At 63.8% G+C, this 57515-nt stretch carries 50 protein-coding genes, 1 pseudogene and 1 riboswitch (1 of these 52 running past the window's edge); of the genes and pseudogenes, 33 read left to right on the plus strand and 18 right to left on the minus strand.

Features of this window, described 5'->3' with window-relative positions:
• The 4 genes from ABI582_RS23320 to ABI582_RS23335 form a co-directional block, all read left to right on the plus strand.
• Positions 1 to 682 (plus strand): bacteriophage T4 gp5 trimerisation domain-containing protein (locus ABI582_RS23320; RefSeq protein ID WP_442120420.1); only part of this gene is annotated, 682 nt, incomplete at its 5' end.
• Positions 682 to 1560 (plus strand): DUF4123 domain-containing protein, encoded by an 879-nt coding sequence (locus tag ABI582_RS23325; RefSeq protein ID WP_442120421.1) that lies wholly within the window; start codon positions 682 to 684, stop codon positions 1558 to 1560. The genes ABI582_RS23320 and ABI582_RS23325, both read left to right, overlap by 1 nt.
• Positions 1561 to 1571: 11 nt before the next feature.
• Positions 1572 to 4235: a T6SS effector BTH_I2691 family protein gene (locus ABI582_RS23330; protein ID WP_442120422.1), complete on the plus strand. Its 2664-nt coding sequence runs from the start codon at positions 1572 to 1574 to the stop codon at positions 4233 to 4235.
• A complete protein-coding gene (locus tag ABI582_RS23335; RefSeq protein WP_442120423.1) occupies positions 4235 to 5383 on the plus strand; it encodes a DUF6708 domain-containing protein in 1149 nt (382 codons plus the stop codon). The genes ABI582_RS23330 and ABI582_RS23335 overlap by 1 nt, the downstream gene beginning before the upstream one ends.
• A 12-nt stretch (positions 5384 to 5395) precedes the next feature.
• On the opposite strand, the gene ABI582_RS23340 is transcribed toward ABI582_RS23335, so the two are convergent.
• The 6 genes from ABI582_RS23340 to ABI582_RS23365 all read right to left on the minus strand — a co-directional run bounded on the left by ABI582_RS23340 (position 5396) and on the right by ABI582_RS23365 (position 11791).
• Positions 5396 to 6676: an OprD family porin gene (locus tag ABI582_RS23340; RefSeq protein WP_442120424.1), complete on the minus strand. Its 1281-nt coding sequence runs from the start codon at positions 6674 to 6676 to the stop codon at positions 5396 to 5398.
• Positions 6677 to 6716: 40 nt separating this feature from the next.
• Complete coding sequence (locus ABI582_RS23345; protein ID WP_028612952.1) at positions 6717 to 8033, minus strand: MFS transporter; 1317 nt, start codon at positions 8031 to 8033, stop codon at positions 6717 to 6719.
• Positions 8034 to 8099: 66 nt separating this feature from the next.
• The gene (locus tag ABI582_RS23350) at positions 8100 to 8624 is read right to left on the minus strand and encodes a gamma carbonic anhydrase family protein (RefSeq protein WP_442120425.1); all 525 of its coding nucleotides are present in this window, start codon (positions 8622 to 8624) and stop codon (positions 8100 to 8102) included.
• A gap of 12 nt (positions 8625 to 8636) precedes the next feature.
• Positions 8637 to 9827, minus strand: coding sequence for a CaiB/BaiF CoA transferase family protein (locus tag ABI582_RS23355; protein WP_442120426.1), 1191 nt, complete (start codon positions 9825 to 9827; stop codon positions 8637 to 8639).
• A gap of 24 nt (positions 9828 to 9851) precedes the next feature.
• Positions 9852 to 10781 (minus strand): hydroxymethylglutaryl-CoA lyase, encoded by a 930-nt coding sequence (locus tag ABI582_RS23360; protein ID WP_442120427.1) that lies wholly within the window; start codon positions 10779 to 10781, stop codon positions 9852 to 9854.
• Positions 10782 to 10879: 98 nt separating this feature from the next.
• A complete protein-coding gene (locus tag ABI582_RS23365) occupies positions 10880 to 11791 on the minus strand; it encodes a LysR family transcriptional regulator (RefSeq protein ID WP_028612956.1) in 912 nt (303 codons plus the stop codon).
• 268 nt (positions 11792 to 12059) lie between these two features.
• On the opposite strand from ABI582_RS23365, the gene ABI582_RS23370 reads away from it, so the two are divergent.
• From ABI582_RS23370 to ABI582_RS23400, 7 genes are all read left to right on the plus strand, one after another.
• On the plus strand, positions 12060 to 13388 hold the full coding sequence (locus ABI582_RS23370; RefSeq protein WP_258657286.1) for a hypothetical protein: 1329 nt from the start codon (positions 12060 to 12062) through the stop codon (positions 13386 to 13388).
• 32 nt (positions 13389 to 13420) lie between these two features.
• Positions 13421 to 15652, plus strand: coding sequence for an Ig-like domain-containing protein (locus tag ABI582_RS23375; protein ID WP_442120428.1), 2232 nt, complete (start codon positions 13421 to 13423; stop codon positions 15650 to 15652).
• A 15-nt stretch (positions 15653 to 15667) separates the two neighbouring features.
• Complete coding sequence (locus ABI582_RS23380; protein WP_338747337.1) at positions 15668 to 16141, plus strand: curlin; 474 nt, start codon at positions 15668 to 15670, stop codon at positions 16139 to 16141.
• A gap of 16 nt (positions 16142 to 16157) precedes the next feature.
• On the plus strand, positions 16158 to 17603 hold the full coding sequence (locus tag ABI582_RS23385) for a curlin (protein ID WP_442120429.1): 1446 nt from the start codon (positions 16158 to 16160) through the stop codon (positions 17601 to 17603).
• A gap of 238 nt (positions 17604 to 17841) precedes the next feature.
• Entirely contained in the window at positions 17842 to 18501 is a 660-nt protein-coding gene (gene alkB, locus ABI582_RS23390) for a DNA oxidative demethylase AlkB (RefSeq protein ID WP_442120430.1), read from the plus strand.
• Between the two features lie 167 nt (positions 18502 to 18668).
• A complete protein-coding gene (locus tag ABI582_RS23395; RefSeq protein ID WP_028612962.1) occupies positions 18669 to 18956 on the plus strand; it encodes a hypothetical protein in 288 nt (95 codons plus the stop codon).
• A gap of 86 nt (positions 18957 to 19042) precedes the next feature.
• A complete protein-coding gene (locus ABI582_RS23400; protein WP_442120431.1) occupies positions 19043 to 19657 on the plus strand; it encodes a Yip1 family protein in 615 nt (204 codons plus the stop codon).
• A 20-nt stretch (positions 19658 to 19677) separates the two neighbouring features.
• On the opposite strand, the gene ABI582_RS23405 is transcribed toward ABI582_RS23400, so the two are convergent.
• From ABI582_RS23405 to ABI582_RS23425, 5 genes are all read right to left on the minus strand, one after another.
• On the minus strand, positions 19678 to 19938 hold the full coding sequence (locus ABI582_RS23405) for a DUF1652 domain-containing protein (RefSeq protein ID WP_368978380.1): 261 nt from the start codon (positions 19936 to 19938) through the stop codon (positions 19678 to 19680).
• A 186-nt stretch (positions 19939 to 20124) separates the two neighbouring features.
• Positions 20125 to 21051 (minus strand): DNA-3-methyladenine glycosylase family protein, encoded by a 927-nt coding sequence (locus ABI582_RS23410; protein ID WP_338747334.1) that lies wholly within the window; start codon positions 21049 to 21051, stop codon positions 20125 to 20127.
• Positions 21052 to 21137: 86 nt separating this feature from the next.
• On the minus strand, positions 21138 to 22025 hold the full coding sequence (locus tag ABI582_RS23415; RefSeq protein WP_442120432.1) for a pirin family protein: 888 nt from the start codon (positions 22023 to 22025) through the stop codon (positions 21138 to 21140).
• Between the two features lie 96 nt (positions 22026 to 22121).
• Positions 22122 to 22994, minus strand: a complete 873-nt coding sequence (locus tag ABI582_RS23420) for an alpha/beta fold hydrolase (RefSeq protein ID WP_442120433.1) — start codon at positions 22992 to 22994, stop codon at positions 22122 to 22124.
• 21 nt (positions 22995 to 23015) lie between these two features.
• Positions 23016 to 23645, minus strand: coding sequence for a LysE family translocator (locus tag ABI582_RS23425; protein ID WP_442120434.1), 630 nt, complete (start codon positions 23643 to 23645; stop codon positions 23016 to 23018).
• 124 nt (positions 23646 to 23769) lie between these two features.
• Here ABI582_RS23425 and ABI582_RS23430 point away from each other — a divergent pair, with 124 nt between their 5' ends.
• Positions 23770 to 24249, plus strand: coding sequence for a GNAT family N-acetyltransferase (locus ABI582_RS23430; RefSeq protein ID WP_442120435.1), 480 nt, complete (start codon positions 23770 to 23772; stop codon positions 24247 to 24249).
• 166 nt (positions 24250 to 24415) lie between these two features.
• Here ABI582_RS23430 and ABI582_RS23435 read toward each other — a convergent pair whose 3' ends face one another.
• The 4 genes from ABI582_RS23435 to ABI582_RS23450 form a co-directional block, all read right to left on the minus strand.
• Positions 24416 to 25345 (minus strand): aliphatic sulfonate ABC transporter substrate-binding protein, encoded by a 930-nt coding sequence (locus tag ABI582_RS23435; protein ID WP_442120436.1) that lies wholly within the window; start codon positions 25343 to 25345, stop codon positions 24416 to 24418.
• Between the two features lie 3 nt (positions 25346 to 25348).
• The gene (gene mgrA / locus ABI582_RS23440) at positions 25349 to 26392 is read right to left on the minus strand and encodes an L-glyceraldehyde 3-phosphate reductase (protein ID WP_442120437.1); all 1044 of its coding nucleotides are present in this window, start codon (positions 26390 to 26392) and stop codon (positions 25349 to 25351) included.
• Positions 26389 to 27723, minus strand: coding sequence for an LLM class flavin-dependent oxidoreductase (locus ABI582_RS23445; protein WP_442120438.1), 1335 nt, complete (start codon positions 27721 to 27723; stop codon positions 26389 to 26391). The genes mgrA and ABI582_RS23445 overlap by 4 nt, the downstream gene beginning before the upstream one ends.
• Positions 27724 to 27885: 162 nt before the next feature.
• Positions 27886 to 30102, minus strand: a complete 2217-nt coding sequence (locus ABI582_RS23450) for a TonB-dependent receptor (protein WP_442120439.1) — start codon at positions 30100 to 30102, stop codon at positions 27886 to 27888.
• 260 nt (positions 30103 to 30362) lie between these two features.
• Between ABI582_RS23450 and ABI582_RS23455 the strand changes: the two genes are divergently transcribed.
• The 19 genes from ABI582_RS23455 to ABI582_RS23545 all read left to right on the plus strand — a co-directional run bounded on the left by ABI582_RS23455 (position 30363) and on the right by ABI582_RS23545 (position 53184).
• The gene (locus tag ABI582_RS23455) at positions 30363 to 31409 is read left to right on the plus strand and encodes a LacI family DNA-binding transcriptional regulator (RefSeq protein ID WP_442120440.1); all 1047 of its coding nucleotides are present in this window, start codon (positions 30363 to 30365) and stop codon (positions 31407 to 31409) included.
• An 83-nt stretch (positions 31410 to 31492) separates the two neighbouring features.
• Complete coding sequence (locus ABI582_RS23460) at positions 31493 to 32383, plus strand: LysR family transcriptional regulator (protein WP_049275362.1); 891 nt, start codon at positions 31493 to 31495, stop codon at positions 32381 to 32383.
• Positions 32384 to 32647: 264 nt separating this feature from the next.
• Positions 32648 to 33784, plus strand: a complete 1137-nt coding sequence (locus ABI582_RS23465; RefSeq protein WP_338747326.1) for an acyl-CoA dehydrogenase family protein — start codon at positions 32648 to 32650, stop codon at positions 33782 to 33784.
• Positions 33781 to 34725 (plus strand): D-isomer specific 2-hydroxyacid dehydrogenase family protein, encoded by a 945-nt coding sequence (locus tag ABI582_RS23470; protein WP_442120441.1) that lies wholly within the window; start codon positions 33781 to 33783, stop codon positions 34723 to 34725. Before ABI582_RS23465 ends, ABI582_RS23470 begins: the two co-directional genes overlap by 4 nt.
• A gap of 23 nt (positions 34726 to 34748) precedes the next feature.
• Positions 34749 to 35543 (plus strand): class II aldolase/adducin family protein, encoded by a 795-nt coding sequence (locus ABI582_RS23475; RefSeq protein WP_197898758.1) that lies wholly within the window; start codon positions 34749 to 34751, stop codon positions 35541 to 35543.
• 129 nt (positions 35544 to 35672) lie between these two features.
• Complete coding sequence (locus ABI582_RS23480) at positions 35673 to 37301, plus strand: ABC transporter substrate-binding protein (protein WP_442120442.1); 1629 nt, start codon at positions 35673 to 35675, stop codon at positions 37299 to 37301.
• The gene (locus ABI582_RS23485) at positions 37298 to 38248 is read left to right on the plus strand and encodes an ABC transporter permease (protein WP_442120443.1); all 951 of its coding nucleotides are present in this window, start codon (positions 37298 to 37300) and stop codon (positions 38246 to 38248) included. Before ABI582_RS23480 ends, ABI582_RS23485 begins: the two co-directional genes overlap by 4 nt.
• 2 nt (positions 38249 to 38250) lie before the next feature.
• On the plus strand, positions 38251 to 39141 hold the full coding sequence (locus ABI582_RS23490; RefSeq protein ID WP_442120444.1) for an ABC transporter permease: 891 nt from the start codon (positions 38251 to 38253) through the stop codon (positions 39139 to 39141).
• Positions 39138 to 40760: a dipeptide ABC transporter ATP-binding protein gene (locus ABI582_RS23495; RefSeq protein WP_442120445.1), complete on the plus strand. Its 1623-nt coding sequence runs from the start codon at positions 39138 to 39140 to the stop codon at positions 40758 to 40760. Before ABI582_RS23490 ends, ABI582_RS23495 begins: the two co-directional genes overlap by 4 nt.
• Positions 40761 to 41194: 434 nt before the next feature.
• Positions 41195 to 42529 carry an LLM class flavin-dependent oxidoreductase gene (locus tag ABI582_RS23500; protein WP_442120446.1) on the plus strand — a complete coding sequence of 445 codons (1335 nt, stop codon included), beginning with the start codon at positions 41195 to 41197 and terminating at the stop codon, positions 42527 to 42529.
• Positions 42530 to 42556: 27 nt separating this feature from the next.
• Positions 42557 to 43657: an LLM class flavin-dependent oxidoreductase gene (locus ABI582_RS23505; RefSeq protein WP_442120447.1), complete on the plus strand. Its 1101-nt coding sequence runs from the start codon at positions 42557 to 42559 to the stop codon at positions 43655 to 43657.
• A gap of 147 nt (positions 43658 to 43804) precedes the next feature.
• Positions 43805 to 46279 (plus strand): TonB-dependent receptor plug domain-containing protein, encoded by a 2475-nt coding sequence (locus ABI582_RS23510; protein ID WP_442120448.1) that lies wholly within the window; start codon positions 43805 to 43807, stop codon positions 46277 to 46279.
• A gap of 98 nt (positions 46280 to 46377) precedes the next feature.
• Positions 46378 to 46601: riboswitch (cobalamin riboswitch) on the plus strand.
• Between the two features lie 94 nt (positions 46602 to 46695).
• Complete coding sequence (locus tag ABI582_RS23515; protein ID WP_028612985.1) at positions 46696 to 46884, plus strand: CbtB domain-containing protein; 189 nt, start codon at positions 46696 to 46698, stop codon at positions 46882 to 46884.
• Positions 46885 to 46893: 9 nt separating this feature from the next.
• Positions 46894 to 47580, plus strand: a complete 687-nt coding sequence (locus tag ABI582_RS23520; protein WP_338747317.1) for a CbtA family protein — start codon at positions 46894 to 46896, stop codon at positions 47578 to 47580.
• On the plus strand, positions 47580 to 47969 hold the full coding sequence (locus ABI582_RS23525) for a cobalamin biosynthesis protein (RefSeq protein ID WP_442120449.1): 390 nt from the start codon (positions 47580 to 47582) through the stop codon (positions 47967 to 47969). Before ABI582_RS23520 ends, ABI582_RS23525 begins: the two co-directional genes overlap by 1 nt.
• A gap of 33 nt (positions 47970 to 48002) precedes the next feature.
• Positions 48003 to 48755 (plus strand): precorrin-4 C(11)-methyltransferase, encoded by a 753-nt coding sequence (gene cobM, locus ABI582_RS23530; protein ID WP_043200168.1) that lies wholly within the window; start codon positions 48003 to 48005, stop codon positions 48753 to 48755.
• Between the two features lie 66 nt (positions 48756 to 48821).
• Positions 48822 to 49064, plus strand: coding sequence for a DUF1272 domain-containing protein (locus ABI582_RS23535; protein WP_028612989.1), 243 nt, complete (start codon positions 48822 to 48824; stop codon positions 49062 to 49064).
• Positions 49065 to 49286: 222 nt separating this feature from the next.
• Positions 49287 to 49901, plus strand: coding sequence for a response regulator (locus ABI582_RS23540; RefSeq protein WP_442120450.1), 615 nt, complete (start codon positions 49287 to 49289; stop codon positions 49899 to 49901).
• A 13-nt stretch (positions 49902 to 49914) separates the two neighbouring features.
• Complete coding sequence (locus ABI582_RS23545) at positions 49915 to 53184, plus strand: transporter substrate-binding domain-containing protein (protein WP_442120451.1); 3270 nt, start codon at positions 49915 to 49917, stop codon at positions 53182 to 53184.
• Here the strand turns inward: ABI582_RS23545 and ABI582_RS23550 are convergent.
• The 3 genes and pseudogenes from ABI582_RS23550 to ABI582_RS23560 form a co-directional block, all read right to left on the minus strand.
• On the minus strand, positions 53159 to 53653 hold the full coding sequence (locus ABI582_RS23550) for a methyl-accepting chemotaxis protein (protein ID WP_232107066.1): 495 nt from the start codon (positions 53651 to 53653) through the stop codon (positions 53159 to 53161). The two genes, ABI582_RS23545 and ABI582_RS23550, sit on opposite strands and share 26 nt — an antisense overlap.
• Positions 53654 to 53695: 42 nt before the next feature.
• A pseudogene (locus tag ABI582_RS23555) lies at positions 53696 to 54514 on the minus strand (PAS domain-containing protein); the annotation flags it as partial.
• 93 nt (positions 54515 to 54607) lie between these two features.
• Positions 54608 to 55627, minus strand: a complete 1020-nt coding sequence (locus ABI582_RS23560; RefSeq protein ID WP_442120452.1) for a LacI family DNA-binding transcriptional regulator — start codon at positions 55625 to 55627, stop codon at positions 54608 to 54610.
• Positions 55628 to 55834: 207 nt separating this feature from the next.
• Here ABI582_RS23560 and ABI582_RS23565 point away from each other — a divergent pair, with 207 nt between their 5' ends.
• The gene (locus ABI582_RS23565) at positions 55835 to 56374 is read left to right on the plus strand and encodes a gluconokinase (protein ID WP_442120453.1); all 540 of its coding nucleotides are present in this window, start codon (positions 55835 to 55837) and stop codon (positions 56372 to 56374) included.
• Between the two features lie 111 nt (positions 56375 to 56485).
• Positions 56486 to 57515 carry the 5' portion of a GntP family permease gene (locus ABI582_RS23570; protein ID WP_016499892.1) on the plus strand. The gene runs 323 nt beyond the window's last position, so the window shows 1030 of its 1353 coding nt (coding positions 1-1030); its start codon is at positions 56486 to 56488; its stop codon lies beyond the right edge, outside the window.

Raw genomic sequence — 57515 nt, forward strand, 5'->3', positions numbered from 1 at the left:
CGATGGCTTCAACGAGCTGCGCTTCGAGGATGAACTGGGCAAAGAGGAAGTGTTCATCCATGCCCAGCGGGACCAGAACAACATCGTCAAGCACGACGAAACCACGCGGGTGGGCAACGACCGCACGGAACGCGTGGAACGGGACGAGACAATTTCCATTGGGCAGGACCGTCGCGAAGAAGTAGCCCGTGACGAGTCCGTCGGCATCGGCCAGAACCGGGTACATGAAATCGGCAACGACGACAGCCTGAGCATTGGTCGCACCCACACGATCACCACAGGCAAGGATCGAATCGAACAGGTAGGCAACCACCGCCAGGACATCACCAGGGCCAACCACACGATAGAAATCGGCGGCCATCTGGAACAGGTCGTGGCCGGTCACCACCACCTGAAAACGGGTGAAGCTATCCGGCACACCACCAAGGTCTATGACATTCAGGTCAGCGAAAGCCTGACGATCAGGAGCCCGGCGGGCCTGCTGCGTATCGATGGCGCCGGTATCACGCTGGACGGCCTTGCGCTGTCCTTCAAAGGGCCGGTCAACCAGCAGGCTACGGGTAGCAATCGCATCACTTCGACTTCTGGTGTACCTGAGCCCGGCGAACCCATTTGCCTCAGCTGCCTGCTGAAAGCGATCGCCGACGGCCACAACATGATTCGCATGGAAGGAGCAAGCTGATGCCCAGCCCATTTGTCAGAGCGATTGTCGAGGTACTGCGAGCATCCGACCGTTACCGCCTGAGCGCCATCGTGGAAATGGCCAATCTGACTCCCGAGGTGCAGGAAAGACTGACCGGGTACTACGCCGACCGCTGCTGGCCACTGCTGCAGCAAGCACAGCTCAGCAACCTGCGCACAGCAGGCCCCTGGTTGTTTGGTTCGCGTCCGGGCTCGGATGTCTCGGCCCAGTATGATTTTCAATGGCAACTTGAACAGGGTGCAGCGGGCGCAGTATGCGGCTGGATAGTCAGCGCCCTCCCCCCCGACCGGCTTGCGCGGCATTTAAGCCACGCCAACATCGTCACGGGTGCTGACGGCCATTCGTACCTCCTGCGTTTTCACACCGCTGCAGCCTTGCAAGTGCTGGATACGCACCGTGAACTGCCCGGTGTAAGCGAATGGCTGGCGCCCATCCATCACTGGTGGTCGCCCGTCGCGCACCCGAACAAGCGTTTGTGGCTGCAGATTTCCGGCGGTGATCAGCCTCAAGCCACCCACTTCCCGCCAATCACGTTGAACGAAGCGTGTTGGGCTGCATTGGCGGGTGACCCGCTGAGCTATCAGCTTGCCGAGTTGCTAAAGGGCGAGCCGTCCTGCCCGGCCCTGGCTGCCGCTTGCCACGGCACGCGGATTGGCTTGATCCAGCACTATCTGGATCAGGCACGCGAGCAAGGCCTGGACCGGGAAGACGATCTGATCAGCTATGTGCTCATGCTGGCTCGCGGTGGGGAACCACTCAGCAACTCACCGGCCTGGCAGGAGGCCGTCGCCGCCACCCGCGAGCAACAGACATCCCTGATGGACAATGTGCAGCGATGCCTGCGCACCAAGGACTGAGGCAGATAACCATGGACTCTCTGAGCGAAACCCTCGAACTGTGCAGGCGCATCACCACCGGTTACCGACCCGCCCTGCGCAACAGCCCGGTCGCCAACTGCACCCGCCGTTTCGAACTGCTGCCCCTGCGCTACGCCGCCATCGGCGGCAACCCGGCACAACGCGCCCGCCTGCCCAAACTGCCAAGTTATCTCAGCCCATTCTCGGACGTCGGCGAGATGACCCATTCCAGCTACGCCATCCGCCCGTTGCGCGAGGGCTTTTTCTACCTGCTGATCAAGCGCCACAGCGCACCGGCCTACGAGTGGCACAGCCAGTACCGCGTCGCACCCAACGGCTCTCTGCTGTACATCAGCGCCGAGGCCCCCTGGGAGCCCGCCCCCAGCGCCGGCAATCTTGATGAGATCATCCGCAGCTTCGGTTGGACCATCACCCTCTACGACCTGGATGACATTCAGGAACTGCGCCCATTGTTCAGCCCTTCCCCGCTGACCCCGCGCATGCTCGACAACTATCGCCTGCTTGAAGACGAGTACCGCAGCAGCCTGCCCGCCATCGATATCGCCCGTTTTATCCAACCCTCCGACGCCCCACCACAGCCCCACGTGCTCAAGCATGACCAACTGAGTTGGGTAGCCGACTTCAAGGCCCAGGACGATACTGACCTGCAGGCGCTGCTGGACCTGCAGCCGTTCAACAATGACCAGATCGTCTCGCCGCACGCCTCACGGCAAGCGCTGGCGCCGCTGGTGAACCACAGCAAACCCCGTGGCGCGGCCCTCGTCATCGAAGACGCCATCGGCATTACGCAGGAGCTCAACGCCTGGCGCAATGCCGCTGTCGATGATGTGAAGACCAAGTGGCTGGAACGCACCGTGGAACCCGGCGTGGACAACGAGCGCAAGCTGCTGGTCGCGCAGTCGTTCCTGGAGATCGAAAAGCTCTACCCACAGATGATGGCCGAGCAGATCGTCAAGCGCGAAGTCATGGCCGAGAAAGTACGTAACCAGCCTCACCTGCATGCGGAGATCTACGCCTTTTCCGAACGGGCCAGGCAGCAGGCCGATGCACATGACGAACGCATGAAGCCTCACCTGGCGCAGTTCGAGCGCGATGTTCGCGCCAAAGTCCAGGTCCGTCAGGATGCTGGCGAGTTCAGCAAGAAGTTCGACCAGAAATACGGCCACCTGGTCGACCGTCAGGCCATGCATGATCAGCTCGAAGCCTTTGAGCAAGCCACGCAACAAGCCCAGCAAGCGGCAGAAGACCGCGCCAAGGACCATGCCCGCTGGTTAGTCAGCGAACGGTTGCTGCAAGCGCTGGACCGCTACGACAACGCCGACCTCATCAACGGCCTGGCCTTTGCCGAGCAGACCGGCCAGTGCGTGATCGGCATGGAGTTGAGTGAATGGGGCACGAAGGTGCTGGACCACTGGTGGGGCAGCGACGTGGCCGACCGGGCAAACCTGGCAATACGCGGCATCTCATACAACCAGCACGACATCCGGGAGGAGCTTGCTGCGCTGCTGGCAGAGGCTAAAGCCGAACCACCGGCAGAGTCGTCGTTCGTACTGCGCGAATCGCTTGCCCGGCAGGCACACATCGCCGCGAATGCGTTCGGGCGTATCAACTCGCTGTACGAGGAATTGCAGAAGAGCAACAACACCGCCAGCATCGGCCTGTATGCGTGGTATGTGGCGCTAGGGCGACAGGTACTCCGAACCGGCGCCCCCAACAGTGCAGACCGAGCGCTGCATCACGGTCTGCGCTTAACGTTGTTTGCATCGGTGCATGAGACGGCGGTCGACATTCGTCTGAGCGACGCTGCGCGTAGCGGGCAGCCCATTGACCCACAACGCAGCGGTGGCCAGATAGCACGCTATCTGGATCAGGCCTGGGCTGAAAACCTGATGCACGCCAACAACAGTGACTTCTACAAAGTGCGCGTCTCCGGGCTGGTGTGTTTACTGGAAGGCATGCTGATGGCGTTCAAGGCCCGCGAACTGCCCGACAGTGATGTTAGGGTGAAGACCGAACTCCTGGCGGCCGCGATGACCACGGCAGCGGCAGGCTTCGAAGTTGGAGCCAGCTATGTGGACCAGGTGGTAACCCGATACGGCGCCAGAAGTGCGACTGGCAGAGGTGCTGCGGCGACCTTGGGGAGGTTGAAGCTTTGGGGGGCTGGATTGGCCGGTACTGGAGCATTGGTATTGGCGTGGTGGGATTTCGCGGATGCGAACAAACACATCCGTGAAGCCCAAAACAAAGAATCAAGCGCCCGAAACATAAGGCTGGCCTCCGCGTACAGGGCTCGAGGCGCGGCGACGATAGCTCTTGCTCTCGCTGAGGGCGGAACAGCAATTGCTATGGCAAAACCTTTTTTTGACCACCTATCCCATAGCGCCAAAACTAAATTTGCAAGAATGTTGGCATCCTCTATGGGTGAGCTGGCAAAAAAACTGGGAACCCAAGTTGCGCGCGTTCTGCTCGCACGCTTGGTAGTCGGAGCTTTTTGGATAGGTCTCGTCCTGACGATCGTAATTTACCTCCTTGAAGAGGATGCATTGGAGAAGTGGTGTAGGCGCTGCTGTTTCCGAATAGGAAAAACAGCAAAGCCTTATAAAGAACACGAAGAATTGAAGGAGCTTCATTCGGCTTTCAGCGAGGTCTTGTAGTGTATCTAGTCGAATGGGGTTTCTGGCAGATGGCAATCGAGTCTGAGGCTGCGCGTAAGGCGTACGTAGCGGAAATGACGCCAGTAGAGAAACGCGCAATGCGGGACTTTTATGAAGGTGACTTGGAAGAGGAAGTCCATTTTCGGAAGGTCAGCGAAAACCCTCGCGCACGCAGTCCTGTTTACGCCTTCAATGAAAGTTTCCTAGAGATGCGTTGCGGCGGGTCAGAGGAAAAACGCGGCTTGATTACGATCATGACTTTGGGAGGATTAGGCCCAATCCTGTATAGCGGCGTTACAATAACCTTGGGATCAATCTACCTTTACCTTTTCACCGGTAGAGATCCTGCTGTCATCGACATCATCATAATGATGATGATGTCTGTCATGGACGGTGCTATCGTTTATCTGTATCTCAAATACGGTCTTCGGTTCACGCGGTTGGAAATGCTGACTAGCCGTCACCTGCTCATTCGCTTCAATCGAGTAACCCAACAAGTTCACCTACATCGGCCGAAATACTGCGGCGGCATCGTCACTTTCCCCTGGAAAACAACCGGAAGCACAGCCATCGACCCAGAAGATGACTCACTCAGCGTGGGCATGCGACTAGGGCTTGTCTGGCACCCCAGCCGCACCGGCCTTCCCCACATGGAAATGGCCCTACTCGGCAAGCAAGGCCAAGGCGGCAGCGAACTGCGTGATGAGTGGGAATTCATCCGCCGCTACATGGAAGAAGGCCCACACGCCGTCCCCCGCCCCCGGCTGAGCACACAACTACCATCACCCATCCAGGCCTTCAGCGCCCAGTTCGAAGGGCTTGGGCGTTTCTTCCGCAAAAGCAGCTGGCTGTTCAAAGTCATCTTGCTGATGGTCTGGCCCGCTTTCGTCATCGTTGGCACCGGCCACTGGCTCAGCCTGCTGCTGTGCTGGCGACCGCGCTGGCCGAAAGTAATCCGCGAGGCCGGCATGCCCGGCAAGCCCGTCCCACCCGTGACCACCCTGAGCGACTACCCACCCACAATCCAGGAGCGCCTACTCGCCAATGCCTACCGCTGGCAGCTCAAACCCGGCAAACGGCCTGAGAAAAAACCACGCAAACCGCGCAGATCCAAGTCAAAAGAGGAACCGGCTGCACCCACAGAATAATTGTGTCTGCGTTCAGAATTCGACCGTGTACCCCAAGATCACGCGGTTCTCATCCGCTGCATCGGCAAAATTCGAGCGCATGCTCGCATTGCGCCAACGCAGCGACAAATTCCGGAGCGCCCCCGACTGCACCACGTAGGTGATGTCCGTGGTCCGCTCCCACTCCCGCCCTTCTCCGTCGCCAGCCGCCAGCGCCCTGCCCTTGGCGCTGGCGATGCGCTGCGGGTCCACCTGGTCGCCCTTCACATAGCGCACGTTGAACGTCAGCCCGGGGATACCCACGGCAGCAAAGTTGTAGTCATAGCGCAGCATCCACGCCCGTTCATTGGCCAGGGCAAAGGTGCTGACCTGCTGTTCGCTGAACAGGTAGGTATCGGTGCCACCCACGTAGGCATATGCCGTATCGCCGCGCGCTTTCTGGTAGCCACCGCTGAACGTGTGGCCCTGAACGCTGTACCCGAAGTTGGTACTGAGGGTCTGGTTGCCGACTTCGCCCAGCAACGCCCGGCCCTGCTCGCGTGCGTTGAACCAGCGCCACTCGGTGAACACATCCCCGGGCCCTAGGCGGGTCTTGAACTTGAACCCGGCAAAATCACGCCGGAACAGGTCTTCGAGCGTGCTGGTGTGAAGGCTGAGGGTCAGGTTGTTCAGCGGCTGGTAATCGACACCGCCGTAGTACAGCCGGTCACTGGTTACCGTCGCCGAGTAGGCCCCTTGCTGCGCCATGGCGGTCAGGTCCTCATAGTCGGTGGAGTCACGCAATTTGGTGGCATCCACCTGCAGCAGGGTGAGCGTGAGCCGGTCGAGGTCCTTGCTCACCAGTTGCGCACCGTTGAACCACTGGGGGAACAAGCGGCTGTTGTTGGAGGCCAGCAAGGGCAGTTGTGGGCTCAGGCCACCCACTTTCAACTCGCTTTGTGCGAGCCTGGCCTTGAAGGTAGCCACGGCCTTTGTGTAGTCGTCTGCAGCGCGTTTGTCGCTGTTTCGCGGCAACAGGCCGGTGCCGCTGCGGTCAGGCGAGGAGTCCAGCTTGAGCCCAAGCATGCCGGCTGCGTCCAGGCCAAAGCCGACCACACCGTCGGTGTAGCCAGACTGCAGGCGCAGCATGAAGCCGTGGGCCCATTCACCGCGCCGCGATTGCGTGGCGCTGTCACCGTGAAAGTCGCGGTCGAAATAGAAATTGCGCAGTTCCAGGCTGCCGCTGGCGTCATCGATGACGCCGGCCTGCGCGTTTTGACAGGCGCAGCAAAGCGCCCCGAGCATCAACGATGCTCGCCGGGAAAGAGTGATCATGGGTGTGCCTTGTTCTTGTTGTTAGAAGACTCAGCGCCAATCAGGTACGGGGGTTGCGCACGAAGCGCATCACCACCAGGCAGGCGATCAGGATAAGCGGGGCGATGGACAGCATGCCCATGGAGTTGCTGCCGGTGAGGTCATTGATCTTGCCCACCATCACCGGTGCGACGATGCCGCTGAGCTGCCCGACCGAGTTGATCGCCGCAGTACCGGTGGCAATTGCCAGGCCCGAGAAAGTCGACTGTGGAATGGTCCAGAAGATCGGGATGGCGATGAACGTACCTGCGGTGGCCAGCACCAGCGCGGCCATCATCGCCAGCGACGAGTCGGAATACAGGCATGCCAGCAGGTAGCCGACAGCTGCCGCCAGCAGGCAGTACACCAGATAGCGCTTGCGCTCGCCGGTACGGTCGGAGAGCCGGGTCAGCAACACCATGCCAATGCAGGCCACCGCGTAAGGCAAAGCCGACAGCACACCGACCCAGAGCATGTCCTGCACACCTGATGACTTGATCAGGTGCGGCATCCAGAAGTTGAGGCCATAGGACGCAGTCTTGATCACGTAGTAGATGAACGCCATGATCGCCACTTCGCGGGTCAGCAATACCCGCCAGATCGAGCCGAGAACCGGCTTTGCAGCGCGTTTGTCCTGGGCCAGGTTTTCCACCAGCAGGTCCTTCTCTTCACGGCTCAACCATTTCGCCGCTTCGATGTCGCGGTCCAGCTTCCACAGCACCAGCAAGCCCAGCAGCACACACGGCAGGCCGGACATCAGGAACAACCAGTGCCAACCGGCCAGGCCCAGCACGCCATCCATGGTCCCCAGCAAGACACCTGCTGCCGGGCCACCCACCGCGCCGGCCAGCGGCACCGCCAAAAACCACAGGCCATTCATCTTCGCCAGGTGCTTGCGGGGGAACCAGCATGCCAGGTAGAACAGGATCGCCGGGCCGAACCCGGCCTCCATTACGCCGATCAGAAAGCGCAGGAAATACAAGGTGTACTGGGTATAGGCAAACACCAGCGCCGCCGTCGCCAGGCCCCATGACACCATGATCCGGCAGATCCAGGCCGGTGCCCCGTAGCGCTTCAGGCCCAGGCTGCTGGGCACTTCGAACAGCACATACCCCACGAAGAACATGCTCGCGGCCAGACCGTAGGCGGCGTCGCTGAGGCCCAGTTCCTGCTGCATCTGCGCCTTGGCGAAACTGATGTTGATGCGGTCGAAGTACGAGAACAGGAAGCAGATGATGGCCAGCGGCATGATGCGCCAAGCCACGCGGCGGTACAGCAGCAGTTCATTGATGTGGCTGTCGTTGCGCTCACGCGCCAGTTCGCCGGTCATGGCAACCATTGTGGATCTCCATTCTTGTAATTATTGGAGAGCAGCGACGCCTTCATGGGCGTCGCCAGCGGGTTTTCAGCGGATGCGGATCAGTTTTTCCTTGAAGCTCTGGCCTTTTGCGACGTACTCGGCGGCGTTGCGCTGCATGCTGGCGATGGCTTCGGCCGTCAACTCGCGCACCACCTTGGCAGGCGCACCAAGAATCAGCGAGTTAGCGGGGAACACCTTGCCCTCGGTGACGATGGCACCGGCACCGACCAGGCAGTTGTTGCCGATGACCGCGCCATTGAGCACCACTGCCTGGATGCCGATCAGCGCGCCATCACCGATGGTGCAGCCGTGCAGCATGGCCTGGTGGCCGATGGTGACGCCTTGCCCCACCGTCAACGCAAAGCCGGGGTCGGCATGCAACACTGCGCCTTCCTGCACATTGCTGTGCTGGCCGATACGGATCGGTTCGTTGTCGCCCCGTAGCACGGCCTGCGGCCATACGCTGACCCCTTGTTCGAGGGTTACGTCGCCGATCACGGTGGCATCCTCGGCAATGAAAGCTTCCGGGTGCAGGTTGGGCGCAAGGGTGTCGTATTTGTAAATCGCCATCTCAAACCCTCCTCAAGCTGCGTCGTCGGTTTTTAGCACGCCGGCCGCGCACAGCTCGGCAATGTGCGCATCGCTGTAACCCAGTTCGCGCATCACCTGGCGGGTGTGCTCGCCAATCCGCGCTATCGCCCGGCGTGGCTGCAAGCGCTGGCCGTCCAGCGACAGCGGCAGCAACGGCATGGGTGTGTGGCTGCCGTCTTCCAGTTGCAGGTCGGCCATACCGCCGCTCTGCTGTAAGTGCGGGTCATTGAACAATTCTTCCGGGCGGCGGATCGGCGCAAACGGGATGCCGTTGGCCTCCAGTTGCAGCGCCAGTTGCCCGGCATGCAGTGGCGCGAACACCTCGACCAGGTGCGCCAGCAACCTTGGCCGTTGCAACACACGGTCGTTGTTGCTGGCCAGTGTCGGGTCATCGAGCAAGGCGGTCTGCCCCAGCACCTGGCACAGCGCATGCCACTGCCCTTCGCCGGTGGCGGCGACAAACATCTGCTCGCCACCGGCGAAGGTGAACACGTCGTAGATGGCCCAGGCACTGATGCGATTGGGCATCGGCGCGGCTGCCTCGCCGGTGACCACGTACTGCTGCATATGCTGGGCGGCCAGCAGCACGCAGTTCTCGTACAGGGCACTTTGCACCTCGCGGCCGCTGCCGGTGGTGTGGCGCTCGTTGAGCGCTGCCAGCACGCCAATGGCGCCGAACATGCCGCCCATGATGTCGTTTACCGAGCTGCCCGCGCGCAACGGCCGGCCCACCGGCCCAGTCATGTAGGCCAGCCCGGCCATCATCTGCACCACCTCGTCCAGCGCCAGGCGGTTGTCATAGGGCCCGCTGAGAAAGCCTTTGTGCGAGGCGTAGATCAGCCGTGGGTTGCGCTGGCGCAGCGCGGCGTAGTCCAGGCCCAGCGTGCGCATGCGCCCGGGTTTGAAGTTTTCGATGAACACGTCGGCCGTATCGATCAATTGCAGCACGGCCTCGCGGCCCTCGGGCGTTTCGACATCCACGGCGATGCATTGCTTGTTGCGGTTGAAGGTGCGAAAAAAACCCGCCCCCGCGCCCAGCAGACGGCGCGTGCCGTCGCCGCGCACGGGTTCGATCTTGATCACTTCGGCGCCAAGGTCACCGAGGATCATGCCGCAGGTCGGGCCCATGACCATATGCGAAATTTCGACGACACGGATGCCGTCCAAGGGAAGTCTGGACATCGTGGTATTCCTCGTTCAGGCGGGTCAGGCGTGGCCGGCAGCGTCAGCGAAGTTGAGCGGTAGCCCGGCGCGGGCGATGCAGCCATACAGGGGCTCGCCCGGTAGCGCTTCGCTCAGCACCTGGCGCGACTCGATCAGTGCGGGCAAGTTGATACCGGTGTCGTAACCCATGCTCTGCAACATGAACACCAGGTCTTCGGTGACAGTGTTGCCCGACGCGCCAGGGGCGAACGGGCAGCCTCCCAAGCCAGCCAGAGAGGCGTCCAGCTCGCGGATGCCCTGCTGCACCGCGACCAGGCTGTTGGCCAGGGCCAGGCCACGGGTGTCATGGAAGTGCGCGGCCTTGAGGCGGTTACCGGCAATCGCCCGCACAGCCTGGAGCACCGTTGCCACCTGGCCCGGGTTGGCGTAGCCAGTGGTGTCACCCAGCGAGACAAGGTCGCAACCGGCTTCGATCACGTGGCGGGTCAGTGCACACAGGTCGGCCAGCGGCACCTCGCCCTGACGGGTGCAGCCAAATGCGACCGACATGCCAGCAATGACCTGTACATCCTGCAGGCCCATTTCAGTACGCACTTGGCACATGCGCCCCAGTTCCTCGACCATTTCCATGGGCGTGCGGCGCACGTTGGCCAGGCTGTGCGCCATGCTGACCGATACCGGGGCGACGATGCGATGGGCGCCAGACTCAAGTGCGTCCCTGGCGCCGCGCAGGTTCGGGGCCAACACGGTTACCTGCAGGCCCGGGTATATGAGGGCGTGGGCCACCACCTCGCGGGCATCGGCCATTTGCGGCAGCAAGCGTGCCGGTACGAAGGAAGCGACTTCCATGTGACGCACGCCGGCGGCGTAAGCGGCGTCGATCCAGCGGCGTTTGGCGGCCGTTGGCATGATGGTCTGCAGGCTCTGCAGACCGTCGCGCATGCCGACTTCGTTGATTGTTATTGTTGTCATCACGGTCTCTCTGTCTGAAGCGTTGCGCCAGACTAAGAGCTGGATGACGGGCAGAAAAGACGTGTTTCACGGGCTGATCCATCGTCAGCCACGATGGATCAGCCCGCGACCTGCCAAGCCGGTGCACGCAGCAACAGGTGGTCAAGCAGGCGCCGTGCCGACAGCGATAGCGTGTGCCGGTCGCGCATGCAGATGACGAATTCGCCAAGCGCCCAGTCATCCGTCAGCGGGATGACCCGCAGGTCGAACAACGCCGCATAGCGGGCCACGGCCTCTTGCGGGAACACCGCCAGGCCAAGCCCGAATTGCACCAGGCGGTATGCCGCGTCGAACGACGATACATACGAACGAAAACGCAGCTCTTTGCCTGCCTGTTCGGCGCTTCTACGCATGAAAGCATTCAATGTGGCGAAGGCAGAGAGGCCCAGGTGGTCGTAACCCAGGGTTTGCGCGAAGGCAATCTGGCTACGGCCAGCCAAAGGGTGATCAGCAGCAACGACCACGGCCAGGTGATCCTGCCGGTACGGTACGAATTCCAGGTCACCCACCGCCATGGATTTGCGGCAGATGCCAAGGTCTGCATTGCCCTCAGCCACACCACGAACGACATCGGTGCTGAAGCGCTCCTCGATATCGGCCTGAATCAGTGGATTCTCCAGCATGAACGCCGACAGTTCCTCGGGCAGGAACTCCATGATCGACGAGACATTGGCCAGCACCCGCACATGGCCCCGCGCGCCTTCGGCGTATTCGCTCAGCTCGCTGTCCAGGCGTTCCATGGCGCGGGTCATTTCCCGGGCATGGCGCAGCAGCGCCAACCCTGCTGGGGTAGGCTCCACCCCGCGCTTGCTGCGTTTAAGCAAGGCCGTGCCAAAACGCGCCTCGATGTCTGAAATACGTTTGCTCACGGCCGAGGGCGCCATGAACGCGCGCTCGCCAGCGCGGGCGATGGTGCCTTCTTCGCAGACGACGATGAACAGGTTCAGGGAAAGCTGGTCGAGGGGTTGCATCGCTTGGCTCGGCAGGGGAATGGGACCGCCGGTGCAATGTAGCAAAAATCGCATTTGCTTCGAAAACTGGGTTGGAATTACCTGCCCCCAATCCCCAACCTTGGGGGAACGCAGCCCACTGCCAGCTGCTCGCAATATGCTCCGCTGAAAGACTCGCCACCTTGCCGCACAAGGGCTGCAACGCTATTTCCAGATTGTGGCACAGCTCTTGCCGATCTCCTCCCAGACGCCCCAAGTCCATGGGCCCGTTTGCAGGAGAAATTGACTCATGCACCGACCGATACCCCACCCGCTGGCAGTGGCGATTTTCGCCGGTATGCTCCAGCTCCCGGCGCAGGCTGCCTTGAATGCTGTCGATCCAGGCGCCTACGTGCCCGCCAACGGCGGCTTCCCCGCCTGGTACCAGGACAGTCACGGTCGCACCCTCGACCTGTGCCTGACCAAGGCGGTCAGCTCCAGGGTTGCCGGCGCACCCGGCGCACCGTCGTACATGTGCACGCTGCTGCCTACGCCCGGTGTGTTCGACGATACCCAACCTATCGTCTTCCCCACCAACTTCCCTGACGAAGCGTTCTGGTTCACCGCCGACGCCGCTATCGTCGACGCCACCCGCGGCATCGACCTCAGCTACGGCACGGCGATCGAAGCGGCATTCGCCGCCGAAGAGCCAGTCGAGGGTGACCAGGTCAGCTTCGCCCGGGTGCGTATCCGGGTCGATGTACCCACCGCTGGCACCTACGTGGTCACCCACCCCTACGGCGTGGAAGTGTTCGATGTCCCCGCCGCAGGGCGTCGGGCGATCAACATGACCCGCGACATCGGCATTGCCGGGGCGGGCGATTTCACCGGTGCGCTGAAGGGCGATGTCGGGCCGTTCCTGCGCAGTGTCAACGGCCCCTACACCGAAGGCAACGAGCGCTTCGTCGGTGACCCGAACCTTGAAGAACGGGTGACCGGCAGCCCGTTCAACACCAACTTCGTGCGCATCGAAGGCCCGGGCGGCATCGACCTGCGCACCGAGCTGTTCGCAATATCGGGCAAGCTCTCGACCGTTGCCCTGCCTACCCCGCTGATGCCACAGCGCAGCACGTACTCACGGCACACCGAGAACGGCGATCTGCGTGCCCAGCAAGACATCTTCGTGATGGCCCCGCCTCCACCGGCCAGCGTCACCCTGACCAGCCAGACGCCCAATCTGAGCCTCACCGAGGCCAACGCCACTGGCGCCTGGTACGCCCAGTCGGCCCTCAACCCGGCGGCCGGTACCATCGTGACCCTGACCGCGGACAACAGCGTGGCGATCCCGACCAGCAGCCTGACCACCCGCAACGTGCCACTGACTGACCTGGTCACCATCACCCAGGCCCAGTACCGCCTGTCCACCGGCGAGCTGACCCTGGTGGCCAGCACCAGCGACGAAACCACCCCGCCCGTGCTAACCGCCCATACCGGCAACGGCACGTTGATCGGCAACCTGGGCGGCACCGGCGCCGTGAAGACGTTGAGCATGTCCATCTCGCCAATTCCGCCGGCCAAGGTACAGGTCACCAGTGCCAATGGCGGTAGCGACACCGAAGACGTGGTGCTGGTGCCATGAACAGACAAAGGCTCAGCCTTCAAGGAGGCCGCATGAACACTTGGTCGCGCCGTGCGCTGTTCGCCGCCGGTTTTTCCCTCACCGTTACCAGCGCCGCCTTTGCCGCGTTGTCTGATGTAGACCCAGGGCCCTACACCTTCGCCACGGGCGGCTACCCGATGTGGTACAAGGACAGCCTTAACCAGTCCCTGGAGCTGTGCCAGTCACGGGCGACCAGTACCCGGGTACCCGGCACTCTGGCCGCACCGTCCTACATGTGCACCCTGCTGCCGGAGCCGGGTATATACGACGACGCCCTGCCGCTGGTGTTCCCCGACAACTGGCCGCCAGAAATGTTCTGGTTCCTGGCCGAAGCCACCATCCCTGCCGTCGGTAACAGCGGCTATGAACTGGATGCCTACGTTGCGGGCCTGGAAGCGGCCTTTGCCGCCGAAAACCCGGTAGACGGCGACCAGCAAAGCTTCGCCCGCATCCGGCTTCGCGTGTCGGTTCCGCGTGCGGGGGTGTACACCATCACCCACCCCTTCGGCGTCGAGACGGTCAATGTCACAACGCCCGGCCGGCGGGCGATCAACATCACCCGCGACATCGGCATCGGAGCGCCCGGTAACTTCACGGGGGCGCTCAATGGCGCACTCGGGCCATGGCTGCGCGGGGTTGGCGGGCCTTACACCGAGGTCAACCCGGACACCGGTGCCACCGAAACCTTCATCGGCGACCCAAATCGCCCGGAAGCCGTAGTGGGCAGCCCGTTCAACACCAACTTCATCCGCATCGACGGCCCGCCTGGGCGAATCGAAACCGCGCTGTTCACGGTTTCGGGCAAGGTGCTGGACCAACGTGCACAAACCCCGGTCACCCTGGAGCGCGCCACCTACTCGCGCAACGGCAGCGGGACCCGCGTGGAAGTGTTCGCCAAAGCGCCGAAAGAGGCCAGCCTGTGCATGCGCAATGGCCTGGCACTGATCGGCACGCCCCCTTCGCCTTGCCAGTTCAACCTGACGGCAGACAACAACGGCCTGTTCTTCCACCAACAGCTCGCCCAGGCAGCACCACCTGCGGTGGTGGTGGTCACGGCCAGCAACAGTGCCGGCGGCACCCAGCCGACCGCGCTGTCGAGCAAGCTGACCGACGTGGTCAAGGTCAGCACCGCGCGCTACGACTGGGCCAACAAGCGCCTGCTGATCGAGGCCAGGTCCAGTGACGAAGTGGCTATCCCAGACATGCTCGCCCAAGGCTACGGCCGTATGTCGAAATCGGGCACGTTGCAAAGCATCACTGTCAACGACGTGGCACAGCCGCCAGCCACCGTCACGGTCAAGTCTGCCCATGGTGGTACTGACGTGGAACCGGTGATCGTGGTCGGCAATGCACCTGTCGAGGCGGCCAACCAGCCACCGCTGGCCCAGGCAGATGTCGGCAGCACCAGTGTTGGTGTGCCGATCACCCTCAACCTGCTGCAAAACGACAGCGACCCTGACGGCAATGTGCCGCTGACCCTCAGTGACCTCACCCAACCGGGTACCGGCCTTGGCGGCGTCGTGCTCAACGGTACCACCTCGGTCACCTACACCCCGCCAGTCGGCGCTACGCAACCATTGGTGGCCACCTTCAGCTACCGGGCGGTGGATTCCAAGGGCCTGAAATCGGAACCGGCCACGGTCACCATCAACGTGGCGCCTAACCGGCCACCGGTGGCCAACCCGGAAACCGTCGCCACCCTGGGCGTGCCATTGACCATCAACGTGCTGGCCAACGACACCGATCCGGAAGGCAATGTGCCGCTGGCCGTGGCTGCCGTCACTCAACCGGCTGCAGGCCGCGGCACGGTCAGCACCGACGGCGCCACCGTGACCTATACCCCACCGGCCACGGTTACGGCGGCCTTCACCACCACCTTCACCTACCAGGCACGTGACTCCCTGGGGGCGTTGTCCACCCCAGGTACGGTCACCGTCAACGTGTCGCCACGGCCCGCCGCCGAAACCTTCGCGGTCACGGCAGCCACCGTCACGGCGCGCTCCAACAACCGTTACAACTGGGACATCAGCGGTACTTCGTCGGTAACCACGGGCAACGTTGTCACCGTCCGGGTCACCACCACCACCGGGGTGCAGACACTGGGCACCGCCACCGTACCGATTAACGGCCGCTGGCGCCTGGCAGTCAGCAACAGCACCACGGTAATCCCGACTGCCGCGCCGACGGCAACCATCACCACCAGCCCGGGTACCACCCGCACCGTCAACGTGGTTGTGCAGTAAAGGCGGGGAAACGCCATGAAACGCTTGTATCCACTGCTGTTCAGCCTGGCCCTGGCGGGCCAGGCCAGCTGGGCCGACGACCTGATGGACAATGCCGACCTCGCGCCCGGCAACGACCTAGGCGAACCGGTGATCATCCGCCTGCTGCCGGTCGGTGCCGGCCAGGCTGCGGTGATCGAGCAGCAGGGGTCAGGCAACCGCGCCGCCCTCGACCAGAACGGTCAGGCCCTGCTGGGCCGTATCGTCCAGTCTGGCGGTGCGCAGGAAGCTTACATCCTGCAGGAAGGCAGTGACCTGATGGCCAGCATCAGCCAACAGGGCAATGGCAACAGCGCGTCGATTCGCCAGAGCGGCAGTAGCAACAGCGCGGCCATCGAGCAGATCGGCAACGACAACAGCGCCAGCATCGTGCAGTCCGGCTCGGGCCTCAACAGCTCCGTGACCCAGACCGGCAATGGCCAGCATGTTCAGATCACCCAATATCGATAGACCTGGAGGCACCACCATGTACAAGCTCGCCCCTTTAAGTGCCGCTATCGTCCTGGCCCTCGCAGGTCAGGCCATGGCTGCTGACAGCACCTCGTCCCAGACCCAGGACGGCAAGGAAAACATCGCCGAAGTCTCGCAGACCCAGGCCTCCTTCGCCTCGGCCACCCAGAACCAGACGGGCAAGGGCCACAACCATATGGCGGTGCAGACCGAGAGCACCAGCGATATCCAGCAGAGCGCCACCGGCCAGTACAACGCCGGCTACGCCGAGCAACTGTTCGAGAACGGCAGCAAGATCACCCAGCGTGCCGGGGGCAGCTACAACGATGCCTTCGCCAGCCAGTCGGTAGGGCTGAACAACGAATCGCTGCAAACCCAGCAAGGTGTCGGCAACAAATCCACCGTGTGGCAGGACACCCAGGAAGGCAGCAAAGCCACCACCTGGCAATCCGGCCAGCGCAACGAAGCCTTCGTCGAGCAGACCTTCGGTGGCACCAACAACCGCAGCACCGTCAACCAGACCGGCCAAGACAACTACGCCGCCGCCGAGCACTTGAACCACGTCGATGGCGACATCCAGGTCTACCAGGATGGCCACGACAACTGGGCTTACGGCGACCAGCGCGAAGGCACCGGTGGCACCATTGGCATTGGCCAGTACGGTGGCGGCAACTCGGTGGAAGTGTGGCAGGACACCCAGGTCGGTAGCCAGGCCTCCGTGGTCCAGACTGGCCAGACGAACGAAGGCTATATCGACCAGAGCTTCGGCACCGCCAACAAGGTCAGCCTGTCGCAGCAAGGCAATGCCAACGCCAGCTGGTCGGACCAGTTCGAGACCAACAACGCGACCGCCACCATCACCCAGACCGGCAACAACAACCTGTTTTTCACCTATCAGAATGGTGAAAACCTCAACCTGACCATCAACACCAAGGGCAATGGCAACAGCATCACCGCCAGCAACTGGAAAGGCGCCAAGATGGGCGGCCAGTTCGGTACCAACCAGAACGCCACCATCAACCAGAACGGCAATGGCAACGGCGTCAACCTGACCCAGAAAGGCGCTGACCAAGTGGCCACGCTAAACCAGACCGGTAAAGGCAACCAGATGTCGACCAAGCAGGACGACGTCAACAACGAGCTGTATTTCGAGCAGAACGGCACCGACAACATCCTGATCGCCGACCAACGCGGTACCGACAACTATGCCTACGGCAACAGCCAGGGCACCGGCAACTCCATCACCCTGGACCAGTCCGGCTACAGCAACCAGAGCTATACCAACCAGCTGTACGGTAGCGGCAACGAAGCCACCATCAAACAGACTGACAGCATCAACGTCGCCTACGTGACCCAGGGAGGCCAGGGCAACAAGGCGTTCGTCGACCAGAGCGGTATCGCCCAAACCGCCACCATCACCCAGCTGGGCAGCGCGAACCTGGCCACTGTGACCCAGAAGTAAACCTCTCCCCCCTTGAATCGCGGCACTCCTCTCCCTGGTGCCGCGGTTCCTTTTTCGCTCACACCCTATGCAACTTCTCATCCTGCCCGGTATATGCATTCCCTGTAGGAGCAGCCTTGTGCTGCGAAAGGGCCTGCAGCACCGGCACATCTTTGGGAGGCATACCGGCCTCTTCGCAGCACAAGGCTGCTCCTACAGGAATTGCAATTGCGGGGATACAATATCCAATCCCTCGAACATGTGCGGTGCCATGATCCAGTCCGACCTAGACCTGTTCGGTTCTCAGCCACAACGCCTGGCCAGCCACACCCTGCTGCTGCCCGGCTTCGCCCTGGCCGAAACCGAGGCGCTGCTCGACGCCCTGCGCCCTGTGCTACGCGCAGCGCCCTTTCGGCACATGCACACGCCGGGTGGCCTGCGCATGGCAGTAGGCCTGACAAACTGCGGCACGTTGGGTTGGGTGAGTGACGAACTCGGTTACCGCTATAGCCCCAGCGACCCGCTTAGCGGCAAGCCTTGGCCCGCCCTGCCCCAGGTTTTGCTCGCCCTCGCCGCCCGCGCTGCGGCCCTGGCTGGCTTCGAGGGTTTCGTGCCGGATGCCTGCCTGGTCAACCATTACCTGCCAGGCACCCGCCTGAGCCTGCACCAGGACCGCGACGAGCAGGACTTCGGCCAGCCGATCGTGTCGGTGTCGCTGGGCCTGCCGGCGGTGTTCCTGTTCGGCGGCCTGCAGCGCGCCGACAAGACCCGGCGCATCCCGCTGAGCCACGGCGACGTGTTGGTCTGGGGTGGTGAGGACCGCTTGCGCTTTCATGGCGTGCTGCCCATCAAGCCCGGCGTGCATCCGCGCATGGGCGAGCGGCGGATCAACCTGACCTTGCGCAAGGCCGGGCCCTGAACAGATCAGCCTACTGCCACCCGGCGCAAAACAAGATGAATGCACATGAAACACGTTGAACATCTTGGCCAGGCAAGCTTCAAATATTAAGCCGCCTTCTTTTGCCTGGAGCCTGCCATGCCGAACCCGCCCTGCCCTTCAAGCCGTTGCGATGGAGCCACGTACCGATGAAGATGCCTGGCCGCGCACCGAATGCCTCACTGCAACTCGATTACGTACGCGACACCCTGTTCGGCCCGGTGGCGCAGAGCGTGGAATGCCAGTGCCAGCTCGCCGCCCTCAACCTGCAGGGCCGCCCCGGGCTGCGCCTGCACATTTGCCCGCCGCTGCCTGACAAGGTCGACCGTGCTCACAGCGTGGCCTTTGTCTGGGATGGGCGTAGTTACCATGGCGTGGTTCGCGACAAGGGCAAGTGCGGCGATGGCGGCCTGAACCTGCTGCTGGAGCTGCAATAAGCCGATCAACGGCGGCCAACCCGGCTGAACCGGCTGGGCGCAGCGTGTCTCCATAGCAAAAGGGCCCACGCCTGCCGGAGAATGCCATGAACAGTCCGTTGCTCAAGCTCTTCACCCACCCCGCCGATGCCTGGCTGGATATCCGCCGGGCTGAAGAAGACCACCCACAGCAATATTTGCCGCGCCTGCTGGCCTTGGCACTGATACCCGCCGTGTGCCTGTTTGTCGGCACGACCACCTTTGGCTGGAGCCTGGCGGACGAGGAGCGGGTTCGCTTGAGCATGGCCAGCGCTGCGCAACTGGCGGGGCTGCTGTATGCCACTACCGTTGTGGGCGTGATGCTGATGGGGGTGATGATCCGCTGGATGTCACGAGGGTTCGACACGCACCCCAGCCTGAACCAGTGCATCGGATTTGCTGCCTACTGCGCCACGCCGTGGTTTTTCGCCGGAGTGGTCGGCCTGGTGCCGATTCGCTGGCTGGCCTTCGTCGCGCTGGTGGCTGCTTCTGCTTATGCCAGCGTGTTGCTGTATGGCGGGTTGCAGACCTTCCTGCGGCTGAAGAAGGAACAGGCAATGCTGTTTGCAACCTGTGTATGGGGCGTTGGGCTTTTACTGTTGGTGACCATGCTGGTGTCGATGATTCTGTTCTGGTTCAACGGCCTGATGCCGGAATACGTGCGCCCGGCCAGCCTGGGCTGACCGGGGCACGACCGGCGTACTCAGGCAAGCGACCTGAGTGACGCCGGGCGGCTGTCGCGCAGCGCATGCAACTGCCCCACCAGGTGGACCAGGTCACGGCAACTGTTGAGGTTGTGCAGCGGAACCCCACTGAGGGTCACGCTCTTTTCGAGACTCTGGCCCTGACCCAGGCGGATGGTCAGATTGGCGCCGTCCGGGCAGCTGACTTCACAGCGGTCGGGCAGGCATGCCTGCTCGATCATCTGCCGCATCTCCAGCATCGAAACTCCTATCAACGACATGGTACGACCCTCTCTGTGCGATGGCCTGTTGTGAGTGAGTACGCCTTTATCAGGCGGGGCGCCAATTGATATTGCGCATGCCCGAGCAGGCGTCCATGCGCCTGGGCAATGATGATACGGGGAATCCCTTAGCACCTTAGTGGAAGATTGCGCCCCCTGGCCGAGCGTTCGAATGCAAAGCCCGACTTAACGACGAGCGGTGCCTGCGGGCGCCAGCGATGCCCACAGGTGCTGCGCCGCATAGGCACGCCACGGGCGCCACGCCAAAGCCCGTTCGGCCAGTTGCGCGTCATTGCCCTCAAGCAGGCGCAATGCCTTGATCAGCGCCACATCGCCCAAGGGCAAGGCATCAGCGGCGCCGGCCTGGCGTAGCGCCAGGTAGTGCGCGCTCCACGGCCCGATGCCCTTGAGCCGGCACAGGGTACTCAGCAGCTCTTCCAGCACTTGCCCGCGACGCAGCAGCCTCGGCTCGGCCAACAAGGCGTTGGCCAGGTTGCCGAGGGTGGCGGCGCGCGCTCGCGGCATGCCCATGTCTTCGAACTGTGCATTGGCCAGCGCCGGCAAAGCCGGGAACACGTGACTCAGGCCCGCTGCCGGCAGACGCAGCGCTGTGCCATGACGTTGTACCAGCCGGCCGGCCAAGGTCATGGCGCCGGCCACGCTGATTTGCTGGCCCAGCACGGTACGCATGGCTTGTTCGCAGGCATCCCAGCCTTGGGGCACACGCAGGCCCGGGCGCTCGCGGGCCAAACGGGCCATCAAGCGGTCGCGGGACAATTCGGCCGCAATGCGCACAGGGTCGGCGTCGAGGTCGAAGAAGCGCCTCAGTCTGGCGATCAGGCCAGGCAATGCAGTTGAGGGAACGCCTTCGAGGTGCACGCGCAACTGGTTGCGCAAGGGGGTGGCGTGCAAGACAGCCTGGTGGCCGGCAATAACCAGGGTGCGGCGATAGGTGCCGTCGATGCAGGTTTCAATACCAGGGATGCAGCGGGCGGTCAGGAAGCCCAGGGTTGAGGGCCAGTGATAAGGGGCACGGTAGCGCAGCCACAAGGTGTGTTGCCCGGGGGTGGGCAATGAGCGGCGGACGGCGTGCTGGAGTGTGGGTTTGGGCATGGGCTGATCATGCCAAAACCCTGCGGACCAATCCATGCTCAAGAAAGCCGGGGGCGCTTCACAGCCCCCAGCTTTTCAGGCAAGACTCAGTGCTGAGCCCCTTCCCGCTCATCCTGCATCTGCCCGAACCGCCCGGCATGGAAATCGTCGAACGACTCGGCAATCTCCGCCTGGCTGTTCATCACGAAAGGGCCATAGCCGACAATCGGTTCATCGATCGGCTCGCCACTGAGCAGCAGCACACTGGCACCTTCCAACGCCTCGACGGTGACATCCTCAGCCTGACGGTCCAGCAGGACCAGGCTGGTCGGGCCCGCTTCGCGCTCGCCATTGATGCGCACATTACCGCGCAGCACCACCAGCGCGGCGTTTCGACCGGCAGCAACTGGCAGTTGCAAGGACGCGCCGGCATTCAGCCGCAGGTCCCACACATCCATGGCGGTAAAGGTCCGGGCAGGCCCTTGGTGTCCACGGTAGTTACCGGCAATCACCCGCAAGCTACCGGCGTCTGGGTCCAGCGCCACCACCGGGATGTCGCTGCCTAGCAGCGTCTGATAACCGGCGGCTGCACGCTTGTCACGCGCTGGCAAGTTGACCCACAGCTGGACCATTTCCAGCGTACCGCCACTGCGGGCAAAGGCCGGGGAATGGAACTCTTCATGGATGATGCCGTTGGCGGCGGTCATCCACTGCACATCACCTGGCCCGATCAGGCCGCCAGCGCCCGTGGAGTCACGGTGCTCCAGCTCACCCTGGTAGACGATCGTCACGGTCTCGAAACCGCGGTGCGGGTGCTGGCCAACGCCGCGCCGCGCAGTGGTCGGGGTGAAGTCATGGGGGCCAGCGTAGTCCAGCAGCAGAAACGGGCTGATCCGGCTGGCCAGGTTGTCGTAGGTGAACAGGCTGCGCACGGGAAAGCCATCACCTACCCAATGGGCGTGTGGGCTGCGGTGGATACCCAGAATGTTTTTCATGAGAAGGCTCCTCTCTTGGCTGGGATAACCTTATCAATGATACCAATCAGGCGGTAGACGGCTTATTCGGCATGCATCGTCCCACCTATAGAACAATCAGCCCTGCAAGAAAGCGAGCACCTGCTCGGCCGCCATGGCCGGGTCCTCCTGCATGAAACAGTGCCCACCGGCAACTTGCCGAGCGGTTACCTGCCGGTTGAGCGTGGCCAGGCGATTCACCGAATGTGGCACGAAGGGATAAGTCTGTTCGCCATACAGAATCCGTGTTGGCGTGCTGATCGCTGCAAGGCGCGCCCACATGCGTTTGGGGAATGAACTGAAGATTTCCACTTCCCGGCTGGGCCGGCACTTGAGCACCACTGCATCGCCACAATCGCCGATGGCGTGCTCGACATAGGCCTGCAGCGCCGCATCGGTCCAGCCCTTGAAGATGCCCCGCCCTTGCAGCGAGGCCAGCGCTGCCTCGCGATCTGGCCAGTGGCTGCGGCGGCTGGCGGCCTTGCGCGCCAGAGCATGACGCTGGTGCAGGCCAACCAGTGCTGCCGCGCCCATCACACCCAGCATGCGACGGCTGAACAACACCGGGTCAAGCAACACCGCACGCTCGAACAGCGCAGGTTCAGCGGCCAGGATCAGGCCCGTAAGCACGCCGCCAAAGCTGTGCCCCACGGCAAACCGCGGCACATCGCCGTACTCGCCACGCGCGGCCTGAAAGGCTTCCACTGCCAGCTCGGCCGTGCGGTTCCACCCCCGAAACACCCCACCATGGTCAGAGTCGCCATGCCCCTGGACGTCGCAAAGCCACAGGTCGAAATGTTCGCCCAGGCGCATCAGCAGCGGTTGGTAGGCCAGGCAACAGAAGCCATTGCCGTGCAAAAAATGCAGCAACGGCTTGCCACTGGCCGAGGTTCGCCAACCCCGCAGGGTGAAACCTTCGGCGCATTCATGTGACCAGGGGATCAACTGCATCGGCTTGCTGTACTCGCGGGGCTAGGAAAACGCCGATTCTACAAACAGCAGCGGGTAGAGGGAAATCACCAGCAACAAGGCCATCAGGACATTGAACAGCATCAGCCAGCGCGGGTTCTGCAATACGTTGCGCAGGGCGCTGCCAAACATGACCCACACACCGACGCTGGGCAGGTTGACCAAGGCGAACAAGGCGGCGATGACGATCACGTTGGTCACATAGCCTTGCGCCGGTGTGTAGGTGGTAATCGCACCCACCGCCATCACCCAGGCCTTGGGGTTGACCCACTGGAACGCCGCCGCCCCCCAGAAACCCAGCGGTTTCCGGGCGCTGGACGAGGCCGTGCCGACCGGCCCGGCAGTGGCGATCTTCCAGGCCAGGTACAGCAGGTAGGCGGCCCCGGTGTAGCGCAGTACCGTGTACAGCGGCGGCCAGGCCTTGAACACCTCACCCAGGCCCAGGCCGACGGCCAGCACCATGAACATGAAACCGACACTGATGCCCAGGGCGTGTGGGATGGAGCGACGCACGCCGAAGTTCACCCCCGAGGCCAGCAGCATGGTGTTATTGGGGCCGGGCGTGATGGAGGATACGAAGGCAAACAGCACGAAAGCGGTCAGCAGGTCGGCAGAGGCAAGCATGGCGGGCATTCCACTTTCGTTATAGGTGCTGTCACACTAACGGAGTCGCCCACTCTGGCTACCGATACAGTTATATTAAATTATTCAGATACACATCACTGTACTGTTAACCCGGATCAAGGAAGCCGTCACCATGAGCCTCACCATTCGCCCAGCCGTTCGCACCGATGCCGAGCAGATCCTGGCCTTCATCACCGAGCTGGCCGAGTACGAGCGCGCGCGCCACGAGGTGGTCGCCACCCTGGCCGACATCGAGCACAGCCTGTTCGACGAGGGCAGCACAGTACGTAGTCTGATGTGCGAGCGCGATGGCCGGGCAATCGGTTTTGCCGTGTACTTCTACAGCTACTCGACCTGGCTCGGGCGCAACGGTATTTATCTGGAAGACCTGTACGTCACGCCTGAACAACGTGGCGACGGCGCTGGCCGGCAATTGCTGCGGCACATTGCCCGCGAGGCGGTGGCGAACAACTGCGGGCGCCTGGAATGGAGCGTGCTGGACTGGAACGAGCCGGCGATCGGCTTTTATCAGAAGCTGGGGGCCGAGGCGCAGGACGAGTGGGTGCGCTACCGGCTGGATGGCGAGAAGCTGGCGGCATTCGCCCGCGGGTGACCGCCGGGTTTACGCGGTCATTTGTAGGAGCGGCCTTGTGTCGCGATCGGGCTGCGAAGCAGCCCCAGGTTTTTGCGCAAATGCACACATTGCCGGGGCTGCTTTGCAGCCCGATCGCGGCACAAGGCCGCTCCTACAAGGGCCGATGCCAGCCAGAAAGGTCAGGTTACTGCCGCCGCCACACTGCCCCGGCAATATCGACCCGCTTGGGCAGTACCTTGTTGTCGAAGAACAACTGCGCCGTACGCTGCTGCGCCGCCACGATCTCATCACTCACCGTCAGTACCGGTGACGCCGGACGGTGGCTGAAACTGCGCTGCACCACTTCTTCTGGCAAGCCCATGAACTGCGCCAGCAAGCGGATGCTGCCGGCCTCGTCGCTGCGGGTAAGCGCTTCGGCTCGGCTGATTTCGTCCAGCAATTGCCCGACAAAGGCGCCATGGGCTTCGACATAGGCCCGTGAACCCAGCATGAATGGCCCGATCAGCCCCAACCCTTGGCCGTCGGCCAGTAGCCGCGCCTTACCCTCCAGGTCGATAGCCGAGTAGAACGGGTCCCAGATTGCCCAGGCGTCCACGCTGCCCCGCTCGAACGCCGCCCGGGCATCGGCAGGTGCCAGGTACACCGGCTGAACATCGCCAATGCTCAGCCCGGCCTTGGCCAAGGCACGCAACAGCAGGTTGTGCGCGCTGGAGCCCTTCTGCAGGGCAATGCGCTTGCCCTTGAGTTCACCCACAGCGCTGATCGGGCTGTCTTTCGGCACCAGGATCACTTCAGCCTGGGGCTTGGGCGGCTCGGCACCGATGTACAACAGGTCGGCGCCGGCGGCCTGGGCGAAGATCGGCGGAATATCACCGGTCGAGCCGATATCGAGGCTGCCGATGTTCAACGCCTCAAGCATCTGCGGGCCGGCGGGGAATTCGATCCATTGCACGCGCGTGTTGGCAAAACGTTGCTCCAGCAGCTGATGCTGCTTGGCCAGCACCAGGCTGATCGAGCCCTTCTGGTAGCCAATACGCAAGGTAGCCGGGTCTGCGGCCTGGGCCGCGTTGGCCAGGGCCAGCAACAGCAGCATGGCAAGGCGTAGCATGCGCATGGGTCACTCCTTCCAGTCGGTCGAGGGTTTTTCCCACAGGTTGATCCCGCCTTCGACGGCGTACTGGTCGATGGCGGCCAGCTCTTCGGCGGTAAAGGCCAGGTTGTCGAGCGCCGCCACGTTCTCGGTGATCTGCTCGGGCCGGCTGGCGCCGATTAGCGCAGAGCTCACCCGTGGGTCGCGCAGGGTCCAGGCCAGGGCCAGTTGGGCCAGGCTCTGGCCACGCTGACGGGCAATCTCATTCAGGGCGCGTGCGCGGGCGATGTTGGCTTGCGACAAATGCTGGGGTAACAGCGAGCCGCCACCCGCACGGTTCACACGGGCATCAGCCGGGATGCCATTGAGGTATTTATCGCTGAGCAGGCCCTGGGCCAGCGCAGTGAACACGATCACCCCGGCGCCCAAGGCATCGGTAGTGTCTAGCAGGTCCCGTTCGATCCAACGGTTAAACAGGTTGTACGACGGCTGGTGGATCAGCAGCGGCACCTTCAACGCCTGCAGCAACGCCGCAATTTCAGCAGTCTTGCCAGCCGAATAGGACGAGATGCCGATGTACAGCGCCTTGCCCTGGCGCACGATGTCGGCCAGTGCGATGGCCGTTTCTTCCAATGGGGTGTCGGCATCGAAACGGTGCGAATAGAAGATGTCGACGTAATCCAGGCCCAGCCGGGCCAGGCTCTGGTCCAGGCTGGCGATGAGGTACTTGCGCGAGCTGCCACCCTGCCCGTACGGTCCGGGCCACATGTCCCAGCCGGCCTTGCTGGAAATGATCAGCTCGTCGCGATAGCTGCGCAGGTCCTCGCGCAGCAGCCGGCCGAAGTTGGTCTCGGCACTGCCATAGGGCGGGCCGTAGTTGTTCGCCAGGTCAAAATGGTTGATACCGGCATCGAACGCCGTGTGCAGCAAGGCGCGCTGGGTGCTGATAGGCGTGGCATCGCCAAAGTTGTGCCACAGGCCCAGGGACAGGGCCGGCAGCAACAGGCCGCTGCGACCGACACGACGGTAAGGCATGCGCGCATAGCGCTCGGGGTTGGCGGTGTAGCTCATGGTTGGCCTCGTTCGGCAAAGTATGGGTTGGCTGGGCGTTGCAGGCCCAGGTGTTCGCGCAGGGTGTGGCCCTGGTACTGACGGCGGAACAGGCCGCGACGCTGCAGCTCGGGCACCACGTGCACAGCGAAGTCCTCCAGCCCCAGGGGCAGGTGCGGCACCAGCAGGTTGAAGCCATCGGCGGCGCCGCCTTCGAACCAGGCTTGCAGCTCATCGGCGATCTGCGTTGGAGTGCCGACCAGGCTGTAGTGCCCTCGCCCACCGGCGATGCGCCGGCCCAGCTGGGCCAGGGTCAGCTGTTCGGTGCCGGCCAGTTCGGTCAGCAGTTGCTGGCGGCTGCGCTGGCCATCCTCGGTGGGCGGCAACTCTGGCAGCGGGCCGTCCAGCGGGTAGCCGGAAAGGTCGAAGTTACCGAGCATGCGCCCGAGCAAGCCAACGCCGACACGCGGGTCGACCAGCGCCTGGAACTGTTCGTACTTGTCCTCGGCCTGCCCCTGGCTTTGCCCCACCACCACGAACACGCCGGGCATGATCTTCAGCGAATGCTCATCTCGCCCATGGCGGGCCAGGCGGCCCTTGAGGTCGGCGTAAAAAGCCTGTGCGCGGGCCAGACTCGGCTGGGCGGTGAACACCACCTCGGCGCTTTGTGCGGCCAGCTCGCGGCCGGTTTCGGACGAGCCGGCCTGCACCAGCACCGGTCGCCCCTGTGGCGAGCGGGCAACATTGAGCGGGCCTTTGACGCGAAAGTGTTCGCCCACATGGTCGAGGTTACGCACGGCCTGCGGGTGGTGGAACAGGCCACTGGCCTTGTCGCGCACGAACGCGTCATCGGCCCAGCTGTCCCACAGCCCCTGCACCACCTGCTGGAATTCACGGGCGCGGGCATAGCGCTCGGCATGCGGGATGTGTGCCTGGCGGCCAAAGTTGCCGGCCTCGGCGGCGGCGTCGGAGGTGACCAGGTTCCAGCCGGCACGGCCTGCGGACAGGTGATCCAGCGAGGCGAACTTGCGTGCCACATGGTACGGCTCGTTGTAACTGGTGGTTGCCGTGGCGATCAGGCCGATGCGTTCGGTGGTCGCACTCAGCGCCGACAACAGGGTCAGTGGTTCGAAGTACACCGAGCGGGCACTGTGGCTGGCCAGCGGGTCGCTGGGCGCGGCGACGCTGTCGGCGACGAACAAGGCATCGAAACACGCGGCTTCGGCGATTTGTGCGGTGCGCTTGTAGGTGGCGAAATCCAGCGGGTCGGCCGGTACGTCCGGGTGGCGCCAGGCCGCCACGTGGTGACCGGTAGCCATGAGGAAAGCGCCCAGATTCATTTGGCGGGGCATTGAGATCTCCTTTAAAACCAGGTCGCTTTTTGTAGGAGCGGCCTTGTGTCGCGATCGGGCCGCAAAGCGGCCCCGGCAATGTACGTGGCGAAGCTGAAATCTGGGGCCGCTGTGCGGCCCGATCGCGACACAAGGCCGCTCCTACAGGGATGGTGCGCAGGCTTAGAAATCCTTGCGCAGTTGCACACCGAAGTAGCGCCCGTCATCCCGCGGTACTGAGCGGTAGATGTAGTCGCCGCCACTGGCCAGCATCTGCGCATACGATTTGTCGCCCAGGTTCTTGCCCAGCAGGGCTACGCGCCAGCCGTCGTTGTAGTCGGCCAGGGCAATGCTGGCGTTCCAGATGCCATAAGCGCCCTGCACGGTGTCCGGGTTCTGGTCGAGGCTGAACTGCACGGCGTCCTGCCAGCTGTAATCGCTGCTCAGTTCCACATCCAGGCCGTTGTCCAGCGGTATCACGTAATCGGCGCGCAGGTAGGTCTTCCAGTCCGGCGTGAACGGCAGGCGGCCGCCGTCGATGTTGCAGTTGGCCGCCGCACCCGCCGGGCAGTTGAAGTGATCGACACGGGCCTTGGTGTAGGCCACGGCTGTCGACAGCTTCAGCCGCGAGGTGGCCTGGAAGCTGGCATCCAGCTCCACCCCCTGGGTCTTGACCTTGCCGGCATTCACCAGGCGGGTTACCACCTGGTTGTCCACGGTGTCGAAGAAGTTGGCCTGGTAGTTGTCGTAGTCGGTGTGGAACACAGCCAGGTTGGCGGTCAGGCGATTGTCCAGCGCCGTGCTTTTCAAGCCGATTTCGTAGGCATCCGAGGTTTCGGGCTTGAGTGCCCCGGTGTCGCGCGGCTGCATGTTGAAGAACACGTTGTAGGCCGGCCCTTTATAGCCGCGCGAGTAGGTGACGTAGCCCGTCAGGTTGTCGTTGAAGTCGTATTGCAAGCCGGTCCGCCCGCTCCAGCCGTCCTCGTCCACCGAGCCGGAACTTGCAGTCGAGGGCTGGATACCGGTCACTGCGGTGGCCGAGGTAGAGACCCGGCGGTGGTCGTACTCAAGGTCGTCGTGGGTCCAGCGCAGGCCGAAAATGGCGCGCAAGTCATCGGTGAAGTTGAAGGTGTTCTCACCGAACAGCGCGACACTGTCGTTGGTGGTGGAATAGTCGGCGCGGCCAGTGTTGGCCACGCCGCCATTGACCGACAGGCGCTGGTAGGTCTCGTTGGACGTGCCATGCATGTAGAAGGCGCCCAGCACGTATTCGTTGAACTGCCCTTTGGGCGACGTCAGGCGAAACTCCTGGCTGTACTGGTCATAGTCCACCGTGCCCTTGTCATGGGACGCTGTCACCGGCAGCAAGGCGCGGCGGTCGCCGTCCTGGTACTGGGTATTGTGCCAACCCCGCCAGGCGCTGATCGACGTCAGGGTGTAGTCGCCCAACTGCCAGTCCAGCTGGGCCGAAAGCCCTTGGTTCTCGTCCTCGACGTGGGTCTTGAAGTCACTGTTGATGTCGCGGTTATGGGCGCTTGGCGTCACCGGGCGCAACTGGCTGGCGAATGCGGCGCTGGCGCTGGTGATCACGCCGCTGGGCAAGGTGTCCTCACCCTTCATGTAGTCGGCGATCAGGGTCAGGCGCAGGTCTTCGTTGGGCTCGAACTCCAGCTTGCCGCGGGCGCCTTTGCGTTCGTAGCCATTGACGTCGTGGCCATTGGCAACGTTTTCGACATTGCCATCGTAGTCGCCCCACAAGGTGCTCAAAGAGCCCTTGAGCTGCTCGCTCAGGCGCCCGCCAATACCAAAGCGCAGGCGGTTCTCATCGCCACCGCCAAAGTGCGAATAGTCCACGTAGCCCTGGGTCTGCTCTGGGATGGCCTTGCTGACCACGTTGAGTACCCCTGCAGAGGCGTTCTTGCCAAACAGGGTGCCCTGCGGCCCGCGCAATACCTCGATGCGTTCGAGGTCGAGCAGGTCGAGGGTCGACTGGCCCGGGCGGCCGAACACCACGCCGTCGACCACCGTCGCCACCGTGGGCTCGACGCCGGGCGAGGTGGAAATGGTGCCCACGCCACGGATGAACAGCGAGGTGTCCTTGTTCGAGGCGCCGGCGCGGTAATTGAGAGTAGGCACCTGCTGGACGATGCTGGCAACGTTGTTGCGGTTGTCTCGCTCCAACTGTTCGCCATCGATCACCGACACTGCCACCGGCACTTCCTGCAGCGTGGCTTCGCGGCGCGTGGCGGTCACTGTGACCGCGCCCAGTGCAGTGGCCTGCTCAGCCCCCGCTTCGGCCGGTTCGGCGGCGTGGGCACCCTGGCCAAAAGCGGCCAGCAGGATGGCTGCGGCCAGCGGCCGACGTTGCGTAGCGGGGAATGGTATACGGCTTTTCTGCATGGTGCTCACTGCCTCGGGAAACCAGACCAGGCCCCTTCAGGCGGGGCCGACACGGAGTTGCTGTGGTTGTCTGGTCTCGCTCGTGCGAGTGGCAGGCGCTTGCCAACAGCTGCGCTTGTTAGCGCTAACATGAGCAAGTATCGGAGGGCTGCGCTTAGCACGTCAAATACTTAAAAGTCAGATTGATATGCAATAAAGCTATTTGCCAAGTGCGCTCTCGTTAGCGCTACCATCGCGCCATTTCCCCAGGAGGCAGCCCGGTGAGCCAGGCCAAGGATCCCCCCCGCAAGCGCCGCGGCGCTGGCCGTGTCACCCTTACCGAGGTGGCTCGGGCCGCTGAGGTTTCGGCCATCAGCGTGTCGCGCTACTTCAACCAGCCAGACCAGGTTTCGCCACCATTGCGCGAGCGCATCGAAGCCGCCGTACAAGCGCTGGGCTATGTGCCCAACCTGGTGGCCGGGGGGCTGGCATCGGCCCGTGGGCGCATTGTCGGCATGGTGATACCGAACATCTCCGGGCCGATCTTCGCCCAGACGATCCAGGCGTTCAGCGACACCCTCAGCCGCCATGGCTACCAACTGTTGCTGGCCTCCAGTTACTTCAGCGAAGCGCAGGAAGAAAGCGCGGTGCGGGCCTTTCTCGGCTGGTCGCCGGCAGCGCTGGTGGTGACCAGCCATTTCCACAGCCCGACCACAGAAAAGATGCTGGCCGACGCAGACGTGCCAGTCGTGGAAATATGGGACTACCGCCCTGAGCGGTCGCCCTTGCAAGTGGGTTTCCTTCATCACCAGGTGGGCGTACAGGCCTGCCGTTATCTGCTGGACAAGGGCCACCGGCGCATTGCTTTCGTGCAGAACAGCGCGGCCGGCGACCTGAGTGCGCTGGAGCGGCGCGATGGCTATATCGAGGCGTTGCGGGTAGCCGGGTTGGAGCCTTGGGTGTTCGTGCCCTCGGCCGACTGCGCGCCGTTCGAGGCGGGCAAGCAGGCCATGGAAGCGTTGATCCGCCGCACCCCACGGCCCGAGGCGATCATCTTCGCCAATGACAACCTGGCGGCCGGTGCTCTGCTGGCCGGGCAACGCGCCGGTTTGCGCCTGCCGCAAGACATGGCCATCGTCGGCTTTGGCGACTACCCCTTCGCCAACATGCTGCTGCCCAGCCTGACCACCCTGCGCCCGCCCTCGCGGGAAATAGGCGAAGTGGCGGCGTTGCGGGTGTTGCAGCACCTGGGTGTGGTGGCGAGTGAGGGCGAAGTGCAGCGGCTGAACCTGTTGGCGTGTGAGTTGATTGCCCGCGAAAGCGCGTGAGTGCACAGGTGCTGTGACAATCCGGCCATTGAGGATTATTCTCCTACGGTATGTCCCACCGCCCCAATATGTGAGCGCCGAATATGAAAATCGATGACATGGACGCCTTCGTGGCGGTCATCCGTTGCCAGTCGACCAACCTTGCCGCCGAGGCCCTGCAACTGACCCAGCCGGCCATCACCCGCCGCGTGCAGAACTTCGAGGAAGACCTGGGCGCCACCCTGCTCGACCGCAACACCAAGCCGCTCAAGCCCACCCCCATGGGCCTGCGGGTGTACGAGCAGTGCAAGGCGATCTTGCGTGAGATCGACTCGCTGCGCGAGCTGGTGGCCAACGACGGGGCCCCGTCCGGCACCCTGCGCCTGGGCGTGCCGCAAACCCTGGGCGATGTGGTGTTGCTCGATGCCTTGGCACAGATTCGTGAAACCTACCCCGACCTGCGCACCCAGGTCACCAGTGGCTGGGGCAGCAGCCTGATCGCACGCATGGAAAACGGCGAGCTGGATGCCGCCGCGGCACTGTTCCCGCCCGGCAAGATCTTCCCCGAGGGCATCGCCAGCCAGTCGATCGCCCGCATGCCGCTGCGGGTGGTAGCGGCCAAGGGCAGTACCGGCAAGCGCAGCCTAAAGCTCAAGGACTGCTACACCCGTGGCTGGGTGCTCAACCCCGATGGTTGCGGCTTTCGCGCAGGGTTGCAGCGCGCCCTGAGCGAACAGGGGCTGAGGCTGTCGATCAACCTGGAGACCTTTGGCACCGAGCTGCAACTGGGGCTGGTGGCCAATGGGCAGGGGCTTGGGCTGGTGCCCGAGCCCTTGTTGCAGAACAGCCGCCACCGAGATGCGCTGGACGTGGTCAGTGTGACGGACTTCAAGCCGCAGGTGGATTTGTGGCTGTTCCACCCACGCTACCTGGGCAACCTGCAGGAGCCGGTCGAGCTGTTTGGCCGGGTGGCCGGGCAGCAACTGTGCGGGTGAGCTGAAATCGCAATCCCTTGTGACAGCAACTGTCTTGAGCAAAATCTAAAAGATTGCGCGATCACTGTGGGAGCGGCCTTGCGTCGCGATTGGGCTGCGTGGCAGCCCTGGCATTTCACCTGCAATAAAATAACCAACTCGCATAACTAAATACTCATGTAATTCTTACAGTTAATAATTAGCATAGAACCAAAAAGACTTTTACAGCGATCATCCATACGAATACGGTCTTAGAAACCCACCGTGTTCCAGGGATGAATACCCATGAGTCACCCCCCTTCCGCCAGCGCGCTTGCCGAACTCACCCAGGCCCTGGCCGCCAACGCCGAACGCTACGACCGCAGCGGCCGGTTCCCCGCCGATAACTTCGACCTGCTGCACCGCCACGGCCTGCTGGGTTTCACCGTGCCCCGCGACTTGGGTGGCGGTGGCGCCGACCTGGCCAGTGCGCGCCAGGTCATCGCCGCGGTCGGCAAAGGTTGCCCGTCCACGGCGCTGATCCTCGTCATGCAGTACCTGCAGCACTTTCGCCTGCAGGACGAAGACCGCTGGCCCGAGCACCTGCGCCTGCAGGTGGCCGGCGACGCGGTGGCCGACGGCGCCCTGATCAACGCGTTTCGCGTCGAACCCGAACTGGGCACACCCGCCCGCGGCGGCCTGCCGGCCACCATCGCCCGGCGCACCGCCGAGGGCTGGCGGTTGTCCGGGCGCAAGATCTACTCCACCGGCAGCCATGGCCTGACCTGGTATCTGGTATGGGCCCGCAGCGACGACCAGGACCCACTGGTGGGCGGTTTCCTGGTGCACAAGGACACCCCGGGCATCCGTATCGTCGAAGACTGGGACCACCTGGGCATGCGCGCCACCTGCAGCCATGAAGTGCAGTTCGACGAGGTACTGATCCCGCTCGATCATGCCGTCAGCGTCAGCCCGGCCAGCGCACCGCGCGCCGAGCTCGACAGCACCGGCCTGCTGTGGATGGCAGTCTTGCTGCCTGCGCTGTACGACGGGGTGGCCCAGGCCGCACGCGACTGGCTGGTGCAGTTCCTGAACCAGCGGGCACCGTCCAACCTCGGTGCACCACTGGCCAGCCTGCCGCGTTTCCAGGACGTGGTCGGGCGTATCGACACCTTGCTGTTCGCCAACCAGAGCCTGTTGAACGCGGCCGTGACCGGGCAGGTCGATCCGCGCCACGCCGGGCAGCTCAAGCACCTGGTCAGCCGCAACGCCATCCAGGCCGTGGAACTGGCCATCGAGGCTGCCGGCAACCCAGGCCTGTCGCGGCGCAACCCGCTGGAGCGGCACTACCGTGATGTGCTGTGCAGCCGCATCCACACGCCTCAGGACGACGTGGTGCTCGGCCATGTCGGGCGCGCCGCCCTGGCGGAGGTGGCGGCATGAGCCACTCGATCATCGCCAGCCAGCTGGACGCACCGGCCAACCAATACCTGCGCGATCGATTGCCCGACCATGAGGTGATCGATATCGCCCCGGGCCAATTGCAGCTGGACGTGCCCGCCGATGTGTTCATCGTGCGCCCGATCAATGTACGCGGTAACCGCGTGGACAACCCGCCAGCAGGCTGGCCGTGGTCGTTGCGCTGGGTGCAGGTAGTGTCCTCGGGCATCGACTTCTACCCCGACTGGGTGTTTCAGGGCCCGCCGGTCACCAGTGGCCGCGGCGCCAATGCCGAGCAGGTGGCCGAATTCGCCCTGGCCCTGGTGTTTGCCGCGGCCAAGCAGCTGCCGGGCCTGTGGGTCAAGGACGCCGACTGGCGCCTGACCCCGCTGGCCCCGGTACGTGGCCGCACCTTGGGCATCTTCGGTTTCGGCAGCATCGGCCAGAGCCTGGCACGCAAGGCAAACGCCCTGGGCATGCCGGTACTGGCGCTGAACCGCCCAGGCCAACCCATTGCCGAGGTGCCGGGCGTACAGCGCGTCGACAACCTGCAGCAGCTGTTTGCCGGCAGCGATCACCTGGTCATCGCCGCCCCGCTCACCCCCGCCACCCGTGGCCTGATCGACCGCCAGGTGCTGGCCCACGCCAAGCCCGGGCTGCACCTGATCAACATCGCCCGTGGCGGCCTGCTGGACCAGCAGGCCCTGCTCGAGGCCCTGGACGACGGGCTGATCGGCCGCGCCAGCCTCGATGTCACCGAACCCGAACCGTTGCCAGCAGGCCACCCGATTTATCACCACCCTCGGGTATTCCTGTCGCCGCACACTTCGGCGATTTCCGAGGACGGCTACCCCGCGCTGCTCGAGGCATTCCTCGACAACTTTGCCCGTTACCGCGAACAGGCGCCGCTGCATAACCTGGTCGACACCCAGCGCGGCTACTGAACCCACACCTATTGGAGAACACCATGACTGCACTGTCTGTCGTCACCGCCCCGGAAAACACCGTACGTCAACGGGTCAGCGCCGAAGAATGGGAGGTGCGGGTCAAGCTGGCGGCGGCCTACCGCCTGGCCGCGCTGTTCCGCTGGACCGACCACATCTACACGCACTTCTCGGCACGTGTGCCGGGGCCTGACGAGCACTTTCTGATCAATGCCTTTGGCTTGCTGTTCGACGAAATCACCGCATCCAACCTGGTGAAGGTGGACGTGGATGGAACCATCATCGACGACCCGCTGGGCCTGGGCATCAACCAGGCAGGCTATGTGATTCACAGCGCGATCCACCGCGCCCGGCATGACCTCAAGGCCGTGCTGCACACCCACACCCGCGATGGCGCGGCGGTGTCGGCCCAGCGCGACGGCCTGCTGCCGATCTCGCAGCATGCCCTGGCGTACTACAGCCGGGTGGCCTACCACGACTACGAAGGCGTCGCCCTGGACCTGGACGAGCAGCAGCGGCTGGTGGCCAACCTGGGCGACAGCAACATCCTCATCCTGCGCAACCATGGCCTGCTGACCGGGGGTGTCAGCGTGGAGCATGCCTTCCGTGAACTGCACGGGCTGGAGCGGGCCTGCAACATCCAGGTAGCGGCGCAGGCCGGGGGCAACGACCAGTTGCTGCATGCTGCGCCGGCGGCGATCGCCAAGGTGCATGAGCAGTCCAAGCGGTTTTCCGACGGGTTGGGTGAGGGGATCCAGCGGCACTGGGATGCGCTGATCCGGCAGCTGGACCGGGAGGGGCTGGATTACCAGGACTGACAGGTTTTCTGTGGCCTCCAGCTCCCACAGAAACCCCACTGGATTGAGTCCTGTGGTGATCCTGTGGGAGCTGGCTTGCCGGCGATAGGGCCCGAACAAACACCTCATACCCCATTCAAGGATCACCCAATGCCCCCATTACACCTGGCCAGAAGCCTGCTGGCCTGCGCCACCCTGGCCTTCACGCTCGCCGCCTGCTCCCCCTCCGGCGAAGATGCCACCAGCAAAACCCTGAACATAGCCTTCTGGGGCGACAACACCACGCTGGTCAGCGTCGACCCGTTCCAGGTCTACTGGCTGGAACACCGCGTACTGTTGCGCAACGTCGCCGAATCACTCACCGACCAGGACCCGGCCACAGGCCGTATCATCCCTTGGCTGGCCAGCAGTTGGGAGGTCAGTGACGACGCGCTGCAGTACACCTTCCACCTGCGCCAGGACGTCTCCTTCAGCAACGGCGAGCGCTTCGACGCCCAAGCCGTGAAAACCGCCTTCGACAGCAACAAGGCTTTCGCGGCACAACTGCCTGCCACGTTCGGCGCCACTTACCTGGCCGGCTTCGACCATGCCGAAGTGGTCGACCCGTTCACCGTGCGCCTGGTGCTGTCGCGGCCCAACGCCGGCTTCCTGCAGGCCACGTCCACCACCAACCTGGCCATCCTCGCCCCGGCCTCCTACGCGCTCACCGCCCAGGAGCGTTCGCTGGGCAAGATCATCGGCACTGGCCCGTTCATCCTCGAACACTACACCCCGGAAGTCGGCGCACGCCTGGTCAAGCGAGCGGACTATGCCTGGGCCTCCGCCAACGTCAAAAACCCCGGCGCCGCCCACCTGGACCGCGTGGAGATCAGCTACATCCCCGAAGAAAGCGTGCGCAACGGCCTGTTCCTGCAAGGCAAGGCCGACATCCTCTGGCCACGCAACCCGTTTTCCGAAGTTGACCTGAAGCTGTTCCAGGCAAAAGGCGCGACCATCCAGAGCCGCTCGTTGCCAGGCCCGGCGCTCAACCTCTATCCCAACACCCGCAACGACCGCCTGCTGGGCGACCGCCAGGTGCGCCTGGCCCTGCAGAAGGCCATCGACCGCACCAGCTACGCCCACACCGTATACAACGCCGAGTTCCCGGTGGTGACCGGGGTGTATGACGTGACCACGCCGTACTTCAAGCCCCAAGCCGACAAGCTGGCCTACGACCCGCAGGGCGCCGAGCGACTGCTGGATGCCGCCGGCTGGAGCAAGGGTGACGACGGCTACCGGCACAAGGACGGTAAACGCCTGACCCTGCGTTACAACCTCACCCCCGCCGAAAGTGCCGGTGATGTGCTGGTGCAAGACCAACTGCGCAAGGTCGGCATCGACCTCAAACTGAACGTGCTGACCCGTGCCGAATGGGTGGCCGGCAACGCCTCGGGCAACTACGACCTCACCTCCACCTACATGACCCGCGCCGACCCGATCATCCTGCAGACCATCCTCGACCCGCGCGCCGCCAGCAGTGCCACCTTGGCCACAAACACTTACGAGCCACACACCCTGGCCCAGGCGCAAACCTTGTTCGACAACGGCATTACCGCCACCCACGACGAACAACGCGCACAGGCCTATGGCCAGCTGCAAGACCTGCTGGTTGACGAAGCCTCGGCGTTCCCGCTGTACGAACGCGTGTGGCAAGCCGCCACAGCACCTCGGGTCAAGGGCTTCCGCTGGACCGCCGAAGGCTTTGCGTTCCTCAGTGACATCCAGGTCGCGCAGCCATGAACCGTTACCTGATCGGCCGCATCGGCCAGGCGCTGCTGGTGCTGTGGGGCGCCTACACCATCACCTACTTCATCCTCTATCTGCTGCCCGGTGACACCCTGGCGATCATGCTCAGTGCATCGGGCATGGAAGCCGATGGCCTGTCGCCCGAGGACCTGGCCAAAGCCCGCGCCTACTACGGGCTGGACAAGGGTATCTTCGAGCAGTACTTCGACCTGCTGTGGCGGGCCCTGCACGGCGACCTGGGCCAGTCGTTGTCACTGAACCGCCCAGTGACCGCGCTGCTGGCCGAGCGCCTGCCGCAAACCCTGGGCCTGGCCGGCTTTGCCATCGCGCTGTCGTTGCTTGGCGGCATCGGCCTGGCCTACCTCACCGCCTACCTGCAATGGCAACCGCTGAAAATGGCGCTGTCACGCTTGCCGTCACTGGGCTTTTCCGTACCGGTGTTCTGGATGGGGCTGCTGCTGATCCAGGTCTTCGCCTTCGGCCTGGGCTGGTTCCCGGCCACCGGCAGCCAGGGCTTTGCCAGCCTGGTGCTGCCGGCCGTGACCCTGGCCATCCCCAGTGCTGCGGTGTACGCCCAGGTATTGCAGCGCGGCTTCCAAAGCGTATGGCAGGAGCCGTACATCGCCACTGCATTCGCCAAGGGCCTGAGCCGTGCGCAGGTTCAAGCGCGGCACGGCCTGCGCAACGCAGCCCTGCCAATCCTTACCCTGGTCGGGTTGCAGGTGGGTAACACGGTGTCCGGGGCGGTGCTGGTCGAGACCATCTTCTCGCGCAATGGCGTTGGCCGCCTGGCCCAGGAAGCCGTACTGCGCCAAGACATCCCGGTGGTGCTGGCGATTGTCGCGGTGTCGGCGGCGGCCTTCGTGTTGGTGAACCTGATCGTCGACCTGCTGTACCCGTATCTTGACCCCCGCATCGCCCACGCCACGAAGGTGACCTGACCATGACCGCCGATACTCACCCCCTGCGTGCCGCCGCCCCGCCAGCCACCTGGAAGCGCCGCACTCGCCTGCAGCGCCTCGGCCAGGCACTCGCCCCTTTGCTGGCCCGCCCGGGCTTCAGCCTGGCGCTGCTGGTGGTGCTGTTCGCCCTGCTGGCGGCACTGGCGCCGCACTGGCTGACCAGCTTCGACCCATACGCCACGTCGCCCGTCGACAAGCTACGGGCCCCTGACGCCGTCCACTGGTTCGGCACCGACGAGCTGGGCCGTGACCTGTACACCCGCGTGGTCTATGGCGCCAGCCTGTCGGTGCAGGCCGCATTGCTGGCGGTTGGCATTGCCCTGGCAGGTGGGTTGAGCCTGGGCGTACTCGCCGGGTTTGCTGGCGGGCGTCTGGATGCCGCCCTCATGCGCCTGGTCGATGTGTTGCTGGCCCTGCCCGGCCTGCTGCTGGCCCTGGCCATTGTCACCGCCATCGGTTTTGGCACGGTGCCGGTGGCGATCGCGGTCGGCGTCGGCATCATCCCAGGCTTTGCCCGCACCACCCGCGGCGAAGTGCTGCGGGTCAAGACCTTGCCCTATGTCGAGGCCGCACGCCTGGGAGGCGCCAGCTGGCGCCGCACCTTGCTGCGGCATGTGCTGCCCAATGCCTGGGGGCCAGTGGCCGTGCTGGCCACGCTGGACTTCGGCGCCGCCATCCTGGCCACGGCCGGCCTCAGCTTCCTCGGTTTTGGCGCAGCACCGCCAGCGGCCGAATGGGGCACCTTGATTGCCAACGGCCGGCACTTCCTGATCACCGCCCCCTGGGTGTCGCTGCTGCCCGGCCTGTTCGTGGTGGCCGTGGTATTCAGCCTCAACCACCTTGCCCGCACCTTCGAGGAGCACCCACGATGAACGACCAGCCATTGCTTGTGGTACGCGACCTCAGCATCAGCTATCACGCCTCCGGCCAGGCTACGCAGGCCGTCAAGCACCTCGCCTTCAGCCTGGCCCAGGGCGAGACCGTGGCCATTGTCGGCGAGTCAGGCTCGGGCAAGTCGACCTTGGCCAACGCCCTGCTCGGCCTGTTACCGGGCACGGCGCGCATCGACAGTGGCCAGCTGTGGGTCGACGGGCTGGATGTAGTGCGCGCCAGTGAACGGCAGAAACGCCAGCTGCGTGGGCGTACCGTCGGCCTGGTGCCGCAAGACCCGATGGTCAGCCTCAACCCCACCCTGCGCGTTGGCCAGCAGATCGGCGAGGCGCTGCTGCTGGCCCAAGGCGGCCGCTCGCGCAGCGTCGATGCCGATGTGCTGGAGTTACTTGCCCAGGTTGGCCTCGACAACCCGGCCGTGCGCGCCCGCCAGTACCCGCACGAACTCTCTGGCGGTATGCGCCAGCGGGTGCTGATCGCCATCGCCCTGGCCGGTAACCCACGGCTGATCATCGCCGACGAACCCACCAGCGCGCTGGACGTGACCGTGCAACGCAAGATCCTCGATCACTTGCAGCGGCTGGTGGCCGAGCGTGGCATCTCGTTGCTGATCATCACCCACGACCTGGGCATGGCCACCGACCGCGCCGACCGCCTGCTGGTGATGAAGCAGGGCGAACTGGTGGAGCAAGGCCCACCCGCGCAGATCGTGCAGGCACCGCAGCACCCATACACCCGCGCACTGCTCAATGCCGCACCGGCATTCAGCGCTCGTCGCCAGCCCCGGCAACTGGCGCCGGGCGCAAAGCCGATCCTCAGCCTGCAGGGTGTTGGCAAAACGTTCGAGTTGCCCAAGGTCAAAGGCCAGGACAACCGCTTTGTCGCGTTGCAGGGCCTGGACTTGCAGGTTCACCCGGGGCAAACGCTGGCCATCGTCGGTGAATCCGGCTCGGGCAAGAGCACCGCCCTGCGCATTGCGCTAGGCCTGGAAGCGCCCAGCCAAGGCCATGTGCTGTTCGACCAGCAGGATGTCACGGGCCACGGCTGGCGCCAGTTCCGCCCCTTGCGCCGACGCATGCAACTGGTGCAGCAAAACCCCTTCGCCGCCCTCGACCCGCGTTTCACGGTGTTCGACAGCATCGTCGAGCCGCTGGTGTCGTTTGGCCTGCTCAAAGGTGCGGCACTGGAGCAGCGCGCCCGCGAACTGATTGAGCGAGTGCACCTGCCTCTGCATTACCTTGACCGCCTGCCCCGCGAACTGTCCGGGGGCCAGCGCCAGCGGGTGGCCATCGCCCGGGCGCTGGCGCTACAGCCAGAACTGTTGCTGCTCGACGAGCCGGTGAGTGCGCTGGATGTGTCGGTGCAGGCACAGATTCTGGCACTGCTGGATGAGCTGCAACGAGAGTTGGGCATGGCTTATGTGCTGGTATCGCATGACCTGGCGGTGGTAGCGAGCATGGCCGACCAGGTGCTGGTGCTGCGCCAGGGGCAGGTGGTGGAGCGCGGGACGGTGGCGCAGGTGTTCGACAGGCCGACGAGTGATTACACGCGAGAGTTGATTGCTGCCGTGCCTGGGCGGTTGGTCACTGTTGCGGCTTGAGTTTGAAGGCCTCGGGGGCTGCTTTGCAGCCCATTCGCGGCACAAGGCCGCTCCTACAAGGGACCGCGTTTCCTCAAGGCAACGCGGTCCCTTGTAGGAGCGGCCTTGTGCCGCGAATGGGGCGCAAAGCGCCCCCAGCAATCTCAGGTCAGCCTCAAACTCAAAATGCATATGAAGCATTATGAAACACCACTGTTATTTTCATATTTCATAATTAGCATAGAACAACAAAGCCTTTCCCAACCCCGCCCCACACCCGCTAAGGTCACTCCAGACCGACCCCTTTCCTGGCGGAGGCCGTCCACCACGACCACCCCAGGAGCCTTGCACGCATGCCACCTCTCTCACCCGCAACCCTGCTTCATCTTCGCCCACGGGCCAGGTGACGCATGGCTGTCCCCATTCCCTTTGCAACACAACCCACAGGTACTCCGATGAGCAAACGACAGATCCGCCTGGGCGCCATGATCCATGGCGTCGGCCACGGCTGGGGCGAATGGCGCCACCCAGACGCGCTGGCCGATGCCAGTGTCAATTTCGGCTTCTACAAACAGCAGGCAGCGCTGGCCGAGGCGGCAAAGTTCGACTTCGCCTTCATCGCCGACAGCCTGCACATTCACGCCCGCTCCAGCCCGCACTACCTCAACCGTTTCGAGCCGTTGACCATCCTTTCGGCGCTGGCTGCGGTTACCGAGCACATCGGCCTGGTAGCCACGGTCACGGTCAGCTACACCGAACCGTTCCAGGTGGCACGCCAATTCGCTTCGCTGGACCTGATCAGCGGCGGGCGCGCAGGCTGGAACGTGGTGACCTCCTGGCTTTCCGGCACCGCTGACAACTTCGGCAAGGCTGAACACCCGCCGCATGCCGTGCGTTACCGGATTGCCCGTGAGCACGTGGATGTGGTCAAGGGGCTGTGGGACTCGTGGGAGGACGACGCCTTTACCCGCGACAAGCAAAGCGGGCAGTTCTTCGACCCGGCCAAACTGCATACCCTCGGCCACCAGGGCGAGTACTTCAAGGTCAAGGGCCCGCTGAACATCCAGCGCTCACCCCAGGGCCAGCCGCTGATCTTCCAGGCTGGGGTGTCGGAAGACGGCCGCAACTTCGCCGCGCAAAACGCCGACGCCATTTTTGTCAGCCCGGAATCGTTCGACGACGCTCACGCCTATTACCAGGACCTCAAGCAGCGTGCCGCGCGCCATGGCCGCGACCCCGACGCACTGTTCATCCTGCCCGGCATCCGCCCCATCGTCGGCCGCAACGCCGAGGAGGTCGAGCAGCGCTACCAGCAGGCCGTCAACCTGGTGAGCATTGAGGATGCCCTGGTAGCCCTGGGTCGCCCCTTCAACGACTACGACTTCAGCCAGCATGACCTGGACGCGCCCTTCCCCGACTTGGGCACCCTGGGCAACGACAGCCACAAGGGCACCTCGGACCAGCTCAAGCAACTGGCCCGTGATGAAGGCCTGAGCCTGCGCGAACTGGCACTGCGCTTCTCGCGCCCACGCAGAGACTTCGTCGGCACCCCGGAGCAGGTTGCCGATGCTTTGCAGCACTGGTTCGAAAACGGCGCTGCCGACGGTTTCATCATCAACTCGTTGCTACCGGATGGCCTGCAGTACTTCACCGAGCACGTGGTGCCGCTGCTGCAAGCCCGTGGGCTGGTGCGCAGTGAGTACACCGGTAAAACCCTGCGCGACAATTTCGGCCTCAGCGTGCCAGAAAACCGCAACACCCTGCGCCGCAGCCAGGCAGCGGTTGCCTGAGCCCACCCAGACAAGGAGTTTTGTTTCATGAGCCTCGAATTCATCGGCCTCATCGGCCCGCAGGAAAGCAGCGAATCCCAGGCGCCACGTGGCCCGCTGGTTGATCTGGAGTTCATCAAGGCCTTCTCCCAGGCCCAGGAATATGGCGGCTTCGACAAGGCATTGCTGGCAGTCAACACCAGTGCGCCGGACTCGATGATCCTGGCCAGCTACGTGGCAGCGCTTACCGAGCGTATCGGCCTGCTGGTCGCCCACCGCCCGGGCTTCCAGGCGCCAACGTTCGCTGCCCGCCAGTTCGCCACCCTTGACCAGCTGAGCCGGGGCCGAGCCTCGATCAACGTCATCACCGGCGGCGACAGCGGCGACCTGCAGCGCGATGGCGACTTCCTCGACAAGGATGCCCGTTATGCCCGTACCGATGAATACCTGCAGGTACTGCGCAACACCTGGACCCGGCAGGAGCCCTTCGATCACCAGGGCACTCACTACCGTGTCGAAGACAACCTGACCTTGGTCAAACCGGTGCAGCATTTGCCCATCTACTTCTCCGGTGCGTCAGACGCCGCGGTTGAAGTTGCCGCCAAGCACGCCGACGTCTACATGATGTGGGGCGAACCGCTGGAGCAGGTACGCGAGCGCATCGCCAAGGTGCGCAAGGCTGCCGCCCGCTACGGGCGCGATAAGCACATCCGCTTCAGCTTGTCGTTGCGACCGATCCTGGGTGGCACCGAGGCCGAAGCCTGGGCCCGCGCCGAGCGTATTCTGGCCGATGCCCAGGAACGCATCGGCATTCGTCAGGGCAACCGCCGCGAGAAAAACTTCGGCAAGAGCAACGCCGGCTCCGAACGCCTGGTGCAACTGGCCAGTCAGCGCAAGGTGCATGACACCCGGCTGTGGACCGAGATTGCGGCGCTGGGTGGCGGTGCCGGTAACTCCACTTCGCTGGTAGGCACTGCGGACCAGGTGGCCGAGGCCGCATTGGCCTACTACGAACTGGGGGTGACCACCTTCCTGTTCCGCGGCTTTGACCAGCTGCGCGATGCGGTGGAATACGGGCAGGACCTGATCCCGCGGATTCGTGCGCTGGTTGAACAGCGTGAAGCTGGGCGCAGCGCTCGCACGGCCTAGACCTCTACTCGCTGTACCGGCCTCTTCAGGGCGGTTCGACGCCTCGATGAGGCCGGTGCAGGCAAACACTCCCCAAACACCCTACGCCAGCCCTTTCAGCGCCTGGCGCCTATTCGCCTGCGTGCTCCACCGTATTCCGAGGACATGATGTCTAGAACACCGCTTTTCGCCCTGCCCCTGGCCTGCCTGCTCACCCCGTTCGCCAATGCCGCCCCAACTACCGAAGACCAACGCCTGGACACCGTCACGGTGATCTCCACCGGCCTGCGGGGCAACCAGCGCACCGTCGCCGACAGCCCGGCACCCATCGACGTGATCAGCAGCGAGCAGCTTTTGCGTACAGGCCGCGCCGAGCTGTCCGAGGCCATTTCCAAACTGCTGCCCTCGTTCAACTTCGGCACCAACATCGCCGGCTTCCAGTCCGGCGTGCGGCCACTGAGCAACCGCAGCCTGGGCCCGGCCTACACCCTGGTGCTGGTCAATGGCAAACGCCGCCACAACAGCGCCGTGCCGGCCAGCGGCTCGACCGACAACAGCGGTGCCAACGCCGTCGATATCGACATGATCCCTGTCAGCGCCGTGTCACACATCGAAGTGCTGAAAGACAGCGCCGCCGCCCAGTACGGCTCGGATGCGGTGGCCGGAGTGATCAACATCATCCTCAAGAGCGCCAGCAGCGGCGGCCACTACGAAAGCAGTTACGGCCAGCTGTACAGCGGCCAGGGCGAAACCATCAAGCTGGCGGGCGACCAGGGCTTCAGCCTGGGTGACGGCGGTTTCCTGCACCTGTCGGGCGAGGCACGCAAGCGCGGCACCGCCAACTGGATCGACAAGGCCGCCCCCGATTACCGCGCCTACTTCGAAGACGACCGCCAGGCCGCCTGGGACCACCGGGCGGTGAAGAACGGCGACCCCGACCTGCGCGCCTTCAACCTCGGTTACAACGCCGAGCTGCCCATCAGCGACGACCTGAAGCTGTATTCGTTCGCCACCTATGCCGAGCGCAAGCTCGAGGCTTTCAACAATTATCGCCTGCCCAACAGCAACGCCTCGATCCCGGAGTTGTTCCCCGACGGGTATTTCCCGCTCAACAACATCAAGGACACCGACTACCAGTGGCTGCTCGGCGCACGTGGCGCCGCCGGTGCCTGGGACTGGGACCTGTCCACCACCTACGGGCGCAACAAGAACCAGCAGTCCAGCGACCTGACCATCAACCCCACCTACGGCCCGGCCTCGCCAACCTCGTTCGATGACCTGGCGACGTTGCAGTTCGACCAGTGGGTGAACAACCTGGACATCACCCGCGCCTTCGATGGCCTGTTCGGCCTGGCAGTACCGACCCGCGTCTCGGCCGGCCTGGAGCACCGCTGGGAGCGCTTCCGGACCTTTGCCGGCGACCCCATCGCCTACAGCGTCGGGCCCTACACCTACCCGGCCACCCTGGCGGACGGGCGCCCCAACCCGCTTTATGCGCTGGCCAACGGCCAGACCGCCGTGGGTGCCCAGGCTGCGCTGACCATCCGCCCGGAAGACGAGGCCGATGTGAAACGCAACAACTATGCCGCCTACATCGACCTCGGCCTGGACCTGACCCCGCGCTGGTACCTGGGCGCCGCCGCGCGCGTCGAGCACTACGATGACGACTCGGGCAACACCGCCAGCTTCAAGCTCAATTCACGCTATGAACTGAGCGAAACCGTGGCGGTACGCGGCACCCTGGGCAGCGGGTTCCGCGCACCGTCGCTGACCCAGAGCGGCTACACCGTCAGCGACAACCGCACCGCGCTGGACGCCGACGGCAATGTGGTGCCGGCCTTGCGCCGCACCGTGGCGCCCGGCAGTGCAGCCGCGCTGGCATTCGGCGGCGACAAGCTCGACCCGGAGAAATCGCGCAACGCCGGCCTTGGCCTGACCTGGCAACCGGCGCGCCGCACCAGCGTTACCCTGGACACCTACCTGATCGACATTGACGACCGCATCCTGCTCACCGAAAACCTCTACGACCGGCAGAACGGTGCCGGTGCCATTGGCGACATCCTCGAATCGCTGGGCCTGGCGCGCACCACCTGGATCAACTACTACACCAACGCTTTCGACACCCGCACCCGCGGCCTCGACCTGGTGGGTGACCACACCAGCGAGTTCGGCACCTGGGGCGATGTGCGCTGGACCTTGGGCTTCAACTGGAACAAGACTACCGTACGCGGCACCCGGGGTACGCCCGCAGCGCTGGCCGCTGCCGGTATCGACGTGGTCGGCCATGGCCGCGAAGGTGACCTGGTGGCAGCTTCGCCGAAGACCAAATGGGTATTGGGCAGCCAGTGGTTGCTGGGCAACTTCACCGGCACCTTGCAGACCACCCGCTACGGCAAGGTCGAAACCTGGCAGCAGAACCAGGCCCAGGACCGCACCTTTGGCGCCAAGTGGATCACCGACCTGGACCTGTCGTACCTGCTGTTCGACAGCCTGACCGTCAGTGTGGGTGGCACCAACATCTTCAATGTGCGGCCCGACAAGAACGGCGTTTACAACGCCAACGGCAACCAGGCGGCGTACGGCAACCCGCCGTTCCACCCAGGTGGCGGCTATTGGTACACCAAGCTGGCCTATGACTTCTGAAGCATCTGCACATTTGCTCCTGGCCTGTGGGCGCGGGTTCACCCGCGAAGAATCCAACCCGGTACTTGGCAATTGACGCAAAGCCCGCCCCATGCTCTCCTTATGCCTCACGTTAAGGTGCCCCCACAGGGGGTGAAACGGGAAACCGGTGCGTCCCAGGCCCTCTAGCAGGGCCGGACAAAGCCGGTGCTGCCCCCGCAACGGTAAGCGAGTGAAGTGTCTGTACCACTGTGCCATGTAGTCCGGCATGGGAAGGTGACGCTTTCCAGGAGCCCTGCTCCTCCTCGCAAGCCCGGAGACCGGCCTGACGTTCATGAACACCCCGCGGTGGGCGGGCGCTGTTGCATTCCCCTGGGCGGCCACGCATCGGGGATGCCGCGCTTGCCCGTTGCCCACAAAACGCAGAGGAACGCGTCATGCCCGTCACCAGCACCAAGCAACACAGCCTTGCCACACCCGTCACCCTCAGCCAGCGCATCGTCATCGCCGTCGGCGCCAGCCTGCTGGGCCTGTGCCTGGTGTACTTCGCCGGTTTCTCGCACATCGAGGCCGTGCACAACGCCGCCCACGACACCCGCCACAGCGCCGCCTTCCCCTGCCACTGAGTACGCCTGATGATCACGCGCATTGCCCGTACCGCGGGCTTCAGCGGGCTGCTTGCGGCCCTGCTGCTGACCCTGCTGCAAAGCTTCTGGGTCGCCCCGCTGATTCTTGAGGCGGAAACCTACGAATCCTCGGCCCCGGCCGCACAGCACGAACATGGTGGCGAAGTGGCCGCCCACGAGCACAGCGCCGAAGCCTGGTCGCCGGAAGATGGCTGGCAGCGGGTGCTGTCCACCACCGGTGGCAACCTGGTGGTGGCGGTCGGCTTCGCCCTGATTCTCGCCGCCCTGTACAGCCTGCGCGAACCGCAGCGTGCCGGCACCGGTGCGCTGTGGGGCCTGGCCGGTTTTGCCGTGTTCTGCCTGGCGCCAACTTTGGGGCTGCCACCGGAACTGCCCGGCACTGCTGCCGCCGACCTGGGGCAACGCCAGGCTTGGTGGATTGGCACGGCCAGCGCCACGGCCGTTGGCCTGGCCTTGCTGGTGTTCGCCCGCCACTGGCTGCTGAAGGCGCTGGGCGCCGTGCTGCTGGTAATCCCCCATGTGATCGGCGCTCCACAGCCCGAAGTCCATGAAAGCCTGGCCCCCGAAGCACTGGAGACCCAGTTCAAGATGGCCTCCTGGCTGACCAACGCTGCATTCTGGGTAGCCTTGGGCCTGCTCAGTGCGTGGCTGTTCCGCCGCTCCAGCAAGGCCTGATGCCGGCGTTCTACGCCGGCTTCGGCTGCCGCCGGGGCTGCCCAGCGGATACCCTGCATACCCTGCTGCTCCAGGCCCTGGCTAGCCAGGGCCTTGCGCTTGCCGACCTGCACGGCATTGCCAGTATCAGCCTCAAGGCCGACGAAGCCGGCTTGCAGCAACTGGCCGAACGCCTTGGCTTGCCGTTGGTGCTGTACCATAGCGCGCAACTGCAGGCCTTTGAGCCGCTGCTCAGCCACCGCTCTGCCACAGCCCATGCCCACAGCGGCTGCTGGGGCGTGGCCGAAAGCGCGGCGCTGGCCCTGGCCAGCGAGCAGCCCGGGAGCACAGCCCGGTTGCTACTGACCCGCCAGGTACTGGGCCCGGCGACCCTCGCCCTGGCCTGCTGAACAATTCGCTCCTCTTTCTTGCAAGGACTTTCCATGACGGTGTACTTCATCGGTGCCGGCCCCGGCGACCCGGAACTGATCACGGTCAAGGGCCAACGGCTGATCCGCCAGTGCCCGGTGATCATCTATGCCGGCTCACTGGTACCTGCTGCCGTGCTCGAAGGCCACCAGGCCGAGACCGTGATCAACAGTGCCGAGTTGCACCTGGAGCAGATCATCGCCGCCATGCGCAGCGCGCACGAACAAGGCCAGGACGTGGCCCGGGTGCACAGCGGCGACCCCAGCCTGTACGGCGCCATCGGTGAGCAGATCCGCCACCTGCAAGCGCTGGGCATCGATTACCAGATCATCCCCGGGGTCACCGCCACGGCGGCCAGCGCTGCGCTGCTTGGCTGCGAGCTGACCCTGCCACAGGTAGCGCAGACGGTGATCCTCACCCGCTATGGCGACAGTTCGCCAATGCCCCCCGGCGAACAACTGGGCGACCTGGCGCGCCATGGCAGCACCTTGGCGATTCACCTGGGGGTCAAGCACCTGTCGCGGATCGTCGAAGAACTGCTCCCCCACTACGGCGCGCACTGCCCGGTGGCGGTGGTACATCGTGCCACATGGCCAGACCAGGACTGGGTGCGCGGCACCCTTGGCGATATCGTCGAACGGGTTGCAGCCAAGGACTTTCGCCGCACGGCGCTGATCCTGGTAGGCCACGTGCTCGGGGATACGCCATTCGCCGAGTCGGCGTTGTACCGCGCCGGGCACGCCCACCTGTACCGCCCTGGCGACTGAGCATTGCCAGCATTGCCACGGGCGTAGCAGACTCCGGGTTCCCGCCTGCGAACAGGAGTCACACCCATGCTGGAATTACGCCCCAACTGCGAGTGCTGCGATACCGACCTGCCGGGCGACAGCCCCGATGCGCTGATCTGCTCCTTCGAATGCACCTTCTGCCGCGCCTGCGCCGATACCCGCTTCAACGGCCGCTGCCCGAACTGTGCCGGCCAGCTGGTGGCCCGCCCCACGCGGGTCGGCCAGGCGCTGGTCAATAACCCCGCTGCCACCCAACGCGTGAACAAAGCACACGCGGCTTGCGCCTGACTGCACACCTCAAACCAGGCATTGCCGCTTTGATAGGGTGATGTCTTTCCCAATGCTTGTAGGACTTTTCAACAACAAGCGCGCGGATTATCAACACTTCTATACTCGGCATTACCAAACTTCAGGATTGGTCGTATCTTGCAGCGCTTCCGATTAACCCACTTGCAGACGTATTCCTGAGTGATCCAGGAAGCGGACCACATCCCGACAGGAGTTTTCCACATGACAACCGTGCTGATCGTCGACGACCACCCCATTGTCCGACTGTCCTTGCGCCTATTGCTCGAGCGTGAACGCTTTCATGTCGTTGGTGAGGTTGGTAACGGCAGCGAAGTGGCGCAGGTAGCCCGCGAACTGCGCCCTGACGTGGTGGTGCTCGACATCGGCCTGCCCGGCCTGGATGGCATGGAAGTGATCAAACGCCTGCAGTGCCTTGAGCCGGTCCCCAAGATCATGGTGCTGACCGGCCAGGCCACCGATCTGTACGTGCGGCGTTGCCTGGATGCCGGCATAGGCGCATTCGTCACCAAGGAAGAAGACCACGAAGCACTGCTGTTTGCCCTCAAGGCTCTGGTCAAGGGCTATTCGACCTTCCCGCAGATGTCGGTCAACAGCAACTCGCTGGAAAGCGAACCGGTGCGCCTGTCCAGCCTGTCGAACCGTGAAATGGAGGTGCTGCGGCGCCTGGCGCGCGGCGAAAACAACAAGAACATTGGTACCTGCATGAACCTTAGTGCCAAGACCATTAGCACCTACCGAGGCCGTATCATGGAAAAGCTCAAGACCGAATCGCTGGTCGAGATGGTCGACCTGGCCAAACGCAACAACGTCTACTGAGCCGCCGGCCGCCATGAAGCGCCTGCTGGCGTGCATGCTCCTGGTCATCGGCCTGATCGCCCCCACTGCGCTGCTGGCCGGCAGCGAACCTCGCCAACTGCTGGCGCGCTCGGTCAGCGCTGCAGCTGCAATGCAATTGTCCAGCGAAGACCGGGCTTGGCTGCAGCGACGCCAACACCTGGTACTGGGCAGTTCGCGGCCCGACTATCCACCGTTTGAAATCAACGTCAGCCAACAGGACTACGAAGGGATTAGCGCAGACTACGCGGGCATCATCGCCGAGCAGCTGGGCATAAATGTCGAGGTGCGCCGATTCGACAGCCGCCACGAGGCCATCGCCGCTCTACGTGAGGGCGGTATCGACCTGCTGGGCAGCTCCAATGCCTTCGAAGCTGCAGACGCCGAGCTCAACCTGAGCACCCCGTATGCCGACGACCTGCCCGTCGTCGTCACCCGCGAGGGGAGCAGCCTGAAGAACACACCCGACCTCGCCGGCCTGCGCCTGGCAATGGTCGATCACTACCTGCCTGCCAGCACCGTACGCAACCTGTACCCCAAAGCACAGTTGAGCCTGTACCGCTCGACCCTGGCCGGGTTGGCCGCCGTCGATCTGGGCGAGGCCGATGCCTACCTGGGCGATGCTATCAGCACCGACTTCATGATCGGCAAGAGTTACCAGGGCACGCTGAGAATCGACCACTTCTGCCGGGTCCCTGCTGGCGCATTTGCATTTGCCCTGGCCAGCGACAACCCTCGCTTGCATCGGTTGGTCGACAAGGCGCTGGCCCGCATCAGCGAAAGCGAGCGCCTGAACATCCTGCGGCGCTGGAGCAGTGGCAACACCAGTCTGCTTTTGCAGCGCCACCTCACCGCCTTGAGCAACGAAGAAGTAGCCTGGATCGCTGACCACCCCTCCATCGACGTATTGGTCAACACCTCGCTGGCGCCACTGACGTTCAACGACGCCGAACACCGCCCAACCGGCATCACCCTTGATCTGCTGAAACAGATCTCACTGCGCACCGGGCTACAGTTCCGGCCAGTGGCAAGCGATTCGGCGCAGGCGATGCTCGAGCGCCTGGCCCGTGGCGATGCGCAAATGATCGGCGCCCTGGGCTACGGCGCGGATCGCTCGAAACAACTGCGCTATACCCGCCCCTACCTGGTCAGCCCACGCGTTCTGGTTACCCGCAGCGACAGCACTCACCCCGCACAAGCCAAGGCGCTGGATGGCCAGCGCATTGCCTTGGTACGTGGCTCGCCGCAACGGGCGCTGCTGCAACAACGTTATCCGCAGGCCCGGCTGGTGGAAGTGGACAACCCGCTCGGCCTGATGGAGGCCGTGGCCAGCGGGGCTGCCGACGTTGCCCTTAGCAGCCAGATCAATGCCGCCTACTACATCAGCCATGTCTTCAAGGGCCGCTTGCGCATCGCCAGCGTGCTGGACGACGGCCCGGCCATTGCCGCCTTCGCCGTGGCTGCGGACCAGCCGCAGCTACAAGCCATTCTCGACAAGGCACTGCTGAGCATTCCACCCGAAGAGCTCGACCAGTTGGCCAACCGCTGGCGCACGAGCACCTTGGTCAGCGACAGCCCCTGGCGCGACTACCGCACACTCGCGTTGCAGGTACTGGTTTTATCGGCCCTGCTGCTGGCGGGCGTGGTGTTCTGGAACAGCTACCTGCGCAAGCTGATCAACCAGCGCACTGAGGCCCAGCATGCGCTGCAAGCGCAGCTGGCCTTGAGCCGTGGCCTGCTCGAACAGCTGCGCCAGGCCAAGGACGACGCCGAACAGGCCAGCCAGACCAAAAGCACCTTCCTGGCCACGATGAGCCATGAAATCCGCACTCCGATGAATGCCGTGATAGGCCTGTTGGAATTGGCCCTGGAAGACAGTCGCGGGGGGCGTTGCGACGCCCAGACCCTGCAGACTGCCCACGACTCCGCCATCGGCCTGCTTGAACTGATTGGCGATATTCTCGACATTTCCCGCATCGAATCCGGGCACATTACCTTGCAGCCGGTACCCACGAACCTGGCAGAGCTGGTACGCGCAACGGTACGGGTTTTCGAAGGCAATGCTCGGGCCAAAGGCTTGCATCTGCACGCAGAACTGCCTGCCGAGCCGGTCTGGGTGCTGGCAGACACATTGCGGCTCAAGCAGATCCTGTCCAACCTGATCAGCAACGCCATCAAGTTCACCGAGCGCGGCGAGGTGCAGGCCAGCTTGTTGATGCCACCAACCGATGGGCACAGCAGCCTGCCAATCGAACTGTCTGTGCGTGACACCGGTATCGGCATCAGCCCCGTCGATCAGGCCCGGCTATTCAACGCCTTCGCTCAGGCCAACGGCCCGCGAACCCACCAAGGGGCAGGACTGGGATTGGTCATCAGCCGTACTTTTGCCGAACTGATGGGCGGCAGCTTGAGCCTGCAAAGCGTCGAAGGCGTCGGTACCAAGGTGCAGGTCAGCCTGCAATTGCCAGCCTGCCCAGCGCCGGAGCCTGTGCAGCAACATACCCCGGTAGCCGAAAGCAGCACTGGCCCGTTGAAAATCCTGGTGGTCGACGACTACCCCGCCAACCTGCTGTTGCTGGAACGGCAACTGCACACCCTGGGTCATCACGTGACCCTGGCAGACAACGGCCAGATCGCGCTGGAGCGCTGGCAGGCCGCGCGTTTTGACCTGGTGATTACCGATTGCAGCATGCCGGTCATGGACGGCCACGAACTCACCCGTCGTATTCGAGGCATTGAGGCCGAACGCGGGCTGCCGGCGTGCCGGATCCTCGGTGTGACCGCCAATGCCCAGACCGAAGAGCGTGACCGATGCCTGGCCAGCGGCATGAACGAATGCCTGTTCAAACCGATCGGCCTGCGCACCCTCAAGGCTCACCTGCCCCACGCCCGCAGCGCCCATGAGCCGCCACTGCGCAGTAGCGGCTTCAACCTGGCTGAACTGCGCCACCTGACCCAGAACGACAGGCAACTGACGCGGCATCTGCTGGAACAGCTTTCAATAAGTGTCGGCGAAGATCTCGCCTCTTTGCGCGCGTTGGCACCAGAGGCCTCCGATGAGGCCGTGCGCACCCTGGCTCACCGCATCAAGGGCGGCGCGAAGATGATGAGGGTGCGCGGCGTGGTCACAGATTGCGAAGCCATCGAGAACGCTCATGCGCGGGGCCTGCCAACGGTTGATCAACGTGAACAACTGCAAATCAGCCTGCAGGCCCTGCTGAACGAGCTGGGCGACGCACTCAATGCAGTTGAAGCGTCGAGCTGATCTGGCTGATGGCATCCACGACGTGCCGCGAACCCTGCTGGATTTCCATGATCACCGTACCGGCCTCATTGGCCAGTGCAACCCCATGACCGGTGCGGGTCAAACTCGACTGCATGCTGGCCACGGCCAGCAGTGACAGGTCGTGGTTCTGCCGCACCACGTCGACGATTTCCAGGGTGGCCTTGCTGGTTCGCGCCGCCAGGTTGCGCACCTCGTCGGCCACCACGGCAAAACCACGCCCGTGATCACCGGCGCGCGCCGCCTCGATGGCCGCGTTCAGGGCCAACAGGTTGGTCTGGTCGGCAATGCCCCGTATGGTCAGCACAATCTGCCCGATCACATCCGACTGTTTGCTCACGGCATCGATGCTGCGTGCAGCCTCGTTCAGCTCATGGGAAATCTGCTCGATCACCTGCACCGTCTGCTGCACCACCTCGGTGCCCTTGCGTGCGCAGGCATCGGTCTGCATGGAACTGGCATGGGCGGCGTCGGCGGCGGTTTGCTGCGTGCTGACCTGTCGGGTGATGTCACTGGCGAACTTGACCACTTTGTACAAGCGGCCCTTGCTGTCGAATATCGGGTTGTAGGAAGCCTCCAGATAGACCATCTGGCCCTGCTTGTTGATGCGCTCGAAGCGGTGCGAATGGTACTCGCCGCGGTTGAGCGATGCCCAGAACTCACGGTACTCTGCCGATTCGCGCTCTTGCGGCAGGCAAAACAGCCCGTGATGGCGGCCGACTACCTCGTCCAGGCTATAGCCCATGGTGTCGAGGAAGTTCTGGTTGGCCTTGATCACCCGGCCTTGCGGGGTGAACTCGATCACAGCCATAGAGCGACCGATGGCCTTGAGCAGGCTCTCGCTCTCGTGCTCCTGCACTACCCGTTGACTGATGTCGGCTGCCACCTTGATCACGCTGGTGACCTGGCGCTGCTCGTCCAGCACCGGCATGTAGCTGGCCTCCAGCCAAACCTCGCGGCCGGCCTTGTCGAGGCGTTCGAACGTACCGCTGATGGCCTTGCCCTGGCCCAGTTCGCGCCACAGTTGTTGGTACTCGGCACTTTGCGCATAGCCTGGCTCGCAGAACAGCCGGTGATGCTTGCCACGCAATTCCTCGGCGCTGTAGCCCATGGCCTGGCAAAAACGCTCGTTGGCATCAAGGATGGTGCCATCCGGGGCGAACTCGATCATCGCCATCGAACGGCTAATCGCCGCCAATTTGGCTTGCGTGCCGCTCAAGGCCTGGTGAGTGCGCTGAATCTCAACCAAATCGGATTTGCGATGGAAATCGAACATGACGCCGGGCTCCTTTATGCGCGGTGTCCTGAGCATAGATCGCCGTTGGCGCCGTGCAAGCACAGTGCTATCACTTTGGGATTACTACATTGATAGGGCAAAACGCGCCTGCACAGCTACGAGCTCTCGCTACGAACTCTCGCGCACCATAAGCTCAAAGCCCAGATCCTGCTGCGTATCCGCCACCCGCTTGCCATCGAGCAACGCCAGCAGCGCCTGCGCCGCGCCACGCCCAACGGCGGCCCGGGGCGTGCGAATCGAGGTCAGGCGCGGCACCATGTGTGCCGAAGCCGGCAAGTCGTTGAACCCCACCATGGCCACCTGACGTGGCACTTCCACCCCTTGGCGCAATGCCTGCAGCACCGCCCCTTGAGCCAGGTCGTCGTTGCAGAAGAAGATACCGTCGACATCCGGCGACTGTTGCAGCAACTGGCTGAACAGCACACTGCCCAAGGCAATCGACGAAGGCTCCGGCGCCAGTACCTCCAGCTCGGCGGCCTGCAAACCGGCTTCGGCCAACGCCTGGCGGAAACCTTCGGCGCGCTGCATTACCCGTGGGTCCAGCTGCGCGGCAATGAACGCCAGGCGCTTGCGCCCGCGCTCGATCAAGTGCCTGGCCGCAGCGCGCCCGGCCTGCTGCTGCGAAAAACCGACCGACAGTGCACCTGGCTCGCCATTGAGTTCCATCATGTGCACACACGGCACACCGCTGGCGACCAACATCTGCCGCGCCGCATCACTGCGCTCGAAACCGGTCAACAGCATGCCGCACGGCTGGTAGGCCAGGTAATTGCGGATAAGGTTTTCTTCTTCGGCAAGGTCGTAGTGATAGTTACCGATCAGCACTTCTAGGCCACGCGGGCGCATGACCTCGTGAATGGCTTCCAACGTGTCGATGAACAATTGGTTGGACAACGACGGAATCAACACCACCACCGACTGGCTGCGGGCCGACGCCAGGGCACGGGCCGCCGGGTTGGCCACATAGCCCAGGCTCGCCGCTGCCGCGACGACCTTTTCGACCAGCTCTGGCGCAACCGTGCTGACCCCGCGCAAGGCACGCGAGGCGGTAATCGGGGAAACCCCGGAAAGCCTGGCAACTTCTGCCAGGGTGGGACGACCTGTAGTTCGGGAGCCGGTGCGGGACATGGATGTTGTAATTTTACTACTTGCAAGGATAGGGAACGGCCACTAAGGTAGCGCTGTCTCAGGACGCAGGCAATGTAATCTTTGGCAGCAGCCCGCACGCGCTCGCTACCAGGCGTCCATACTGCGTAAGGACAAGACCAATAACACCGGGGAGGTGGCTGTTCGTCGGCGACGAGACAGCGCTATCTCACCCCGCAGGAGGTACTGATGAATTCTCCCCTGTCCGCCATCGTGGTGATGGGCGTGGCCGGTTGCGGCAAAAGCTGCATCGGCGCTGCCATTGCTGCCAGAAGCGGCGGCCGCCTGATCGAAGGCGACGCTTTCCACCCTGCCGAAAACATCCGCAAGATGAGCGATGGCATCCCGCTGGACGACAGTGACCGCGCCGGCTGGCTGGTGCGCCTCGGCCAGGAACTGCAAGCCACCACCCAGGCTGGGGACCGCCCGATCCTGACCTGCTCGGCACTCAAGCGCCGCTACCGCGACACCCTGCGCGAGGCCATGCCAGGGCTGGTGTTCGTGTTCCTCGAACTGTCGCCCGCCGAGGCGGAAAAACGCGTACTGGCCCGCCCCGGGCACTTCATGCCGGCCAGCCTCATCGACAGCCAGTTTGCTGCCCTGGAATCGCCACGCGGCGAGCCACTGACGCTGGCGCTGGACGCCACCCAGCCCATAGATGCACTCGCCGAAGCGGTGGACCGCTGGCTAAAGCGCTGCGGTGAGCAGGGGCTGGCGCAAACCGCCTGACCCCGGCGGCTTTCCCGGCTCACCAAAGACAGCGCTACCTTGACCCGTGAGTGCGGGCAAAGTTCCAAAACGCTACGCCAAAAACAACGATAAGATCGAGGCCTTCAAACCATGTTCGGACTGGCTACTGACACCTTCCTGCTGCTCGACGCGCTGGTTACCATCGTCGGGCTGATCCTGCTGATCACCCACTTCAAAGTGCACCCTTTCGTCGCCCTCACCCTCGCGGCCGGCTTCCTTGGCCTGACCTCTGGCATGCCGGTGGCCAAGGTAATGAAGTCGTTCCAGGATGGTTTTGGCGGTGTACTCGGCTTCGTCGGCATCGTGCTCGCCCTGGGCACCATGCTGGGCAAGCTGATGGCCGACTCTGGGGGGGCCGACCAGATTGCACAAACCCTCATCCGCGCCTTCGGCAAAAAGAACGTACATTGGGCGATGATGTTCGCCGCCTTCCTGGTGGGCATTCCCCTGTTCTTCGAAATCGGCTTCGTGCTGCTGATTCCGCTGGTGTTCATCGTGGCGCGGCGCTCCGGCGTATCGCTGGTCAAGATCGGCATCCCGCTGCTGGCCGGCCTGTCGGTGGTGCACGGCCTGGTGCCGCCCCACCCGGGCCCATTGCTGGCGATCGGTATTTTCCACGCTGATATCGGCAAGACCATCTTCTACGGCCTGATCGTCGCACTGCCCACCGCGATCATCGCCGGGCCGCTGTTCGGTAACTTCATTTCCCGCTACATCCCGGGCAACCCGTCCCAAGAGCTGATGGACCAGATCGCCAAGGAGTCCGACCAGGGCAACCTGCCAAGCTTCAGCATCACCCTGATTACCGTGCTGCTACCCGTAGCGTTGATGTTGCTGAAGACTTTCGCCGACGTGGTGCTGCCAGCCGAGCACATCGTGCGCCAGTGGATGGACCTGATCGGCCACCCCATTACCGCCCTGCTCGCGGCCCTGCTGCTGGCCTTCTACACCTTTGGTTCGGCCCGCGGCTTCAACCGCCAGCAGATCATGAAGATGCTTGACCAGAGCCTGGCCCCTACGGCGGCCATCGTGCTGATCGTGGGTGCTGGCGGCGGCTTCAAGCAGATGCTGGTGGACACCGGCGTGGGCAACGTGATCGGGCAGATGGCCGTGCAGGCCG

It is taken from the genome of Pseudomonas sp. SAS7 (genome assembly GCF_052112345.1).
Taxonomy (GTDB): domain Bacteria; phylum Pseudomonadota; class Gammaproteobacteria; order Pseudomonadales; family Pseudomonadaceae; genus Aquipseudomonas; species Aquipseudomonas putida_Q.

Excerpts from the sequence above, each read along its gene's own strand:
- ABI582_RS23540 (WP_442120450.1), top strand. The coding sequence starts at position 49,287 with ATGACAACCGTGCTGATCGTCGACGACCACCCCATTGTCCGACTGTCC.
- ABI582_RS23415 (WP_442120432.1), bottom strand. The coding sequence starts at position 22,025 with ATGAAAAACATTCTGGGTATCCACCGCAGCCCACACGCCCATTGGGTA.
- ABI582_RS23480 (WP_442120442.1), top strand. The coding sequence starts at position 35,673 with ATGCCCCCATTACACCTGGCCAGAAGCCTGCTGGCCTGCGCCACCCTG.
- ABI582_RS23515 (WP_028612985.1), top strand. The coding sequence starts at position 46,696 with ATGCCCGTCACCAGCACCAAGCAACACAGCCTTGCCACACCCGTCACC.
- ABI582_RS23365 (WP_028612956.1), bottom strand. The coding sequence starts at position 11,791 with ATGCAACCCCTCGACCAGCTTTCCCTGAACCTGTTCATCGTCGTCTGC.
- ABI582_RS23535 (WP_028612989.1), top strand. The coding sequence starts at position 48,822 with ATGCTGGAATTACGCCCCAACTGCGAGTGCTGCGATACCGACCTGCCG.
- ABI582_RS23420 (WP_442120433.1), bottom strand. The coding sequence starts at position 22,994 with ATGCAGTTGATCCCCTGGTCACATGAATGCGCCGAAGGTTTCACCCTG.
- ABI582_RS23375 (WP_442120428.1), top strand. The coding sequence starts at position 13,421 with ATGAACACTTGGTCGCGCCGTGCGCTGTTCGCCGCCGGTTTTTCCCTC.
- ABI582_RS23510 (WP_442120448.1), top strand. The coding sequence starts at position 43,805 with ATGTCTAGAACACCGCTTTTCGCCCTGCCCCTGGCCTGCCTGCTCACC.
- ABI582_RS23395 (WP_028612962.1), top strand. The coding sequence starts at position 18,669 with ATGAAGATGCCTGGCCGCGCACCGAATGCCTCACTGCAACTCGATTAC.
- ABI582_RS23345 (WP_028612952.1), bottom strand. The coding sequence starts at position 8,033 with ATGGTTGCCATGACCGGCGAACTGGCGCGTGAGCGCAACGACAGCCAC.
- ABI582_RS23545 (WP_442120451.1), top strand. The coding sequence starts at position 49,915 with ATGAAGCGCCTGCTGGCGTGCATGCTCCTGGTCATCGGCCTGATCGCC.
- ABI582_RS23520 (WP_338747317.1), top strand. The coding sequence starts at position 46,894 with ATGATCACGCGCATTGCCCGTACCGCGGGCTTCAGCGGGCTGCTTGCG.
- cobM (WP_043200168.1), top strand. The coding sequence starts at position 48,003 with ATGACGGTGTACTTCATCGGTGCCGGCCCCGGCGACCCGGAACTGATC.
- ABI582_RS23565 (WP_442120453.1), top strand. The coding sequence starts at position 55,835 with ATGAATTCTCCCCTGTCCGCCATCGTGGTGATGGGCGTGGCCGGTTGC.
- ABI582_RS23385 (WP_442120429.1), top strand. The coding sequence starts at position 16,158 with ATGTACAAGCTCGCCCCTTTAAGTGCCGCTATCGTCCTGGCCCTCGCA.
- ABI582_RS23470 (WP_442120441.1), top strand. The coding sequence starts at position 33,781 with ATGAGCCACTCGATCATCGCCAGCCAGCTGGACGCACCGGCCAACCAA.
- ABI582_RS23350 (WP_442120425.1), bottom strand. The coding sequence starts at position 8,624 with ATGGCGATTTACAAATACGACACCCTTGCGCCCAACCTGCACCCGGAA.
- ABI582_RS23505 (WP_442120447.1), top strand. The coding sequence starts at position 42,557 with ATGAGCCTCGAATTCATCGGCCTCATCGGCCCGCAGGAAAGCAGCGAA.
- ABI582_RS23490 (WP_442120444.1), top strand. The coding sequence starts at position 38,251 with ATGACCGCCGATACTCACCCCCTGCGTGCCGCCGCCCCGCCAGCCACC.
- ABI582_RS23425 (WP_442120434.1), bottom strand. The coding sequence starts at position 23,645 with ATGCCCGCCATGCTTGCCTCTGCCGACCTGCTGACCGCTTTCGTGCTG.
- ABI582_RS23450 (WP_442120439.1), bottom strand. The coding sequence starts at position 30,102 with ATGCAGAAAAGCCGTATACCATTCCCCGCTACGCAACGTCGGCCGCTG.
- ABI582_RS23405 (WP_368978380.1), bottom strand. The coding sequence starts at position 19,938 with ATGTCGTTGATAGGAGTTTCGATGCTGGAGATGCGGCAGATGATCGAG.
- ABI582_RS23550 (WP_232107066.1), bottom strand. The coding sequence starts at position 53,653 with ATGCAGACCGATGCCTGCGCACGCAAGGGCACCGAGGTGGTGCAGCAG.
- alkB (WP_442120430.1), top strand. The coding sequence starts at position 17,842 with ATGTGCGGTGCCATGATCCAGTCCGACCTAGACCTGTTCGGTTCTCAG.
- ABI582_RS23340 (WP_442120424.1), bottom strand. The coding sequence starts at position 6,676 with ATGATCACTCTTTCCCGGCGAGCATCGTTGATGCTCGGGGCGCTTTGC.
- ABI582_RS23330 (WP_442120422.1), top strand. The coding sequence starts at position 1,572 with ATGGACTCTCTGAGCGAAACCCTCGAACTGTGCAGGCGCATCACCACC.
- ABI582_RS23400 (WP_442120431.1), top strand. The coding sequence starts at position 19,043 with ATGAACAGTCCGTTGCTCAAGCTCTTCACCCACCCCGCCGATGCCTGG.
- ABI582_RS23435 (WP_442120436.1), bottom strand. The coding sequence starts at position 25,345 with ATGCGCATGCTACGCCTTGCCATGCTGCTGTTGCTGGCCCTGGCCAAC.
- ABI582_RS23360 (WP_442120427.1), bottom strand. The coding sequence starts at position 10,781 with ATGACAACAATAACAATCAACGAAGTCGGCATGCGCGACGGTCTGCAG.
- ABI582_RS23460 (WP_049275362.1), top strand. The coding sequence starts at position 31,493 with ATGAAAATCGATGACATGGACGCCTTCGTGGCGGTCATCCGTTGCCAG.
- mgrA (WP_442120437.1), bottom strand. The coding sequence starts at position 26,392 with ATGAGCTACACCGCCAACCCCGAGCGCTATGCGCGCATGCCTTACCGT.
- ABI582_RS23500 (WP_442120446.1), top strand. The coding sequence starts at position 41,195 with ATGAGCAAACGACAGATCCGCCTGGGCGCCATGATCCATGGCGTCGGC.
- ABI582_RS23495 (WP_442120445.1), top strand. The coding sequence starts at position 39,138 with ATGAACGACCAGCCATTGCTTGTGGTACGCGACCTCAGCATCAGCTAT.
- ABI582_RS23560 (WP_442120452.1), bottom strand. The coding sequence starts at position 55,627 with ATGTCCCGCACCGGCTCCCGAACTACAGGTCGTCCCACCCTGGCAGAA.
- ABI582_RS23380 (WP_338747337.1), top strand. The coding sequence starts at position 15,668 with ATGAAACGCTTGTATCCACTGCTGTTCAGCCTGGCCCTGGCGGGCCAG.
- ABI582_RS23475 (WP_197898758.1), top strand. The coding sequence starts at position 34,749 with ATGACTGCACTGTCTGTCGTCACCGCCCCGGAAAACACCGTACGTCAA.
- ABI582_RS23430 (WP_442120435.1), top strand. The coding sequence starts at position 23,770 with ATGAGCCTCACCATTCGCCCAGCCGTTCGCACCGATGCCGAGCAGATC.
- ABI582_RS23410 (WP_338747334.1), bottom strand. The coding sequence starts at position 21,051 with ATGCCCAAACCCACACTCCAGCACGCCGTCCGCCGCTCATTGCCCACC.
- ABI582_RS23465 (WP_338747326.1), top strand. The coding sequence starts at position 32,648 with ATGAGTCACCCCCCTTCCGCCAGCGCGCTTGCCGAACTCACCCAGGCC.
- ABI582_RS23445 (WP_442120438.1), bottom strand. The coding sequence starts at position 27,723 with ATGCCCCGCCAAATGAATCTGGGCGCTTTCCTCATGGCTACCGGTCAC.
- ABI582_RS23525 (WP_442120449.1), top strand. The coding sequence starts at position 47,580 with ATGCCGGCGTTCTACGCCGGCTTCGGCTGCCGCCGGGGCTGCCCAGCG.
- ABI582_RS23485 (WP_442120443.1), top strand. The coding sequence starts at position 37,298 with ATGAACCGTTACCTGATCGGCCGCATCGGCCAGGCGCTGCTGGTGCTG.
- ABI582_RS23355 (WP_442120426.1), bottom strand. The coding sequence starts at position 9,827 with ATGTCCAGACTTCCCTTGGACGGCATCCGTGTCGTCGAAATTTCGCAT.
- ABI582_RS23370 (WP_258657286.1), top strand. The coding sequence starts at position 12,060 with ATGCACCGACCGATACCCCACCCGCTGGCAGTGGCGATTTTCGCCGGT.
- ABI582_RS23325 (WP_442120421.1), top strand. The coding sequence starts at position 682 with ATGCCCAGCCCATTTGTCAGAGCGATTGTCGAGGTACTGCGAGCATCC.